This is a genomic window from Oceanospirillum sanctuarii (assembly GCF_002150805.1).
GTDB classification, from domain to species: Bacteria; Pseudomonadota; Gammaproteobacteria; order Pseudomonadales; family Halomonadaceae; genus Oceanospirillum; species Oceanospirillum sanctuarii.
Map to the genome: position 1 here is coordinate 56887 of NZ_MTBA01000001.1, position 57671 is coordinate 114557.

Sequence of the window (57671 nt, forward strand, 5' to 3'; positions counted from 1 at the left end):
TGGACCCGGCTGCCCGTTATTTTTTCTGGCCGCGTATTTTCTACTAAAGTCGCGCAAGATAAAAATAAATCTTTGTAGAAAACGTAGGGGTTTTGTTGCCTGCGTGTGTTCTGAATGGATTTATTTTGCGCTATGCCGTGATTTATTGGCAGAAAACAGGGTGATTCAGTGCAGATAAAAAAAGCAAAAGCCTGAGTCGAGAATTGACCGTTCTTTGCCACAGGCTTTTGCAACGACTGAAATGCTAACGGGAGCAGTCAGCCTCAAGTGAGACAGTGTGCTCAGGGAAAAGATCCCGCTGGATCTGATCCCTGAGCTGTATAGAGGGATATGTGTAGCGATGTTCTTGGCTGGGTGTCAGCCCACCAGCCAGTGACCCAGCACTGCGATAATTGGCAGGGTGATCAGGGTGCGCAGGATGAAGATCACAAAGAGTTCCAGCAAATTCAGCGGGATCTTGGACTTGATCAGGAGTACACCCACCTCAGACATATAGATCAGCTGGGTCATGGAGACACCTGCGATCACAAAGCGGGTCAGTTCGCTTTCAATGCCTTTACCAACGATGGCAGGCAGGAACATATCCGCAAAACCAACCAGCAGCGCAGGTGCTGCTTTAGCCGCTTCCGGCAATTGCAGTATTTCCAGTAGTGGAATAAACGGTGCGGACAACCAGGTGAAGATCTGGGTGTATTCCGTCAGCGCCATTGCCAGCGTACCAATCGCCATAACCAGTGGCAGCAGACCAAACCAGATATCCGCCACATTGTGCAGGCCGGTTTTGATCAGCTGACCAAAGCCCGGTGCTTTTTGGGCGCGGACAACTGCCTGATGCAGACCCCACTTGTACAGAGATACATCACCCGGCACATCTTCTTTAATCTGTTTACCAACGCCTTCAGCGTATTCATCTTTCTTCCAGCTCAGTGGTGGCAGACGCGGTGTGATAATGGCTGCGGTAAAGCCAGCAACCAGTACTGCGGCGTAGAACTCGATAAAGAGGTGGCCGATACCGATAAAGTCAGCCACAACCAGGCTGAAAGCGATGGATGCGATGGAGAAGTTGGTCGCGATCACTGCGGATTCGCGTTTGGAGTAGAAACCACCTTCATACTGCTGAGTGGTGATCAGTACACCTACGGTGCCGGAGCCGATCCAGGAGGCGACCGCATCAATGGAAGAGCGACCCGGCAGGCGGAATACTTTACGGAAAACATTACGTACCAGAGTGCCGATAAACTCCATCAGGCCGAAGTCCACCAGAAGCGGCAGCAGCAAAGAGGCAAAGAAGAAGAAGGTGATCAGTGCCGGGGCCAGATCGTACATGACCACGCCGCCGGTATTACGGTTCCAGATCCATTCCGGGCCAACTTCCAGCCAGGTCAGGATGACAAAAGCAGCACCCAGAACACGCAGAGTTAACCAAGGCAGGCTGACGCGGAAAATAGAGCCGAGGGCGCTGTTTTTCAGTTTCTCGGTTTCCGGCAGGAAGGAAACAATCACAGATACCAGTGCCGAGAAGCTCAGCAGGGCAACGGTAATCAGTGGCAGGTCTTCTTTCAGCAGAGCTTTAAAGAAATCGGCAATCACACCCATGCCGATGGTCACCTTGCCATCCACAAAGATAGGCGTCAGGAAGAAAAGTACGCCGATCAGGGAAGGGATGATGAACTTCAGGTAATCCTTTCGGCTGAAATGTTCGTTAACATCACCGGTCTGATCCAGCAGAACCTGACTGGCTTCTGTTTTATCTAGATTTACACTCATAGGGGAATCCTGTTGTCTTTATTGTAGTGTTGATCTGTTGTTATCGTTGTAAATCGCGCCCCGTAAAAAGCGGGGCGCGGTAAACGCCATCAGCGTTTAAGCAGATGAACTGCAGAGCGTGCGTTATGATTTTTCGAATCAGTCGCGGTAGTGAACGCCCGGCAGCACACACAGCATTTCGTACAGCAGGTTCGCGCCCAGAAGTGCGGTGTTGCCTGTGGTGTCGTAAGGCGGGGACACTTCTACCAGATCTCCACCAACAATATCCAGTCCGCGACAACCGCGAACCACTTCCAGCGCCTGAGGCACGGTCAGACCTGCAATCTCAGCGGTTCCGGTTCCCGGTGCATACGCGGGGTCGATGCCGTCGATATCAAAGCTGATATAAACCGGGCCGCCCGCTACTTTTTCACGCACTTCTGCCATCAGGGGCTCAAGGGATTTGTGCCAGCACTCTTCAGCAGGAACGACACGGAAACCCTGTGCGCGGGGCCAGTCGAAATCTTCAGCGCTGTAACCCGTACCGCGCAGGCCGATCTGTACGACACGGTCGCCATCGATCAGATCTTCTTCCAGGGCGCGACGGAACGGAGTGCCGTGGGCGATCTTCTCGCCAAACATGTGATCGTTAACATCCGCGTGGGCATCGATGTGAACAATGCCGATCTTGCCGTATTTCTTTTTCAGGGCGCGCAGGATCGGCAGCACGATGGTGTGGTCACCGCCCAGTGTCAGGGGCTTACAGCCACCAGCAATAATCTCGTCGTAGGCTTCTTCAATGATGTCCATGCTTTTCAGCAGGTTGAAGGTGTTGATGGCGACATCGCCGATATCGGCAACCTGCAGGCTGTCGAATGGCGCAGCACGGGTCGCTACGTTGTAAGGACGCAGCATGCGGGATTCATCTCGGATCTGACGAGGAGCCAGACGCGCACCGGGGCGGTTGGAGGTGCCGATATCCAGAGGTACGCCGACAAAGCAGGCATCCAGCCCTTCAGTGCCTTCCTGAGTCGGCAGGCGCATCATGGTGGCTGGTCCGCCGAAGCGTGGCATCTCGTTTCCACCCAGAGGTTGGTTCAGTTCTTTTGGCATTATCTCGCTCCAGTGTTTGTGCGGTTTCGCTAATCAAATTGCACGGTGTTTCTAAACTGGAGGGTCGGATTGCAATGGGTGTGCCAGAATAATAAATCCTTATAAATCAATGGCCTGCATGGTTGGTTTGGTGCTTTTGATTCATTTGTGAATTGTTTTTTTGAGGTTTTTGATTTATTTTTGAATCGTGATTCATAATTGAATTGCATGATTTAACGATTAAGTTTCCCTAACGGATAATGTTTTTATGACCGCGACGCCTGAACACTCATCCGGCTTTGACCTCTCCTCCGAAAGAGAGCTGGCGATGATTCTGGATAAATCCTCCGACAACATCGTAGTAACCGATGGTGATGGGGTGATCCTGAAAGCCAGTAGCAACTTCAATCGCATCTATGGCCTGCCCATTAGTGAAGCCGTGGGGAAAACCGTTCAGGAACTGCAGGAGTCCGGCATCCTTACGCCCTCAGTGACCCTTGAGGTGCTGAAGCGCAAACGGGAAGTCCAGCTGATGCAGTCCACCAGTCAGGGCTTTCAGGTGATGGCGCTGGGTTTTCCGATCTTTGATGAGCAGGGCGGGATTGAACGTGTGATCAGCTTCTCCCGGGATCTGACCGATTTGCAGATGCTGCAGCAGGAGTACGAGCAGTTGCAGCAGCGTCTGTTGCAGCCATTGCTGGATACACAGCAGAGTGAAGAGCTGGCTGGGTTGGCGTTTAAAAGCCGTCCGGTGCGGGAGATTATTCAGCTGATCCGCCGGATTGCTGATACCGAGGTGGCGGTGCTGTTTCAGGGGGAATCCGGTGTTGGTAAAACCGCCTTTGCCCGTCTGATTCACCAACTGAGTGACCGTAAAGAGAAGCCCTTTGTTGAGGTGAACTGCAGCGCGATTCCGGAAAACCTGTTTGAGTCAGAGATGTTCGGTTATGAAGCCGGTGCTTTCAGCGGGGCATCCCGTCAGGGGAAATCAGGTCTGATCGAAAGCGCAGAAGGCGGCACTCTGTTTCTGGATGAAGTGGGGGAGCTGCCTCAGGCGATGCAGGCCAAGCTGCTGAAGGTGCTGCAGGATGGGGAGTTTACCCCGGTCGGCAGCGTCAAACCCCGCAAGGCACGTTTCCGGCTGATTACCGCTACAAATCGTCAGCTCAGTGAGATGGTGGAAGAGGGGCTGTTCCGGCTGGATCTCTACTATCGGGTGAATGTGGTGCCGGTTTATATCCCATCCCTGCGGGAACGCAGTGAGGATATTCCCGTACTGGCGGGGCATATTCTGAGTCGTCTGAATCGCAAGTATCAGCAGCAGAAACAGCTGCCGATGCATCTGCAGGCACGCCTGCAGCAGATGCCCTGGCCGGGTAATATCCGTGAGCTGGAAAACACTCTGGAGCGCTGGTTTGTTTCTTCCGAAGGCGAGATGATTCGGGCTCTTGATCTGGAAGGTCGCTTTGAGGCTGATGTTGATTCAGCTACCGGTTTGGCCATAGGGTCGGCTATCGATCCCGATGCCGCCATGGCCGGTGATGCATCGTCCATCCCTTTATCGGCTCAGCCGGAACCTCAAAGTCTGAAAGCGATTCTGGACAGGGCTGAAAAACAGGCGCTACAGCAGGCGCTTCAGCATTGCCGCTCCAGTTATCAGTTGGCGGAGTATCTGCAGATCAGTCAGCCCAGTGCGGTTCGTAAACTGAAAAAACACGGACTGACTATCAGTCGTGATGTGACCTAGTGTTTAACGATTTTCTTCTTCAAGGATTTTAAAGGATAGCGACGGATGGATCTTATTAACGGAAAACTGATTTTCCTGCCGGTACTGGCGTTGGTGTTCTGGACTTTTATTGTGCTGCTGATGTTGCCGTTTCGGCGCTTTGCCCTGATCCGAAGTGGTCAGGTGAGCATCAACGATTTTAAGTTGCAGGAAACGGATCGGGTGGCTGACTCTGTTGTGTTGGTCAACCGAAACTACACCAACCTGCTGGAGATGCCGGTTCTCTTCTATCTGGCTTGTGTGCTGCTTTATCTGTTAGAGAGGGTTACGCCGGTAGGCCTGATATTGGCCTGGAGTTATCTGGGGTTACGGGTTCTTCATAGCCTGATCCATCTGACCTATAACCGAGTCTTCCATCGTTTTCTGATTTTTGCGCTCAGTAATGTCGTCCTGCTTCTATTGTGGCTGCTTTTGGCGCAGCAGTTGTTAATCCAGATTGAGGTTTTGTGATGCTGCTAGCGGCGGCGGATCAGGGAAAAGAAGATACTGTATCTATGCGAGTAAAGGATCGAGCGTTACAGGGAGTGAGACAGTGCTGAGGATGCAGGCTATAGGGCAGTTGCTCTTGATGATAATGACCGCTTTAACCGCCGGATGTGGCGGTGGTAGCGGCAGTGATTCCGGAGCATCGGTCCTGGATCCGAATGTGGCAGCCATTTCTGAAGGTGACTGGTATCGCCCTGCGGTGGGCGTCACCTGGCAATGGCAACTGCAGGGTGCACTGAATACCAGTTACGACGTCGCCATCTATGATGTGGATCTGTTCGATACCAGTACGACCCAAATCGCAAATTTGCAGGCGGATGGCCGAAAAGTGATCTGCTATTTTTCTGCAGGTTCCTACGAAAACTACCGTGATGATAAGGGGGATTTCCCTGCGGAAACCCTTGGCAAAACACTCGATGGTTGGGATGAGGAACGCTGGCTGGATATTCGGCACAGCGCTGTGCACAAGATTATGAAGGCTCGGTTGGATCTGGCTCAGGAAAAGGGTTGTGACGGTGTAGAGCCGGATAATATGGATGGCTACACCAACGATCCCGGTTTCAGTCTGACAGCAACGGATCAGTTGGCGTATAACCGTTTTATCGGGAATGAGGCCCACAAACGTGACTTGTCGGTGGGGCTGAAAAATGATCTTAACCAGATCGGCAAGCTGGTGGATTACTACGATTTCTCGGTCAACGAACAGTGTTTCGAATATGACGAATGCGACACCCTGAAACCCTTTATCGATGCCGGTAAGCCGGTGCTGAATGCTGAGTACAAAAGTCAGTACGTTAACAATACCGGCGGGGCCAGAGATACGCTCTGTTCACAGTCGCTGGCGTTGAGTTTCAGCTCGTTGGTACTGCCTCTGGATCTGGATGACAGTTCACATTTCAGCTGCAGATAGGTTTGTTTGGTGGTGGGGTAAAATGCAGGCAAAAAAAATGGCCCGAGTTAAAGGCTAATTTCAGAAAGTCGCTAAACCCTGCTCCGAAACTCGCCTTCGACTCTGGCCGATTGTGCTATCCCCGGAAGCCGATAACGCAGTCAGACAAGCGTATGATCTGCCTCCAGAAGTGGGGCTAGATTAGAGTGCTTTACGGATAAGGTAAAATTGATATTTTTTCGTTTACCTATAAGCTTTTATTTATAGATAAACTTTCAGGAAACACTATGCCTCTCTCCGTTAATAAACTCACTGGCCGACTGACATTTCGCCAGCTACAGGTCTTTAAAGCCGTCTATGAATTACGCAGCTACAGCAAAGCGGGAGAACTTTTAGGCCTAACGCAACCTGCGGTCAGTAGTCAGGTTCGTCAGCTGGAGCAGGCACTGGAACAGCCTCTTTTTGAGTATGTCGGACGCAGGCTTTTTACCACCGCTGCGGCGGAGCGGATGGCAGAAAGTATCAATCATATCTTTATCGAACTCTCTAACCTGCAAACGGATCTTGGGGCATTAAAAGGTAATGTCGCCGGTGAACTACGTTTGGTTGCGGTGAGTACGGCGCAGTATATGGTGCCGTATCTGTTGAGGGGCTTTCTGGATCTGCACCCGAAAATCAGCGTTAGCGTAAAGGTGGTAAACCGTGCCACTGCCTTGCAGCGTCTGCATGAGAACAACGATGACCTGATCATTATGGGTATGGTGCCGGTGGATCGTGCGCTGGTATCCCTGCCATTTCTGGATAACGAACTGGTGCCTGTGGTGCCGGATGATCATCTGTTGCTGGAGCGGGAAAAGGTTACGCCGCAGCAGTTTCTCGACAGCAATCTTCTGGTTCGCGAGCCCGGTTCCGGCAGTCGTCTTGCCCTTGAACAGCATTGCCAGCAGCAAAGGCTGAGATTTAAACCGGGTATGGAACTGGGTTCTAACGACTCGGTAAAGCATGGGGTGATATCCGGCTTGGGGGTCGGTGTATTGCCGAAGCTGAGTATTCCTGCCGAACTGGAACTTGGCCGACTGAAGGTAGTGGATCTGGATGGCTTTCCATTAAGACGGGATTTCTGTGTTGTTCACCCGCAGGCCAAGCATCCGACTCCGGCGATGCAGGCGTTTCTGGATTATATCCAGCAGAACATCAAAGAGTTTGAACGTATGTTTTTGGGCAGTTAAGCTGCCTGCCTTCAGATTGGTGATCCTAAAAACAAGGAGTGTGTCATGGGACTTGTAATAGCCCCTTTAATGCTGATGTGGGTTGTGGCTTTCGGGCTGTCACTCAGAGTTGGCTATGTGTTGGGCGAGACCTCGGGCTTTTTCCCGTTTGCGCTTTTGTGCCTTTTAGCGGGAGTGTCAGGCGGTTGGCTGCATTCCCGTCTGGTTATGGCGCGTCGCAAGGCTGAGAAAAAGCTGTGGGCGTTTCAGCTGATGATCGACTTTACCCTGAACAAGTTCGCCCTTTCCGGTTACACCATTCTGGCGGGTATTTACCTCTTTACCGACCTGACTGCTACCGATGGCAATCTGCTGAGCCTGATCTTTATCGGCACTCTGGTACTGTCATCCGGCACTCTGATCGGCGTGTTTACCAGCAATGCCTTTATGGATCGCCATAATATTGAGCGGACGTATTAGTCCTGACAATTTTCTGAACGGAATCAAACATGACTTCAATAGAAACCGGTAAGTCTGTTCGGGCTTTTCAGGCGCAAGATTTACAGGCCGTGCTGGATATCTGGCTTACCGCGTCAATCAAAGCACACGACTTTATCCCTGAAGCCTTTTGGCAGGAACAGCTGACAGCAATGGCGGAAACCTACCTGCCTGCTGCAGAGGTTTTTGTGTATGAAGAAGAGGGGCGGGTTACGGGATTCAGCGCCTTGTACGACAGTACCTTGGCTGCCCTCTTTGTTCATCCTGATTATCAGGGAAAAGGGCGGGGAAAATCCCTGTTGCAGCATGTGATCGCTCATAGCGAACAACCCTTGTCCTTAAGCGTTTATAAAGCCAATCAGCCAAGTGTGGATTTCTATCGCTCGCAGGGTTTTGTTATTCGGGAAGAGAGTGTTTGCCAGCATACTGGTGAGCCGGAATATCAGATGGATTATGCTTGAAGGAAACAGCATGAACAGTGTGCAAAAAGGAGATAGATTCGAAGTAAAGGTGTATGAGTTTTTGAAACGGGAAATCGACGAAGGTCGATTTTTTGTCCGTAAGGAAAACTGTGAAATTTTTCTTAAGAAGGGGTATTACTCGAAGGATCGAGAGAAAGATATCATTTTTGATATTTCTATAGAAATTACTATACCGGGCCAGTCCTCATACTCAATTCTTGTGCTTGTAGAATGCAAGAGCTATCAGAAGAAAGTTCCTGTAGATGATGTTGAAGAATTTTTTCAAAAAACGCAGCAGATCTCAGGTGGCAATATTAAAGGTATTGTTTTCTCTACGAATGCTTTTCAAGACGGGGCGTTTAAATTCTCGAAATCTAAAGGGATCGGTTTAGTTCGACTATCTGAAAATAATGATCATGACTGGATTCTGACTCGCTCCCCTTCTTCTTTGATGGGAGCGGCAGTGTGTGAAGAAAACAATGCAAGAAATTTCTTAACGATTGAGTCTTATCGCAGTCCCGTTTTTGACTTCTCTGCATCTTTTATTGGCACTTACACATCGTCTATTCAGCTTTTCTTTGGCAAGTTTCTTTCGTTTAGGTTGGATAAAAAAACGACTCGATTTTTGGAGGCTGAAGGTAATAAAAAGTCCAAACCTTTTATCAGAAAAGCTACATCATCTTTTATACAACTTGAGGCTGAAAAGGCACGAACAACGCTCCTTGGTAGCGGATCGTTTGATCTTTCAATGCTCAGCTCGGGAATAGAGCGTGAATATGGTTTTGCTTTGTTGACGCGCAGAACTTTGCCGAATGGAATTTTGGGCTGCCTTGATTTCGATTTGAAGAAGATTGAAATCAATAAGCTGATAGAGAATGTCGGAAGAAGAAACTTTACGATTGCCCACGAAGTTGGCCATTTGGTTCTTGAGCACTCTTTGTATATGAGTCGGGAATCTTTGTATGAAGACTTGTTAAAAAGTGGAGCAGACACATCAGATCTTGCTCCAGAAATTCTGGAGATTGAGCGTCAGGCCAATGTGTTTGCTGCTGCTTTTTTAATGCCAGAAGTACAGTTTAAGAAGCACTTCAAAAATTTATGCAAAAAATATCAGGTGGTTAACAGAGGTTATGGTGCCCTCTATCTTGATGACCAAATTTGTAATATCAAACAGTTCAATCTGATTGCAGCAGAATTGGGTGCTGAGTATCAGGTTTCTAAGCAAGCAGTGAAATATCGTTTAATGCAGATGAAACTATTAAAAATTGGCTTTGCTACCAAAAGGTTTAGTAGATCTATTTTTATAGATTAGCTGGCAAACAGCTCCCGGCTGACGGCGACCCGTTCTTCCGGTGTGTTATGGCTGATGCCCTGCTGTTTCAGGGCTTCAATCTTCTGCAGGCGCGGCAGCAGGCCGGTGCCGTTGGCGGTTTGAATCGCTAAGCCGGGGCGGGCGTTTAGCTCCAGCACCATAGGGCCCCGGCTTTTATCCAGCACCATATCGGTTCCGATATACCCCAAACCTGTCATCTCCCATGCGCTGGCGGCGAGTACCAGAAGCTGTTCCCAGTCGGGAATCACCAGTTGATCCAGAGGGCGCTGGGTATCCGGGTGATGACTCACCGGATGATCAAACTGCACGGCGCGCACCGCTTTGCCGGTGGCGATATCCAGTCCGACTCCTACTGCCCCCTGATGCAGGTTGGCTTTGCCGTCAGAGCTTGCGGTAGAGCAGCGCATCATCGCCATCACCGGATAACCGTGAAAGACGATGACGCGAATATCCGGCACACCTTCATAGCTGAAGTCGGCAAAACTGTCGTCAAATTCGATCAGGTTTTCCACCACGGCAACATCGTTTTTACCGCCCAGCGAGAAAAGCCCCGCCAGAGTGTTGGTGATATGACGCTCCACATCTTCACGGCTAACCTCTGCACCGGAAGGTTTGGTGTAGCGGCCATCCTGATGGGATGTGATCACCAGAATCCCTTTGCCACCGGAGCCCTGTGCCGGTTTGATGACAAATCCCGGCCAGTCGGCCACAAGATCATGAATCTCTTTTACGTGCACCTGACTTTCGATCACGCCGATCAGTTCAGGCACTGTGGCACCTGCCTGTTGCGCGATCTGTTTGGTTTTCAGCTTGTCATCAACCAGCGGATATTTTGACCGGTCGTTATAGCGGCCAATGTAGCTATGGTTGCGCTGATTCATACCAAGAATGCCACGCTGGCGCAGCTTCTTAGGCAGCTCAATAAAGCCCCTGATATTGCGGAAGAGTTGTTTCACGGTTTAATCCTGCGCCAGATGACGGAAGCGGCGCAGCTCGCTTAACCGGTAACCCGTGTAGTTACCCAGCAGCAGAATCAACGCAAGGATAATCAACTGCAGCCCGACAAAGTTAAAGGTTAGGTGGCGAACCAGTTCCGAGGTCATCGCCAGATACACCAGAACCGCTGTCAGCAGAGAGCCGCCGCCCTGCACAAAGACCTCTTTCGCGCCTTCCTCTTCCCAGAGAATCGACATGCGTTCAATGGTCCAGGAGAGAATGATCATCGGGAAGAAGGTGATGCTGAGGCCCTCCAGCAGACCAACCCGATAGGCGACAACGGTAAATACGGAGATGATCATAATCACCGCGATAATCACCGCCGAGATACGGGCAACCAGAAGCAGGTTAAGGCGAGACAGGTAACTGCGGATCATAAGACCTGTGCCGACAATCAGCAGAAAACCGATAATGCCGGGGACAAGCTCCGTCTGTACAAAAGCCACGGCGATCAGCACCGGCATAAAGGTGCCTGAGGTTTTAAGGCCGACAATAATTCGCAGGAAAACCACCAGCAGCGCACCCACGGGGATCAGCATAATGGTTTTAAACATCGCCTGTTCTTCAACCGGCAGACTGTGGATGGAGAAGTTGAGCAGGTCATTGGCTTCGATCTTCTCCCGGGTTGCAGTTTCCGGAGAGATATCCTGCGCGATCATGGAGAAGCTGACATCGGACTGGCGGCCACCGATCACATCCAGCAGGCTCTGATAGTCGAGACTCCAGATCAGCAGGTTGTCCGGTTTGCCCTCTGCACCGGTGCGGGGGTTAAACAGCTGCCATTGTTCCTTTTGCTCATCCCACACCTGAACCCAGGGTTGTACGCTTTGGCGGCGGCGACCATCTTCCAGCATCAGGGTGGCAACGGTTCGTGCCGGAACTGCCTCCATGGAGAGCAGGCTGACCAGTGCATCTTCCCGGTTCATGCTGTTTAGCAGCAGGGCGGCGTTCTGGTTCTGCACGTCATTCAGCTGACGGATCAGCTCCCGTGCCAGGGTGGGGTTGTCTGCTGAGCGCTTCATCGCATCCTGCAGCATTGACAGGGCTGCGGTCTGGCGAACATCCTCAAGATATTGCGGGCGGGGTTTACTTGGAGGCCGAATCTGATATTGAGCATCAGCATCTGCCAGAAAACGGGCTTTGTAGTAGATCAGCTGCTGACCTTCGGCACTTCGAATCGACCATTCCGCTTTGCGCTGCTCTTTCTGTTCCAGAATAGCGACACCATAGCCCTGCGATGAGCTGCTTTCATCGGTCAGGATAAAGTTCTGCTGATCATTTGGGATTGCCATAGCGACCTTGGCGGGATCACCATTAGCAGTGAACTCAATGCGGGCTTCAATTTCCCACTGCTCCCGCTGTTCGCCGGGAAACCAGGGGACGCCATAAACTGAGTGACGGTAGAGACTAAGGGCAACGCCAACCAGAACCAGCGCGGCAACAAAAAGATAAAAGGGCAGTCGATTGATCATGTGTCAGAGGTGTCCATGGTTACTGCTTGCGGTGCTGATGTTCAATTCAGAGGCGGACTTACAAGGGAGGTCAGTTTGATTGTTGCGGATTTTGCTTGGGGTGAATGTAAGCTTTGCCTACATCAATCAGGGCAACATCCTTAAAGAATTCCCGCCCCAGCAAAATCGGGAAGGTCATATTGGAACGATCTGCAAGGGTGAACTCCGCTTTCTCCCGCAGGCCACCGACCTGAATCCAGGCTTCGATCACAGGGCGACGTTCCGCTTCTTCTGCTGATGCCTGAATGATACGAACCCAGCGCACGATAGGGGCTTCAATGGCTTTTGCAGCGGCATCTGAACTATCTCCGGTAAAGAGATTAAAACGCACCCATTCTTCACCGTTGCGCTCAAAATATACCGGGGTGGGGGCATGGATGGAGGAGGTTGTCGCGCCGGAATCGACCCGGGCTTTAAAGTTGGCCTGAGCAGCATCCAGCCAAACCCACTCTTTGCTACCTAAAACCACTTTGCTCTGGCTGTTGGCCAGTTGGGGATTCGATGTCAGAAGGTTCTGGTTGCGGGATTTTTTCTTCTCTTCAGCCAGTGAGATCAGTTTGCTCTGATTGGCCTTTAACTCGGCAATCGCCTTGTTGCTGGAATTGAGCTGACGCTGAAGTTTGGCCAGTTGCTGACTTTGGCTCTGATTCTGTTGTTCCAGACTGGCTAATCGTTGCTGCAGGCTGTCATCCAGTGACTGAATCGCGCTGAGGGTTTCTTTATTGGTGTTCAGGGCGCAACCGGAGAGGGTAAAAACAGCAACAGATAGCAGGCAAAGGCGCAGTAAAGGTTGGAATGAAAGGCGTTTGAAACACATGACGTTGGCAAGGCTCTTAGCGAAGCGTGATATCCGGAAAGCGGCTAGTCTACCGGAGTTGGCTTAGGGGTTATAGTTTTATAAAGGTGTATTTTTGCGGCTAAATTTCAATAAAAGTGGTCTTTTTGATTAAAAAGTGCCGCTAAATTGTATTTTTTGGATTTGCTGCTTTGTAGATCTGGAAAACAGTCAGGGGTTCAGTCTTATCCGGTAAAAATCAGGTACACTCTATTGTCTGTCCCGGAAGCCTCAGTTGTCTGTCGCAGAAGCTTCCGCTGTCTGGCTCAGAAGGCTTTGCCGTCGTATTTCAGAAGGAGTTCATCATGTCATCAGCTAACCAGCCGGTATTCTGGCGTCACAGTGAATTGCCTTTTATTGAGCTGCGTATGATCGAAGATGGTCGCAAGGTTTGTTACGCCCCTCATACCCACAAACAATGGTCGATGGGGCTGATTCTTGAAGGGCAAAGCGGCTACCAGATCCAGAAGCTGAAAGGCGAAGGCCGTGGTGAACATCAGCACACCATTCAGCAGGGCAGTATGGTGTTTATGAATCCGGATCAGGTACATGCCTGTACCGCTCTGGATGATCAGCCCTGGTCATACGGGATGTTTTATCTGGATACGGTTTGGCTGGGACAGTTGGCGCATAAGCTTGGTTTACAAGCTGATGCGCAATGGCGGGATATTCCGGTCAATCTGCTCGAAGACCCTGAGTTGTTTGAACAGGTTAAGGCTCTGGTGCAACGCCTGATGGTATCTGAATCTGAGGTTACTGAGAGGTCAGCGGTTCAGTCTCTGCAGGCAGATATTGAACAGGTGTTGAGTGAGGTGCTGCAGGTGTTGGCGGTTTGTGCTGAGGAGCGTACCGGTGATTTTCCTGCCGCTCTCGACTCAGAACCTGTTGCCGATGCGGTTGCGGCCATCGCCCGCCAGTTGGATGAGCATCCGGAGCAGGTGCTCCCTCTTGAAGCGATGAGTCAGGGGGCGGGCATTACCCCCACCCAGCTGATCCGCGCCTTTAAAAAGCACTTTGGTTTTACCCCGCATGCTTATCAGATCAACCGCCGGATTCAGCTCGGTCAGCAGGCACTGAAGCAGGGGCAGCCTATTGTGGAGGCGGCTTTAAGTGCAGGTTTTGCAGATCAGCCTCATTTTCAGCGGGTTTTTAAAAAGGTGCTGCAGGCAACACCAAATCAGTACCGAATTGGCTGAAGCGAAATTGATTCAGTCTTTCGTATTTGCGCTTCTATCCTTCCAGAAGAATCAGCAGGCAGCTTGCGATCAGTAATCCGGCCAGTGAGCGATTAATCACTCGCATCATGGCGGCGTTGTGAACATAGCGTCGCAGAAAAGCCCCCGCGTAAACCCAGCAGCAAAGTGACAGCCAGCAAACCGGCAGGTAAATAGCTGCGAAAATCAGCACTTCATTGAGTTCCCCTGATGCCGTATAAGCAGCGATACCCGATGCGGACGCCAGCCAGGCTTTCGGGTTGAGCCACTGCATAATAGCGCCCGTCATAAAGCCCGGTGCTTTCTGCTGATCCTGCTCGCTGATCTCACCGTTATCTTTAATCAGCAGATAACTCAGCCAGAGCAGAAAAGCGATCCCGCCCATCTGCAGTATCTGATTAAGCGCGGGGAATTGCTGCATCACCTGATACAGGCCCAGTCCCACTGCAATAAACAGCAGCACAAAGCCAAGGGTCGCCCCTGTGATAAAGATAAGTCCGACAGGTAGCTTATAGCGCGCACCGCTACTAAGCCCTACAAGGTTCACTGGCCCCGGCGTAATGGATGCCACCAACGCAAAAATGGTCATGGATGAGAGCACGGATAACTCGATTGAGCCTGCGCCTGTGAAACTGCTGAAGAAGGATAGATCCGACATATTGCCTCCGATAAACGGCGTTGTTCATTAAAGAGCAGGCAGTTTGACGGTTTGCTGAGGCAAGGTATTGAACAAAATTGCAGGGTGTAATTTTCCGAACAAGCTGCAGAAAGCGGCTACGCTAGATGTATATGAATTACATTTCTTTACACTGCTGCCAAAGGTAATTTGCCATGACGCTTAAGTTAAAAGCCTGGTTACTGGTTGTCTTTATGCTGTTGTCTCTGTTCGGGATGATGCTGGTAGGGTTGTTTACGCTGCGGGAGGCCAGTGATTCGGATAACCGGGCAAGGGTTGTTCAGCTGCTGACTTCAACCTGGAGTACTGTGGTTCAGATTGAAACGCAGGTTCAACAGGGGCTGCTATCGGAAGTGCAAGGTAAAGCACTGGCTACTCAGATACTGCGGGAAAATAAATACAGTGATTCTGAGTATGTCTACGTGGCGGATGAGAAGATGAACTTTGTCGCTACGCCGCTTGATCCTCAGCTGCACGGCACCAGTTTTCACGATTTTAAAGACGGTGATGGCAACAGTGTCGGGCAGATTCTGCTTAATGCAGTGAAATCAGGATCCGGTGGCACTGCCTGGTATGAATGGACCCAGAAAAAAGAGGATGGCTCCATTGAGGACAAGCTATCCATCGCACGCAAGACCCCTCTCTGGGGATGGTATGTGGGTACGGGGATCGGCTTTCATGAAGTAGATGCCCGTTTCTGGGCAACAGCTCAGTGGCAGGTGGTTATCTGTCTTGTGATCTCGGTTGTGTTGGCGGGTTTGTTGCTGTTCTCGATTCGCCGGCTATTGATGATTCTTGGCGGAGAGCCGAATCAGGTACTTGCTATTGTGCAGGAAGTGGCGAACGGTGATCTGAATACATCCCGCCGTTTACCTGGTGTGATTCCCAAGGGTTCCGTGCTGAGTGCGACCCTTAAAATGCGTAAGAATCTGGGCAAGATTATCAACCAACTTTCAGGCACAGTTAAAGAGCTGCGAGCGGAGACGCAGGGGTCGGAACAACGCATCAGCACCATCTCCCAGGTGTTTGACAGTCAGAAGAGTGAAACGGATATGGTGGCTTCGGCCATGACTCAGATGTCGGCTTCTGCTCAATCGGTTGCTGAAAACGCTAATCTCGCCGCAGATGAAACTCACAATGCCGATGATCAGGGACGTAAAGCCAGTGCTCTGGTTTCTGAAACCGCCGGTGCCATTGAAGATCTGGTGAAACAGGTTTATCAGGCCAGTGAAGCGATCGACTCGTTGGGCGCTGATGTGGAAAATATCGTCACCGTACTGGAAGTGATCCGTGGCATTGCTGAGCAAACTAATCTGTTGGCGCTTAATGCCGCCATTGAAGCTGCGCGAGCCGGCGAGAGTGGTCGGGGCTTTGCTGTAGTCGCCGATGAGGTGCGTTCTCTTGCGGCGCGTACACAGGACAGCACTGAAGAGATTCAGAAAATGATCGAAAACCTTCAGGCGGGTTCTCAGCGGGCGATCCAGTCGATTCAGGCTTCTACCTCTGCCAGTAGTGGCACGATGGAGCAGGCACAGAATGCACAAAATGCCCTTGGTCAGATCAGTGCCTCCCTGACCGCGATTGCGGAAATGAATCAGAATATGGCGACCTCTGCCAGTGAGCAGAATCATGTCGCGGAAGATATCGCCATGCGGATCAACACCATCGCATCCAGTGCCAGCGAAGCGTCTGAGCTGGTGGTGGCAGGCAGGGATGTATTCAGCCGTTTGGTCGTGCAGAGCGATCAGCTTGAGGAGATTGTGTCTCACTTTAAGTTCGATTGAATCGTCGAATGATCGGGGCAAGCACCTTTTAATTTCACAACTCACTCAAACTGAGTCGGATCGCACCGGCGATAAAGACACCGGAAAAGAGCCATTTCTGAATCTTCTGACCGGTTTGAGTGATCTTCACCCTGGCTGCTACGGCACATACGCTCGCAGCTATCATCAGATCAAAAATGATTCCTGTAATCACTAACACGATACCCAGATAAAGGTACTGAGCCAGAACCGGTACGTGGTTGCTGCTATCCGGCTGCAGGTCGATAAATTGGGGTAGAAGCAGCGAGCAGAACATCAGTGCTTTTGGGTTGAGCAGATTGGTAAGGAAACCTCTGCGAATCGCAGCAAGACTGCGTTGGTGTTCTGAATTGATCTCTCCGGCGGTTAGTGACCCTGCTGAAAGAATTTTCCACGCTAGAAAAACCAGATAAGCCGCACCTATCCATTGAATCACGTTAAGCAGGTCCGGGTGGGCAGCCAACACAGCCGCTAGACCTAATGCCGCTAAAAGCACATGTAAACCTCGGGCGGCTGATAATCCGGCGGATGTCATAACTGCCTGTCTGAAACCTCTTCCTGAAGCTGACGCCATAATCAACGCCATATCCGGCCCCGGTAGCAGGTAGGCTGCGCCCAAGGTCAGGATGTAAACGGTTAGTTCGGTCAAACTGAGCATGATTAACGGACTCCGGCAGGTTTTTAGTCGGAATAATTATCCCGTATGCGTCGGAAATAGGATTGCTATCTATGCTGAATCTTGCTGGTATATGGAAATTAGATTCCAATGTTTTGGATATATTTGAAAAAGTCTTTCAGGGCGAGGTGGCAGGATTGATATGGGTATTTCGAAATCAGGGGGATTAGATGAAACGGATCGCAAAATTCTGGCCTTGTTGCAGCAGGATGGTCGCTTGACCAATGCCAAACTGGCTGAGCAGCTTAACTTAAGTGAAACCCCCTGTTGGCGACGACTGAAGCGTTTAGAAAGTGAAGGTTATATTGAGGGTTATCAGGCACGCCTGAATCGTCACAAACTGGGGCTGGGGGTTATAGGCTTTGCTCAGGTCACTTTTGGCGATCATTCCGGGCAGGCTCCAATCGACTTTGAACATAAGATGGCGCAGATGCCCGAGATTCTCAGTTGCCACAATGTGTCCGGGGATTGCGACTACATTCTGCAGATCGTCGCGGATGATCTGGAAAGCTACGGTGATTTTGTCAGGGATAAACTGCGTATCCTGCCGGGGATCAGCTCGATTCGTTCCAGTCTGTCGCTGAGAGAGGTGAAAGCAGGAGTAAGGATGCCGGTTTAAGGCACCTTGAGGATCGGGTTGAGGAAGGCTTTAAGCCTTCCTGCGAATCCCAATACTTGCTCCCACTTTATCGGGCTGTGGCCTTTTCTGATCCTGTGTGAACTGGGCGATAACCTTCTCTTCTGTTTCAGCTAGCCAGGGGGCTGATCGTCGCTGGCGCATATTCATGTGCAGCATTAGGGCTTCAAAGGCGGCGTGCTCTTCACAGGTTTCCTGATGCCACATCTGCAGATAAAGGTGCACCTTGTTGTGATCGTGATCGATCAGCTGACAGGTGATGGTGAAGTTTTCACCTTCATCGATCTCTTTAAAATAATGGGTCATGCATTGCAGAGTAAACATAGAGACCTGCTGCTTTTCACGAAATTCTGCATTCAGCCCAATAGCTTCCATAAAGCCATCTAATCCCCGGCTGAAGGCGACCACATAGTAGGCATCATTTAGATGGCCGTTGTAGTCGATCCAGTCCGGCTGAACCTTATCCCGATAAACGACAAGGAGGTCCTTGTGGCTTTCCTGTTGCATCAGTTTTCTCCCGATTTGTTCTTGTTTTGGGCTAAAAGCGTCTCTGTCTCAAAGGAGAATATCACTCTTTTAAAACGAATTATTATTTAGCAATGAAAACACTTCTTGTTAATTCAAAGTGATTGATTTTATTTGGATCAAAACGCGGTTAAAAGCTAAAACTGGTTCGTAATAAGCAGCTGAATTGTCTATAACTAGGGGAATACCCGATATCTGAACTCAGATTTAGATTCGTTAAAACAAATTCCAAAACCGAGGATAGATTGATGAAAGCTGATGCAGGAGTCATCGCGGAACTGAATGCAGCGCTGAAAGGTCAGTTGACGGTGATCAACCAGACCTTCCTTCACGCCCGTATGGCAAAAAACTGGGGGCTTGAAGAGCTTAACAGCCATGAATACAAAGCCTCAATCAAATCGATGAAACTGGCGGATGATCTGATTGAACGTATTCTGTTTCTTGAAGCTCTGCCGGGTATGCAGGCACTGAACCGTTTGCATATCGGTGAGAATATCCCTGAAGTGTTGTCCGGTGACATGAAGGTGCATTCGGAAGTTCGTGACCAGCTGCTGACCGCTATCGATGTTGCTGAGAAGGCGCAGGATTATGTCTCCCGTGATCTGCTGACGGAGATTCTGGAAGAAACCGAAGAGCAGATCGATTGGATCGAAACTCAGCAATGGCAGATCGATAATGCTGGTATCCAGAATTATCTCGCTGCGCAGATGGAAGATTAAGGAGAAGCATCATGAAAGGTAATCCAAAGGTTCTCGAACATCTCCAACTTCTGCTGAACAATGAGCTGATGGCCCGTGACCAGTACATGGCTCACGCCAACCAGTTTAAGGACTGGGGGCTGGATAAGCTGCATGAGCGTCTGCACCACGAGATGGAAGAGGAAACTGAGCACGCCGAAGCCATTATGGAGCGCATGTTGTTCCTGGAAGCTGAGCCGGATATGAATGCTCAGGAAAAAGCCAATGTCGGTTCAGACGTTGCGACTATGTTCCGTAACGACCTGCAGGTTGAGTACGACGTAGACAAGGCACTCAAAGAAGCGATTGCTGTATGCGAAGAAGAGCAGGACTATATCACCCGTAAAGTGCTGACCCAGCTACTGGACGATACCGAGATGGATCATGCTTACTGGCTGGAACAGCAGCTGCGTCTGATCGATATGGTAGGTATCGAAAACTACATTCAGAAGCAGATGTCCTGATCATCCGATCTGGCTTTGGCGAGGTAGATTGTTATTGAATGGTAGATCGTACTGAATAGCAGCTACCGCTAACAGCCGTATTAAAAAGCACAGATGAAAAACACAAAACCGGATTCGCCTGATGGAGATTGTTCAGGCTGATCCGGTTTTTTATTGAGCTGATAACTAAAGTGTCAACTTGTCTTCAGGCGGCCTGCTTTTGCGGCATAGGTTCTGTTCGAGTAACAACAAGTTCTGTTGCCAGCGACGCTGCAGCTTTAAGGCGTAGCTCTTCATCGAGAATCTGTCGGGTGTCTTTCACACACATGCCGCAGCTGTGGGCGATACCCAGACTGTCGCGCAGTGCTCTCAGGTTGTGGTCACCTGAAGCGATAGCATCACGAATCTGTTGATCGGTAATTCCTGCACAAACACAAACATACATGGCTGAAACATCCGTGGGTTGAACTTGATGATCTGAATATTATTGATAATCCTTATCGTTTGCAAGTATGGGTGAGAATTTTTCTTGTTTGCATTCGGGATTAATTTTCATGCAAATTGTCAGTTTCAGTAATTTTTTTCCACTCATTGCTTGGTCTGTTGAGGTTTTTATCACCATTGCGCGATTAATTTGTCAGCCCATAGGGCTATCTGAATTGTGCTAGAGTTCTGCGGCTGACTTGGCTGATGCCTACGTTTGTTTCTGATGACCCATCTTGTTTCTCTCAATAGCCTGAAGAGTTTTGTATGCGCGATGAACTGTTGCTTTCCATCAATATTGAAAACCTTTTGGTCTCCCGTAACCTGAGGGGAATGCAGCAGATCCAGCCGGCATTAGAGGCTGGTTATTACCTGCGGGCAGCCCGATTGCTTCAGGCATGCACAGGCTATGTCTTAATCGGTACAGGCTTTCCTGTTATCGACACCTTTGAGACCGACGGCCCAGTGGGGGCGATCGCCCTTTATGAGACGTTGGAAAAGTCAGGTGCTAAGCCTGTTATCGTTTGCGGTCCACCAGTATCGCGAAAGCTGATGGCCGATTATCGGGTACATGAAATACGGGTCGGCGAACATGATGCCCGGGAGCAGGAAGCACGAGAGGCGCTGAAAAGCTATCAGCCGGATCTGGTGATTTCGGTAGAGCGCCCGGGGCTTGCTGCCGATGGCGGCTATTACAGTATGCGCGGAGAATCCATCGCAGAACGTACCGCCTGCTTTGATACCTTTGTCCAGTTTGCCGATTGCCCGACGATCGCCATTGGTGATGGTGGCAACGAGATCGGCATGGGCAATGTTGCTGAAGCCTTGTCTCAGCTTGAGATCATTCCTGCAGCCACCAAAGTGGATGAGCTTCTGATTGCCGATGTTTCAAACTGGGGCGTTTATGGCCTAATCGCTTTTCTGAGCCTCTGGCGGGAAGAAGATCTGCTGGCAGGGATCGATCCCTACCGGATTCTTCAGTACCTGTCGGATCTTGGCAGTGTCGATGGTGTAACCCGGATCAACACCCTGACGGAAGATGGACTGTCACCGGAGGAAGGGGCTGATATACTGCTGCGCTTACGTCAGCTGATTGGCTTCTGTTGAAAAAATAATAAAAGGTGGCAGTGTTAATGAGATCCGGTGTGTTGAAAAAAGGATTTTTTCTCCAGAATCTTTCTCTTAAAGCTTTAGCAGGTTCTGTAACTTCGCATAGTGCTGTGGCAGCACTGGCTTTATCTTTTCTATCGATCTCCCAAACCGCGATAGCGGATAGTCGTATTCTTACTCTGGGCACAGGTGGCGTTACCGGGCTTTATTATCCTGCAGGTGGGGCGATCTGCCGCCTGATGAACCTGAATCGCCAGCAGCACGGTATTCGCTGCGCATTAAGGAGCACATTAGGCTCTGTTGAGAACCTGCAACAGGTGATTGCGGGTCGCTTGGATATGGGGGTTTCCGAAGCAGGTCAGCTGGATAATGGCTATTACGGTCGCGGTGGGTTTACGCGACCTGCCAGTGAACTGCGTACTCTGGTTGGCCTTTATCCGGAACATATCTCTGTACTGGCACGAAAGGACTCCGGTATTAAGAGTTTTGCGGACCTTAAGAACAAGCGCTTCAATCTGGGCAAAGCCGGTAGTAGCCAGCGGGTTACGCTGGATGTGCTGATGAAGGCAAGGGGCTGGCAAAAAGAAGATTTTGCCGCTCTGGAAGAGCTGGAACCGGCGCAACAGGCCAAAGCCCTTTGTGAGAACCAAATTGATGCCACTCTTTATGTGGTTGGTCACCCCAATGGCGCTATTAAAGAAGCGATTCGGGATTGTGACAGTCAACTGATCGGTCTGGAGCAGAGGGATATTGATGCCCTGATCGCCTACAGCCCCCATTATCAACCGCTGACTTTGCCGGGTTCTCTGTACTCCTCGGAACAGGCTGATGTGAATACCGCAGGAGTCAACGCAACCCTGTTTACCCGCTCTGATCTGCCGGATGATGCCGCCTACGCTATCGTTCAATCCCTGTTTGAACAGTTTGATCAGTTCCGCCAATTGCATCCGGCTTTTGCCCCTTTAAAGGCAGAAGCGATGGCTCAGATCCCACTGGCAGCTCCCATGCATCCCGGTGCGAAACGCTACTTTATAGAGAAAGGCTGGATCGAGAAAGGCAGGATTAAGTAGACTGGATTCAGTTGATAAAAGTTCGGTTGAGTAGGAAGGGCTACCTTCCTATTAATGGTGCTTCAGCTCAATAGGTAAGATCATACGAAAGTGGGCACCGGAATCACCCTCTGTCGGCAGGCTTTCAATCTGTCCTTTAAGAAGCTGGGTCACGATGTTGTAGCTGATATGCATGCCCAGTCCGCTGCAATCCAGATGGCGTTTGCTGGTGACAAAAGGCTCGAACAGCTTCTGATGCCAATCTGAATTGATGCCCACGCCATTATCGAAGTAATCAATCTGTAGCTGATCGGCCTGATCTAAAGACACTTCCTGAGTGATGTCAGAAGCGTTCGATTTCAGCGGGGTAACCCTGATAGTGATTTTCCCGCCCGGCTGATGTTCAAAGCCATGAATAATGGAGTTCAGAATCAGGTTGCTGAACACCTGATAATAGCTACCGGGGTAGCTGTCGATCAGCAGTTGATCCGGCCCCAGAATGTCAATTTCCGGACGGCAGGTTTTTAGTCTGGGTTGGAGTGAGAGCAGAACTTCGTGCAGATAAGCGATCAGATCAAAGCAGCGGCGCTGTTCACTGGATTGATCCACTGAGACCTGCTTAAACGCCCGGATCAGCTGGGCGGCCCGCTCAAGGTTTTTACAGATCAGATCACTGCTTTCCAGAGTCAGCCCCAGAAGTTTTTCACCTTCCGCATCCTTCAGTACTGAACGGTTTTGCAGGCGTTTGGCTTCATCGGAAAGGTAGGTCGCTGCGGTAAAGCCGATACCGATCGGCGTGTTGATCTCATGGGCGACACCGGCCACCAGCTCACCCAGCGCGGCCATTTTTTCCGATTCCACCAGTTGCTTCTGAGTGGTTTTCAGCTGCTTCAGGGTTTGCTCCAGTTCTTTATTCCGTAGCTCAAGCTCCTGGCTTCTTTCCTCTAACTCCTGGCTTCTTTCTTCTAATTCATGACCCCGGTGCTCTAATTCCAGACTGCGCTCTTCCAGCTGATGGGTTCGGTCGGCGACTTTCTGTTCCAGTTTCCAGTTCAGGTCTGCCAGTTCCCGGTTTGCAGCCTCCAAAGCTTGTTCAGCCTGTTCCCGTTTCTGCATATCCCCCAGCATCGACTGGCGCATACTGTTGAAGGCAGAAACCACATCATTCAGCTCATCGTTCTGGTTATTTCGTTTCAGCTCCAGTGGCTGTTCGAGTCGATCCAGCTTCAGACGGCGGGCAAAAAGCGCCATGGTACTCAGGTGGCGAGTGATCAAGTGATGGAAAAGGGTAAGGATAAAGACAGAAACCAGAAAGGTTTTCACCCCCTGAGTAGCCAGAATCAGCAATACTTTGTCGGCCATACGCTGATAAAGGTCTTCAAGACTGATAATCAGGTTAAGTTTGCCCACCGTGTAGCTTTTACCGTTATGACCATCATGAACCAGCGTGTAGTTGTGACTGAGGAGCTGACCGGTTTCAGGTTTGCTACCGGCAAAAAAAGCCTCGCCATAGGGTGTGGTGATCTCCAGATAGCGCACATCCGGCAGCTGCAAAAGACCATCAAGCTGAACTTGTACCTGAGCCGGGTTAATTTCCCACAGACTATTAGAGAGGCTGCGAATCGAGCTGGTTTCGATCTGGTTCAGGCGTTCATCGATAGCAGATCGTTCATAGCGATAGTCGGTCCAGAGCTGAAACCCGGTAGCAAAAAGCGTGATCAGAGAGCTGTACACAAGAATGGCAGTCAGCAGCCGAAGCCCCAATGGGTTGTGGTGATAGAAGGCTTTTATTCGCTGCATCAGTGAACCTATTGAGCTGAATCGTCTTGGCTGTTGGTAGAGCGGAATTATAGCGCCAGAGGTTATGGGTTGTCCGTAAAGCCAATTTTACGGTCTTCACGCACGTTTTTCAGCGCCTTGCCTATACTCATTTTGTTGGGGCTTATTTCGCTTCATTGTCAGGATTTTTTCCTTAAAGTGAAATATTTATGCCTCATTTGGCACGTTAGGAGGTTTTGTTGGCATGAAATACGGTCATGGGTTTCCTAACTTTACAGTAACTTTAGGTTGCCTCCTGTTATAGCCGAGCAAGGTGCTCTGGTTTTCGGGAGGAACGGGCGCAGGTTCGCATGAGGGTAAACCTGTTTGCACCGTTCGATAGCTGAAGAAACCGATTCCCGGCTCTGGCGGGTTGATAACGATAAGAAGGGTTGCTATGTCTCTGAAATTAAAGTCTCTCAAAACCAAACTGGCTGCTACCGCGCTGTTTTCTGCTGTAGGTATGGCTGCTTCCTTAACGCCTGTTACCGCTAGCGCAAGTCAGACCTTTGTTAACATCGGTACCGGTGGTCAGACTGGTGTTTACTATGTTGTGGGTCAGTCGATCTGCCGTCTGGTAAACCGTGGCACCAGCGATCATGGTGTTAAGTGTACTGCGCCATCAACCGGTGGTTCTGTTGTTAACATCAACGCGATCCGTCAGGGCCAGCAGGATATGGGTGTTGCTCAGTCTGACTGGCAGTACTACTCCATGAAAGGTGAGAAGCACGAGTCTTTCATTCAGCAGGGTCCATACACCAAACTGCGTGCGATGTTCTCCATCCACGGCGAACCGTTCACCGTTGTAGCTCGTGCAGATTCCGGCGTTAAACACTTCGATGACCTGGTAGGTAAGCGCGTTAACCTGCAGAACCCAGGTTCCGGTACCCGTGGCACCATGGAACTCATCATGGCGGAGAAGGGCTGGACGAACGACACCTTCAAACTGGCTGCAGAGCTGAAAGCATCTGAGCAGGCTCAGGCGCTGTGTGACAACAAGATTGATGTCATGCTGTACAACGTAGGTCACCCATCCGGTGCGATCAAAGAAGCGACCACTTCCTGTGACGCTAAAGTGATCCCGGTAACCGGTCCTGTGATCGACAAGCTGATCAACAATAACTCTTTCTACGCTAAAGCCAGCATCAAAGGCGGCATGTACAAAGGTACTGACTCCGATGTAGCCACTTTCGGTAACACCGCAACTATGGTGACTTCTGCTGATGTAAGTGCTGATGCGGTTTATCAGGTTGTAAAAGCGGTATTTGATAACTTTGACCGCTTCAAGCGTCTGCACCCAGCGTTCGCTAACCTGGATCCTAAAACGATGATCTCCGACGGTCTGTCTGCACCACTGCACGAAGGTGCGATCCGTTACTACAAAGAGCGTGGTTGGATGTAATCCCCATACCCCGCGCAGCTCAGTTATCCCGTTAGCGGATAACTGAGCAACCGTTTTTAAAGGTTGGTTCACCTTTTTAAACCCTCTGCCGTCAGGCTACCGCGTGCCATGTCTGACGGGAGAGGGCTTTTTCTGTCCTGAGCCTGATCTGTTTAAGGAGCTGATATGTCAATTCATGACAACAGACCGGATAGCCCTCAAGAAAACACCACGATTTCTGCCAGTGAACAAGAACTGCAGGATATGGTGTCAGCCAATGATACCGGGGCGCGTATTCCCCATGGCTGGCAGGGAAGGGTTTTACTGGGGGCTGCTCTGCTGTGGTCTCTGTTTCAGCTATGGATAGCCTCACCACTTCCGTTTTATGACTGGCCTGTGATCGGCAGCTTCGGCATCTTTAATGACACTGAAGTGCGCGCCATTCACTTAGGTTTTGCTACCTTTCTGGCCTTTACTGCTTATCCGGCCTTTGCCCGTTCACCAAGACATACTATTCCGGTAGCGGATATGGTGTTGTCGCTGGCGGCTGCATTTGCCGCCTCTTACATTTTTGTTTTCTACGATCAGCTGCTGACTCGTCCTGGCTTACCAAATACTCAGGATGTCGCGGTATCTGTCGCCGGTCTTATTCTGTTGCTTGAAGCAACCCGTCGTACCCTTGGGCCACCACTGATGATCGTTGCGATCGTCTTTCTGGCGTACTCTCTGGGTGGGGCGTACATGCCGGACATTATCGCTCATAAAGGCATCGATCTTGAGCCTCTGATTAACCACCAGTGGCTGACCACTGAGGGTGTATTTGGTATCGCTCTTGGCGTTTCCTCAAGCTTTGTGTTCCTGTTCGTACTCTTTGGTGCGCTGCTGGATAAAGCAGGGGCGGGTAACTACTTTATTCAGGTAGCTTTCTCATTGCTGGGTCACATGCGTGGCGGTCCGGCAAAAGCTGCTGTGGTTTCTTCCGGTCTGACCGGTCTGATCTCAGGCTCCTCCATTGCCAACGTGGTGACCACGGGTACTTTCACGATTCCTATGATGAAGCGTGTTGGCTTCACCTCGGAGAAGGCGGGTGCTGTTGAAGTTGCTTCATCGGTAAACGGGCAGATTATGCCGCCGGTGATGGGGGCGGCAGCCTTCCTGATGGTGGAATATGTGGGTATCTCCTATGTACAGGTAATCACTCATGCCTTCCTGCCTGCGCTGATCTCCTATCTGGCACTGATCTATATCGTGCATCTGGAAGCACTGAAGCAGAACATGCAGGGCCTGCCTCGCCGTACGGAGGTTAAAGCCTGGCATCTGCGTCTGATCGGCATGCTAACCGGTTTCCTTTTGACCTGTGGTATGGCTGCGGTCGTCTATTACGGTATCGGTTGGATTAAACCGACCTTTGGCGATTACGCAACGCTGGTGATCAGTGTCCTGCTGGTAGCGGCTTATCTGGGGCTGGTGAAGATCGCAGCAAATGTGCCGGATCTGAAACTGGATGATCCCAACGAGCCGATGGTTCAGCTGCCTGAAGTGGCACCAACCGTTAAATCCGGTCTGCACTTCCTGCTACCTGTTGTGGTTCTGGTCTGGTGTCTCATGGTGGAGCGTTTGTCTCCGGGGCTGTCGGCATTCTGGGCAACGGTGCTGATGATCGCTATTTTGCTGACCCAGCGTCCGCTGATCGCCTTCTTCCGGGGTGAAACGGCTCTGGGCGATAAGATCCGCCAAGGCTTTGATGAGCTGGTAGATGGCCTGATTACCGGTGCCCGTAACATGATAGGTATCGGTATTGCGACCGCAACCGCCGGTATTATCGTAGGCGCAGTATCTCAGACTGGTGTTGGTTCCGTATTAGCAGATCTGGTGGAAGTGCTCTCTATGGGCAATCTGCTGCTGATGCTGATTCTGATTGCGGTACTGAGTCTGATTCTGGGTATGGGACTGCCAACCACCGCTAACTATATTGTGGTTTCTTCGCTGCTGGCGCCGGTTGTGATCACTCTGGGACAGGAAGCCGGTCTGATCGTGCCTCTGATCGCGGTTCACCTGTTCGTGTTCTACTTCGGCATCATGGCAGACGTGACGCCGCCGGTAGGTTTGGCTTCCTTTGCAGCCGCTGCGGTATCCGGTGGTGATCCGATTCGTACCGGTTTTGTTGCCTTTGCCTACAGCATGCGAACAGCAGCGCTGCCGTTCCTGTTTATCTTTAACACGGATCTGCTGCTGATCGATGTGACCTGGGTTGAGGGTGTTCAGGTATTTATTATCTCGACTATCGCCATGCTGGTATTTACGGCAGCCACTCAGGGTTACTTCTTTAGCCGCAGTCGTCTGTATGAATCTGCACTGCTGTTGCTGGTGGCTTTCTCGCTGTTCCGTCCGGGCTTCTGGATGGATCGCATTGTTGAGCCTTATGAAATGGTTCAGCCAGATGCGGTGGTTGAGACGCTGGGTGACGTTGCTCCGGGTACCGAGCTGCGCTTCTGGGTTGATGGTCTGGATGCCGTAGGTAATCCGCGCTCCTTTGTCACCGTGTTGCCATTAGGTGAAGGTGCAAGTGGCTTTGATCGCTTGTCAGCGACGGGTATGGAGCTGCTGAAAGATGGTGATCGTCTGATTGTCGACTACGTTGGCTTTGACAGTGCTGCAGAGAAAGCAGGTCTGGCATTTGATCAGCAGATTACAGGCGTTCAGGTTCCGGTCGATCAGCCGCCGCGGGAGCTGATCTATATTCCGGCGCTTGGCCTGCTGTTACTGATTGCGCTGATGCAACGCCGTCGCCGACCTGAAGAGCTTCAGCCTCAGGCAGCATAAGGCGTTTGGGATAGGTGTGGCCTCAGTTTTGAGGTTGCACCTATCTGATTGGTAAAAGGCACTTGGTAAAAGGTGATCGGTAAAAGGATTGCAGTAAAACCCTGTTAGCCTGCTGAAAGGCAGTGCATGGCAAAGAAAAGAAACCCAGCAGGGTTTTCATCTGATATATAAAAAGGCTGGGTGAGTTCTACTGCACTCAGCCAGATCTCTGAAGAAAGGGCTCTAAAGAGATCATCTGGAGGATATGCTGATGTTTAAGAAAGTATTGGTACCTGTCGATCTGGGTGAGCCGGAATTTTGTCAGCAGGCTCTGAATCTGGCACTACGTGAAGTGAGCGAGAATCAGGCAGAGCTGCATCTGATTACGGTCGTTGCGGGCTACGGTAATCCCATTGTGGCGGGTTATTTCAGCGAAGATGAGCACAACAAAGCAGTGCATCGGGTGGCGGAGCAGCTACAGCATTTCGCCCGGGAAAAGCTGCCGGAAGGTTTGCATCCGGTTATGAAGGTGTATGAAGGCTCTCCTGCAGAGCACATTCTGTCGCATATTAAGCATCACGAAATTGATTTGGTATTGCTGGCGGCTCATCACAGATCCCGTCTGGACGAGTTCCTGCTGGGTTCTGTTTCTGCCCGGGTTGCAGAGCGCGCACGCTGTTCCGTGCTGCTTCTGAAGGACTAAAAGTCCTCTTTTCTAATTCTTTGTTGACCAGTTGCTAGTCAGGCTTCTGAACTTTTCTGAGATTCGACATTTCTCGGGGAGGGGCTGAAGCCTCTTTTTTAGCAGTCTGCATACCCGCTAACTTGCTTGCTCCTTGCTCCTTGCTCCTTGCTCCTTGCTCCTTGCTCCCTTCTATTCCAGATAATCTCTGACCAACTCATCGTAGCGTCCCGATCTTTTGATCTGATCAAGGGCCTGTTGCCATAAAGCGACTGTTTCATCAGATACCTGGTTGGAAAAAGCCAGCTGTCCTTCCGATGAATGCAGGATTACTGAGGTATTACGGATCATAGTGGAGGGAATAGCCGCACCGATTAACACTTCTTTCAGAGAGTGTTGAGAAATGATCGTTAGCTCAGCTCTTTCTTCGGCAAGCATTTTAAAACAGCCCTGATAGCTGATATTGCTGGTCAGGTTTTCAAACCCTTCCTGTCGGAGCAGGCGCTGGTGGCTGGAGCCGTTCAAGGTACATATAGCCGCCACTTTTTTCGCATCAGAAATTGAACGGATATTTGTCGGCTTAGCGCTGTTTTCATAGAAATAAATCGGATCAATCTGTAAGGGGCCGACCCACTTCATAAGTCCATTACGGGATGCTCTTTTGCCGATATTGAACAGGCCATAGGGATGTTGGTTTTCTTTAATCAGGGCTTCAGCACGTTTGAAAGGAAGGATCGTTATCTCCATTGGGTGTTGCATAATTTGCATCATTTCGCGGATCAGCTCGATATTGAAAGCGCGACGTCCTGCGTGCATAAATCCTCTGAGTTGACCGTTCTCATCCCTATAATAACTGCCCTCAACATTGTGGGTCATAAAGGTGATGGTTTGGGCGGAAGCCTTCAGAGGGAGGGTACTTATCAGTGTGAAACAAAGCAGAAGGGCGAGCCCCGGTAAAGTGATCACTGTCATGGCTAACTCCTGAACAGGATGATCAGAAACGATTACCTTAAGACTAGCCGATCTTTATAGGGAGATTGGCAAACTGCTTTGAATTAAGCCGCTCTCGTCGATCTCACGAAAGTCCCCTTGCAGCTCCTGACAAAGTTTATGTAGTTCCGCCCGTAGGTGTTGAGGCCAGGGACTGCGATCAAAGACCGGATGGCCACTGCTTTGCTCAACCTGAATCAGTAGCTGTTGCTCATTTGATTGTTGCCCTGCACTGCCTTGTTTCAGGCTGACGATCAGGTCTTCTCCCTTGGCCTGTAGCAAGGCTAATTCAATACTGCTGATCAGAAGTGTGCTGGTTTTCTCTGAATCCAGTGGCATCACCTGCGGCAGATCGGGATCAAGGCGATAGTCCAGCAGCCAGCCCTCTCGACGGCTTTGAGGCAGGAAGATCTGCAGTACCTCATCCAGTAAGGCTGCCAGTTCCAGAGGTTTGGCTAACACTTTTCGGGATGACATCTGCTGAAGCAGACGGACACTGTTGCTAAGACGTTGCTGATGGGCGAACAGATCTTTCGCCAGATCGGTAGCGACAGGGTTGAGTTCCAGCTTCTGCATGCGCTGGCTTTGCTTAAGAGCGGGCTGTAATTGCTGCTGCAGGGCATCTGCCACAGCAGGCAGCAACCCTTGGGATTCTGTTGCTTCAGGTTTGGATATTTCAGGCTGTTGCTCCCGCGCGCTCTGAATATCACGATAAGAACGCAGCGCCACGATAACCGAGGTCAGCAGGCGGGAAGCAGAAAGCTCCGCTTTGCTGAGGTAATCATTGATATCGTAATCGATAATGACCTGAGCTTCAGGAGCATAGCCCGGGTGACCGGTGCGAAGAATAATGCGGACATCACTGTTGCCCATTTGGTGACGGATGGTTTCAACCAGCTGAAGTCCTGCATTTTCGGTTTCCATCACCACATCCAACAGGATAAGGGCGATATCCGGGTGCTGTTTAAGCTGAGCTTGTGCTTCAGCGCTGCTCATGGCGCTGATCAATTCGATAGGACGTTGTTCAAACTCGTAGTCACGAAAAATCATCCGGGTGATGCCGTGAATACCTTCTTCATCGTCAACAATCAGTATCTTCCAGGGAATCATAGGCCGGTGTCTTTATTCAGAAATGCAGGAGCGCATATTGTGCCAGTAAATGTTTCATTTTGCTGCAGAAAGTGATGCAGAACGCTGGTTCAGTTCTTACAGAAAGTCTCTTTCCAGTGACTGTTCAAGCAGGTTTACTTTTACGGTAGCGCCCCAGCTTTGGTACAGCTTTCTGGCTTTTTGCAGGCAAAGTTCCGCAAGAATATTCTGCTCTCTGCTCTGCAGGTAGATGCTGTAGCGTTCGTAGGCCAGTGCCTGATGAGACTGAAATCCCTGTTGGGCAAAGATACGAATCGCCTGCTCAAACAGTGCAGCACAATCCGTCTCTTGTGCATTTTCGTTGCCGACAAGACGTTGCTTTTCTGCCCGGAGCAGATGATATTGCCCGGCAAAATTCTCAGGTGCCTGACGGCTCCAAAGCTCAAAGCGGGACTCGGTCTGATCGATCAGGCGAAGTCGTCTCGGGCTGGTCTGGTTCTCCTGCAGCGACAGAATAAGTCGCATCATGCCGAGGGAAAACAGGGTTTCTGTGATCATAAAGAAGCCCGGCAGATCATTTTCCAGTGGGCTCTGCCAGTTGAATAGCTCAGTCCAGATCGACTGTTGATTCAGAATCAGAGCCGCACGAATCTGATTGGCGGCCTGAAGCGGCCTTGTATAGCGCGGTTTCACCGGCAGGATGGTTTTACCCTGCAGCAGATCTGCCAGCAGGATGCCCGCATCCTCAAGCTCAGTTTTAAGACGCGCAGGCACGGTTGCATTGGATTGCGTACGCTCCAGATCTTCCCTGTCCTGTTGGCAGCGGGTTTTCAGCCGGTTCAGTGAGCGGTCGCCGTTGATACTTGCCAGCTGATACCAGAGCGTTCTCTGCTCATTGTTGAGCAGGGGATCATTGCGGCGTCGAACGAGATCGCCGATGCGGCGCAGCTTGATCAATACCTGAGGCAGAGGCTCCAGCCAGTGCTGAACCTGACCGGTATGCCAGAGATCTGTGATGGCGACAGAATCCACCGGATAGTCATGCAGATTGGGTGATGCTTTTGCCTGCTGTAGGTTTGGAGCCAAGGCTTCCGGCAGCACCTGAAGATCATCAAGTCCGTAGGGGTGTTTGTCACGGTTGCCGGATAAGGGCGTTAGCGCGGGCAGGGCCAGGCCCTGCTTCAGAATGGCTGCGCTTAGCTTGTAATCACCACAGAACCAACTGGCAACCCAGGCATAACCCACCAGTGCATAGCGGGCATAGCTGTTTAACAGGTTCTGATTTGGCGAGCTGTTCGGCTGACTAATGTTAGCTTGGTTAGCGTTAAACTGGTGCTGAAGGCAGAGTTGCGTCATCCGACTGATCACACAGGCGGCCAACAGAGGTTGTGACTGGCGACGGGCCAAACGGCTGATCGGTTCCAGCAGGCTGAGCTGGTCAAGGGCATCCGTCAGTGTGTCTGCTGACGAATCCGCTGATGACAACGTCTCTGTCTGAACCTTAGCGTCAGCTGAAATCCTTAAGCGCTGGATCTCCTCAAGGGTGTTGAGCAGGAAAACCAGCTGCTCTTTTTCATCATTCGGCAGTATCGGTGAAAGATGCGGCAGAAGCGTCTGCAGTGCCTCTTCCGGCTGGTTCAGATAAAGCAGAATACGTGCCTTAAGACGCAGGGTGCGGTGCTGAAGATCCTGATGCTTCTCCCGCTTCTCCCGCTTCTCCCGCTTCTCCAGCAGGTTTAAGGTGGTTAATGCCTGTTCCGCATCACCCAGATACAACTCAAGTTTTGCCTGCTGATAGAGGCTGGTATGGATATCCGATGATGAAAAGCTTTCTGGTGTCTCCGCTGTCGTAAGCCTGTCCAGCCATCTGCGGGCATGTGCAGTAAACGCAATTGCATCCTGCTGATTAACGTCAGACAACGCCTGAAACGCTGCAGACTGATTCAGGTGAACGATCAGGGGAATGGTAAGCGTGTTATCCGCATTGCCCGTTAACCCAGTATCCTCGGTTTTATCTGTCGCTGTATTCGTTACAGTGGTTATCGCAGAGGTTGTTGCTAAAAGCCCCTGCTGGTGACTCAGGCGGTTCAGATGCCCCAGCAGCGTTTTTAAGGCATCGGATGGCTGAGATTCCGGTAGTGACTGCCAGAGTAATTGCGCTGCGACCGAGTGGAGTTGCTGCTGTTCCTCCGCAGTTAACTGTTCATACAGCGCCTGCTGAATCAGAGGTGAAGTAAATCGAAAGCCCGGTAAGCCCTGTGCCAGCTCAATGGGTTCGATCAGTTTCTCCTCCTGTGCCGGCCAGAGGTGGATCATCAGACGGGCTTCCGGTTCCTGAATCAGTCGGGAAAGAAAGTTCAGGCTGAACTGATCACCGATAACCGCTGCCCTTAACAGGGTCTTCAAACCGAATGGATTCAGACGCTGGAGTTTCTCCGGCAGTAAACGCTGAAGATTGCTTTCATTGATGGTTTCATTATTGGCAGACCGTTTTTGGTTTTCGGTCACCAGGTCCTGGGGTGCAAACAGCTCACGGGGAGCAAAAGGCGCCGAAGATTCATCGGCAAGCATCGCATCTAGTTGCTTCTCAGGCGCAGCCTCTGAGCGCTTCAGTGTCTGACGATATTGGCTGGGAGGCATTCCCGCCCAACGTTTAAAGGCTTTCTGGAAGGCTGACTGGTTGGAGAAACCCAGCTGAAAGGCGATCTCTCCGAAGCTGAGGTCTCCCTTTCGGATCAGCTGAAAACACAACTCTTTACGGGTTTCGTCATACAGATTCTGAAAGTTGGTATCCAGTTCGCCCAATTTACGCTGCAGGGTTCGCAAGCTGAGTCCCAGTTGTCGGGCCACCTCTTCCCGGCGAATCGCTTCACCCTGAGTCAGAATCTGCTCGCGGATCAGGTGCCGAACCTGAGCCGTCAGTGCGGTTCGGTTCTGGCTTTTACCTAAAAGAGCATCGGCAAAAGCCTTATGCAGTTGGTGAAGCTCTTTGTTGGCATCTGTGCAGGGTAACCTCAGATATTGCTCTGGCAGAATGACTGCATTTTCCCGGGCGTTAAAAACCACCTCTGCTGCGAATAGCTGGCGGAAGCGGGCGGGATCTTTTACTTCCGTATGAGCCAATTCCACGCTCTGTACCGGTATCTGTTGGCCTGTCAGCCAGCGCGGCCAGTTCAGCAGACAGGCGAGAAAGAACTCGGCGACGTTCTGTTCCGGTTCATCCAGTTTCAGTACCAAACGAACGGATTCGGATTCAGGCTGGGAAACAGGCTCCAGGCGAAGGCGGGCGCTTTCAAACAGAATCGGCAGGTACTCTTCCAGAATATGTAGCGCCTGTCCCAGTGTGTCCGAGGTGGAGATCAGAAAACCGGTTGAACCCAGCATTCTGGGCTGGGTGGCTTCTGCAAGCCTCAGGCTGATGTGCGGGTTATCGCTGGCTTTTGCCAGACGGGAGAGCACTCGGGTAAAGCGTTCAGCAGGAAAGCGGGCGTCAGGTCGGGTAAAATCCTGATGGGTTAAGCCTGCATCATCCAGCAGCTGTTGTTGTAATGACTGGTTTTGAAGCGACTGCTGTGATGACGGAGCCTGATCAGAGCTTTCAGGTTCCTTAAGCTCTGAGTCCAGCAGGGTGGCTGGATAATGTCGGGCCAGTTGCAGAATGGGTTCGAGTAATTTGCTGGATGCTGTCGCGATTGGCATAGAATGAGTAATAATGCGCTTTCTGTGAAAGTTTGATTTTCAAGTCAAAGGATACCATAGGGTTTTGTTGAATAGTTCCTTCCGTGCCATCGGGATGTTGTCCCGTGCTGATCGTTTATTTCGTCAGGTTTCGCCATTCTGGGTGTTGGTCGTCTTTCTGATCGCAGAGTTCATCTCTGCTGGTCAGGTGCGGGCGGAACAGGTACTGCGTGTGGGGATGCCCAAGCCCGGTGTGGTGCCGTTTTTCTGGCAGGACAGTCAGGGGGCTTTTCGTGGCATCTATGCCGATACCCTGCGTCTGATAGCAAATCGTCTGGAAGATGAGCTGAAGGAGCCGGTGACCCTGAAATTTATCCCTTTGTCGCAGGCGCGTTTACTGCGTCAGTTTGAGGCGGGGGAGATCGATATCGAGGCGGGGGTGGTGCCAGAACTGCCTGATCCGGGGGCTGATCCCAGTAGCCGACTGGCGGGTTTGTCACTGTTTACCCAGCCTTATGGGGTTGTGAACAATGTCATCATCTATCAGCCGGAGCTATCTTTCCCTATCTTTATTCTGCCGGATCTTAAAGGTCAGCTGGTGGCAACGGTGCGTGGCAGTCAGGTGCCGCCCGGTCTGATTCGGGAAGACTTTTCCAATCAGTGGCAGATCGCTCAGCGGGTACATCGCAAGTGGAATGAGATTGGTCTGATGACCGAAGCAGTTGCCCTCTATTATCAGAACAGTGAGAAACTGGATTATAAAATCTCGCTGCCTTATGCCAGTAATTCGGTGTCCTTCCGGCTGCATCTTCAGCGCAAAGCGCTGCTGGATCCGATCAATCGAGTGATCGATCAGTTGGATGAAGAGGGGAAACTGGAGAAGCTGGTGTGCGATTATCTCTGTGGTAAAGCTCCAGCATCCCCGTAAAAATAGTATAGGGGTTGCCGGAAGCAGAGGCTAAAGTGCCAATAGGGAAGCGCCTTAGCGAATGAAGAACCGGGTTTTAGAGAAACTCGCCCAGTAGCTGGTAGCTATCCAGTCGTTCCTGCTGACTGTAGGTTACGGTAACGGCAGAGATCTCATCGGTGGCAAAATCCTTCGCCAGTTGGTTGATCTCTTCCCAACATTGCTCCGGCGAACCTATGGTGTAACCGGCTGCAATCTGATCGAACAGCGCCTGATGTGACACTGGCATGGCGTTGTAACGGTTGCGTACCTCTTCCGGCGTAACGAAATCTTCCCGTTGACCGATTTGAGCGGCGTATTTGCGGTAGACCGCTGTTCCGGCTCTCAGATAGGCTTCTTCCTCGGTTTCTGCACAGATACAGGCGATCGCCAGCATACGGTTGGCTTTATACTGATGGCCTGCCTTCTCCCAGGCTTGCTGATGTGCTTCAAAAATAGCCGGGCGACAGTTATCCGGATCAATAAAACGCGCCAGTGCGATGTTGTATCCCAGTTCACCCGCTAACGCCGCACTACCGCCACTCGAACCCAGCATCCAGAGTTCCGGTTTTTCGCTGCTGTCCGGCAGAACATGAATCCCGCTGTAAGGGTGGTTGGCTTCCAGTGACTGGTTGATAAAGCCTTCCAGCAGAGCAGCCTGCTCAGCGTAAAGTTCGCCTTGTAGCGGTGGATTCGGAAATGCCAGAGCACTTGAGGTCAGGCCCGTGCCGCCAGGGGCACGACCTACACCCAGATCGATACGATCAGGAAACAGGTTTGCCATCATGGAGAAGCTTTCTGCCACTTTAAGCGGGCTGTAGTGCGAGAGCATCACACCGCCGCTGCCAACGCGGATTTTCTTGGTGATGCTGGCCAGATGCGCCACCAGAATTTCAGGGCAGGGGTTAGCAAAGTGGAGGCTGTCGTGGTGTTCCGCTACCCAGTAGCGGTGATAACCCAGTTCATCACAAAGACGAGCCTGTTCAACTGTTAGTGAAGGGGCGTCTTTTTTACTGTGACAACCGTGAACCGGTGTCTGATCAACCACAGAAAGTTTAATCGTCATGGGGGGCTCCAGAATTTAATTGTTAATATATTAACTAAATTCTATCGTGAATTGAAACCTGCTTGCTTATCACAGCAATTATTCGGCGCTTAATCACCTGTGTAACTGCCGTGGCCGTTGTTTCCTGAGCTGAGATCGGGGAGAATATGCGCCAATATTCTTCCGCACCCGACCGCAAAGGCCTTTGATCGCTTTTGCCTCCGGTGCTTTTATCGTTTTTAAGCCAGAAGATTTTCTATCCATGTCTCAGACTGCCGTTCAGAACGAAGTGGCCAAGCGCCGCACCTTCGCTATTATTAGTCACCCCGATGCCGGTAAGACTACCATTACCGAAAAACTCCTGTTGCTGGGTAACCTGATTCAGACAGCGGGTACCGTTAAAGGTAAGAAGAGTGATCGTCATGCCACGTCTGACTGGATGAGCATGGAGCAGGAACGTGGTATCTCCATCACCTCATCGGTGATGCAGTTCCCTTACAACGACCGTATGGTTAACCTGCTGGATACTCCGGGGCACGAAGACTTCTCGGAAGATACCTACCGTACGCTGACCGCTGTTGACTCCGCCCTGATGGTGGTTGATGGCGCGAAAGGTGTTGAGGACCGTACTATCAAACTGATGGACGTATGTCGTCTGCGTGATACGCCGATCTTCTCCTTCGTGAACAAAATGGACCGCGATATCCGTGATCCGATTGAGTTGCTGGATGAGATCGAAGAGGTTCTAAAGATCGAAGCGGCACCGATCAACTGGCCGATCGGTATGGGTAAAGACTTTAAAGGTGTTTACAACCTGTACACCGATACCGTTCATGTTTTTGAAGCTGGTAAAGGTCATACCCTGCAGGATGATATCCGCATTGAAGGTCTGGATACCGATGCAGCCCGTGAGCTGATCGGTGACGACTACGAAGCCTTCGTTGAAGAGATGGAACTGGTTCGTGATGCGACCCATAAGTTCGATTCCGAAGCCTTTCTGTCCGGTAAGCTGACACCGGTATTCTTCGGCACGGCACTGGCCAACTTTGGTGTGCGCGAGATGCTGAACGACTTTGTTGAGTGGGCTCCATCGCCAATCTCCCGTCAGACCGAAACCCGTGAAGTGGATCCGGCGGAAGAGAAGTTCTCCGGCTTTATCTTTAAGATTCAGGCCAATATGGACCCGAAACACCGTGACCGTATCGCCTTTATGCGTGTCTGCTCCGGTAGTTATACCCGTGGCATGAAGATGAAACACGTGCGTACCGGTAAAGATGTGAAGATTGCCGATGCGGTAACCTTCCTGGCGGGTGATCGTGAAAACGTGGAAGAGGCATGGTCCGGCGATATTATCGGTCTGCACAACCACGGTACGATTCAGATTGGCGATACCTTTACCGAAGGTGAAGCACTGAAGTACACAGGTATTCCTCACTTCGCGCCGGAAATGTTCCGCCGTGTGCGTGCTAAAGATCCGCTGAAAACCAAACAGCTGCAGAAAGGTCTGAAGCAGCTGTCTGAAGAGGGTGCGGTTCAGCTGTTTATGCCGATGAACAACAATGACCTGATTCTGGGTGCAGTCGGTCAGCTGCAGTTTGAGGTTGTTGTATTCCGTCTGAAGGACGAATACAAAGTAGAGTGCATGTACGAGCCGGTTAACGTACAGACTGCCCGTTGGGTAGAGTGCGACGACCAGAAAATGCTGGATGAATTCCGCCGTAAGAACAGCGATAACCTGGGTCATGACGGTGCGGGTCTGCTGACCTATCTGGCACCAAGCCGGGTTAACCTTTCTCTGGCTCAGGAGCGCTTCCCGGATGTTGTTTTCCGTGCAACCCGTGAGCACTAATTGAGTATGGATAAGGTATTCAGACGTTAATTGCTGACTCACCTGAAGCCTGAAGAAACCACCTCGTCGACCAGACCGGGTGGTTTTTTTTCGCCTGCAGAACAGAACTTAATCAGAATGATGAGTCATAAGCCTTTTTGGGCACAGTAAAATGGTCATAAAAGCGCCATAATGGCTTCATAATTAAAGAAAAATACAACGATAAAAAAAGAATCAGAGGTTTATTATGCTGACTGACAGCCACTGCCATCTCGACTTCAGCGAGTTTCATCATGACCGGGCGATTCAATTGCATCAGGCGTTTAATGCCGGTGTGCGTCGTATTGTCGTTCCGGGTATCAGTCGTAAGCATTGGGGCAGAACACTGCAGCTGAACGGCGAATTTTGTGGTGTGCGCCTATATCCAGCTCTGGGTATGCATCCCTTCTTTATGTCAGATCACAAAGCGGAAGATGTCGAAGAGCTGGATCGTCTGTTGAGTCAACACCCCGGCCAGATTGCGGCAGTGGGTGAAATTGGTCTGGATTTCTCCAGAACCAAATCCTCAACCGAGAAAGACGAGGACGCTGACAGTAGCCAATCCAGCAAAGAAGAGCAGCTGGCGCTGTTTGAGTCGCAACTGAAGGTTGCCCAAAAACATGGACTGCCAGTGATTCTGCATGTGGTGAAAGCCCATGATCAGACTCTGAAGCTGTTGAAGCAGTATCCGGATGTGAAGGGCATCGTTCACGCCTATTCCGGTAGTCTTTCTCAGGCAGAGCAATACGTGAAGCAAGGGTTCCTGATCGGGGTTGGCGGTGCCATCACCTGGCCTACGTCTAATAAGAAGCGAGAACTCTTTACTCAGTTACCACTGGAAAGTCTGGCGCTGGAAACCGATGCACCGGATATGGCTCCGGACGGTCTTAAAGGTCAGCGTAATACACCGGATCAGGTCGCGGTGATCGCCAAGGCATTGGCGGAGTGTCGAGGCATGACCGTAAAGCAGGTGGGACGGGTCACCAGTACCAATGTGGAGAATGTTTTGCATCTGGCAGAAGTGTGTCCGTTAGTCTTCTAATACTGTGTTGTTGAGCTCCATAAGCCGTTTTTAAATGACTGTTTTTCCGTCAGTTGTCAAAAAAGGGTGTTACAGGTAAGGTTTGCCGATCTTGATTAAGGACTAAGAGCATGGCTCAGGAAAAAGTACAGTTTCAGTCATCGGCATCCGCCCTGCGGGCGTTAAAAGTAGGTAAGCGAAACCCGAACTGGGTGGATGCGGCAGAATATCTGATCAACAAGGCATCACCGGAAGTGAAGCTTCTGCTGGAAGCGGCGCAGGAGATTGAGCGTCAGAAGCTGCGCGGTGAACTCCCTGAGACAACTTCGGAGCACAAAGTGACCTCCAGCCTGTTCAGTCCGGCTCAGTGGGCGATTATGGGCTTGGTCGGAGCTGTCTTTACCGGACTTATGATCTGGATTGCGAGTCAGATCGGTATTGCAGGCTGCTGATATCAGACACAGGCTTGCTTCTAAACAAAAGCCCCGGAGATGACTCCGGGGCTTTTGCGTTTTAGGGGAGCGTTCAAGAAGATTGCTTTCTGTGTGCTTATCGCGAAGGATTCCGTCCGTTAGCTTTCGGACAATCCTGCGCTGTTGCTCTCAGGGCTTGAACCGCTTTCCCGTCGAACGCTTTTAAACTCAATCAGCACCAGTACCGAAGGCACAACCAGAAGAATCAGTACGGTACCAAAGGCCAGACCGAAGACCAGAGAGGTAGCCATCGGGATCAGAAACTTGGCCTGCAGCGAGGTTTCAAACAGGATAGGAATCAGGCCAGCGATGGTGGTTAGCGATGTCAGGAGTACTGCTCTTAAACGCTGACAGGCTGCTTCCTCGATCGCCTCCAACACCTTCATGCCATCTTCTCTCAGCTTCTGATAAAAGGTGATCAGAACGATGGAGTCATTGATCACAATGCCGGACAGGCCAAAGAAACCGAACAGGGAGAGCACCGTCAGATCCATACCCTGCACGAAGTGCCCAAAGATTGCACCGGTCAGACCAAAGGGAATGGCGATCATAATGGCTATCGGCCAGCGATAGGAGGCGAATACCCAGGCAAGAATAATATAGATCAGGGACAGCCCCAGAATCAGTCCGGTTTTCATATCTGCCATGGTTTCCTGCTGACTGGCAGCACGGCCTTCGTAGCTGATGCGAACCGGATATTGCTGTCTTAGCTGTGGCAGAATCTCTTGTTCCAGCTGACTGATGATAAGGTTGGAGTTGGAAACGGCATCATCAACATCGGCCATTACAATGACCGACAGTTCGCCATCGACCCGACGCAACAGATCCAGCCCACGACGGTATTCAAAGTGAACAACGGTGCTTAGAGGCACGCTGCTACCGTTTGCCAAAATAATCGGCATCTGTTCCAGGCTGCTGAGATAATTGCGCTGACTTTCCGGCAGGCGAATGCGGACATCGATATTGTCGTCACCCCGGTAAAAACTCTGTACCACGATACCTTCCAGCGCGCTTCGCAGCTGACGCCCCACCAGATTGATATCCAGTCCCAATGCTTCCCCGGCGGGAGTGAGTGAGAAGATCAGCTGCTGGCTGCCAAAGGGCAGGTCATCATCAATATTGCTCACTCCGGCGTAGCTTTTAAGGCGATCCTGAATCTGCAACGAGAGCTGTTTCAGAAGATCGATATCATTACCGGACAGTTTAAGTTCAATCGCTTTGCCCGGTGGACCGTTACGGGGCTGGGTGATGATCAGCTTCTCAAGGCCAGCGGGTTCTGTGGTGCGTTTTCGCCACTCGGCCATCAGAGCGGAATTACTGATATTACGCTCTTCTGCCGGAACCAGAGCAACCGTCAGACTACCAAACTCATCGCCCAGGCTTTGGCCGTTAACACCGGTATCCAGTGATGCCATGTGATGATGCACCACGACATGATCCACCAGCTTCTGACCGAAGTGTTTTTCGGTATCCCGGAGTGCCAGTTCAAGACTGTCCAGATAATCGTAAATACGTTCCGGTGGCGTGCCCGCAGTGAACTGCACCTGCGCATTCAGGGAGTCACTGTCGACCACGGGGAAGAAGGTGAATTTGACTCGACCACCTGCTAAAAGGCCGATGGCAATAATTAACAGCCCAAAGGCGGTCGCCAGAGTGGCGGCGCGATGATGCACTGCATAGCGCACCATGCGGCGAAAGCTGTGATCACGGAAATGGTTAAAGCGAGCATCAAATTTTTGTCGCCATTGGCTCTCTTGGTTTTCTCCGGTTTTGCCGCGACGGGCTTTACGGAAGCTGTGATTCAGGTGGCCGGGTAAAACCAGAAAGGATTCCACTAATGACGCTGCGATAACACAGGTCACCACAATAGGGATATCTACCAGAATATTGCCGATAACTCCGCCCACCATAAATAGCGGCAGGAAGGCTGCGATGGTGGTCAGGGAGGAGGAGACCACAGGAGCCAGCATGCGTTGCGCGCCGCCAATGGCAGCGTGTTCAACCGGTTCCCCCTGCTGAACATGGGCGAGGGTGTCTTCGCCCACCACAATGGCATCATCAACGATGATGCCCAGCGCCATAATCAGGCCAAAAAGACTGATCATGTTGATGCTGCCGCCAATTAGGTAGAGCACCGCAAGGGTGGCAAGAAAGGATACGGGAATCCCGACGGCGACCCACCAGGCGACACGCACATTCAGAAACAGAAAGAGAATAGCGATCACCAGAATCAGACCGCCAAGGCCGTTGTTGAGCAGGAGTTCGATCCTTTCCTCAAGGAATTTCCAGCGCTCGTTATAGGCGATCACTTCAATGCCTTCCGGAAGCTGAGGTTGGATCTCCTGTAGCCACTGTTTCATGATCTCAGCGGATTCCAGGGTGTCATCCGCCAGAGAGCGCTGAAGCTTAACTTCAATTGCAGGGCGGCCTTCGTAAACAATCTGATGCTGATCATCCTGTTCCTGCAGCACGACCTGTGCGATATCCCGCAGGAGCAGATATTCACCGTTCTGATTGGTTTTAATCGGAAGAGCCAGAAAACCTTCAACATCCCGTTTCTGATTCAGTCCCCGAATCTGCAGGGAGCCATCTTTTTTCGCAGCAATACCTGCGGGAATATCCAGACTGCGGGATCGAATGATTCCGGCCAGCTGCTCCAGACTCATGCCCAGTTCATGCAGGCGTTCCACAGAAACCTGAATGCTGATCTCCTGCTCCGGCATACCGGTTAGGGTGATTTTGCGAATACCCCGGCGCAGTAACTGATCTTCAATATCTCTGACAAAGGGGCGAAGCTCATCCCGGCTGGTCTGGCCAACCACCAGCAGCGTTGCAATATCATCGTAGCGGATGATCTGCTGAATCAGAGGTTCTTCGGCTTCTTCCGGCAGTGTGGTGATGTAGGATACCTGCTGTTTAACCTCGTCCAGAATCTTGTCGAGATCAGCAAACTCTTCCACCTCCAGACGAATTTGCGACATGCCTCTTCGGGAATCGGCGTAGACTTTGCGGATGTAATTGACGCTTTTCAGCTGCTGTTCAATGGGAATAGTGATGCCATCCTGAACATCTTCAGCGCTGGCGCCGGGCCAGACCACCTGCACCACAATGACATCCAACTCAAAGTCCGGAAAGAACTGGGTGTTCAGCCTGTTGAGTCCCATCAAACCCGCCAGAATCATCAGGGACATCAGAAGGTTGGCGGCAACCTTGTGGGTAGTAAATAGCTGAACAAAACCCCGAACCATGCCTTGCTGCTGCATCAGTTACTCTCCGCAGATAAGGATTGCTGAGGCACAGGAGCAGTCTCAGATTGAGCATCCTTCCCCGTAACGATCTGAATGGGAAGTCCGGTTATTGCGTTGGGCAGCTGGGTGGTCAGAATCTGAGAACCTGCTGGTAGTGTATCTGCTGAAATCAGAATACTGAGCTTGCCATCATTGGTCTCAATCGTCCCCAGTCGCTGGACGCTCCGGCTGACAAGCTGCCCGTTCTCTACCAGATAGATGCGGTTTTGTCCGTAGAAAGCGGTTCCCGGCAGGGCAATAGCCTGTTTCACTTCGGGCAGATAAAGCGTGACCGCCAGTGAGAGCCCGATGGGCAGTTGTGTCAGTGCGGGGTGGTTCGGGCTAAAACGAAACAGAGCATCGATACCGCCCTGACCGGAGCGTACCTCGGCACTTAAACTTCTCAGCTCCAACGGCAGTTGAGCGCCCTGATAATGGGCGAGAGCGTGAAGCTTAAGCTCAGAGGTATCGTCCTTGTTGTTATCCAAAAGCAGATTCAGGCGGGGGAGCAGGTCTCCCGGTAGCTGTGCCCGCAGCTCCATCTGTTCCTGAGAATAGAGGGTTGCCAGAGCTTTACCTGGGCTGACTCTGTCACCGGGAGCAACCATAAGCTGGCTGATGCGGGCATCGAAGGGCACTTTGGCCTGCGTCCGTTCCAGATCGAGCTGAGCTTGCTGATAGAGAGCATGGGCTTTGTCTCTCTGAGCGGTCAGCTGCAACAGGCGATTGTCGAAGTTACGAATACTCAATTCACGGTTAGCAAGAGTCATCTTCTGTCGGATTAGGGCCTGTTGAGCTTCATCCAGTGTGGATTGAGATGCCGAGCCTTGTCGGACCAGAGATTTCAGGCGTTGAACGCTGGCCTGATTAAGCTCCAGCAGTGCCTGATCCTGTTTCAGCAGGTTGAGGTTGTTTTCTTGCTGCAGCTTCTCACTGTTAAGTAGGGCATTCTGGTTGTCCAAATCTGCTTTACGCTGCTGTAGCAGTATCTGGCTATCTCTGTTGTCCAGTTCAATCAGAATATCGCCTTTAGGCAGGAGTTCGCCTTCAAAAGCATGAATCGCGGTGACGTACCCATTAACGGCAGCGGTGATTTGCGTTTGGAAGGGGGATTCGGTTTTACCAAGCAGCTTGATCTGAGGGGTAAAAGTTCCGGGTGTTACCCTTAACACGCTAACCGGCCAGCGTTTTTCAGTGACGGGTTTAGCTTCGGGCTGAGGTTTAGTGGCTTTTAACAGGGCAAATATCGCAATGGCGATACCCAGAATGATGGCAACAATAATGACCGGCTTAAACGCCTTTACGCGATCAGAAAGCCCCATGGCTGGTTCCTTGTATGAATTCTGATAGGCATCCTGCTGTGACAGGTAAGAGGATATTTCGCTGTTATATTAATACGATTGCATCGAATTTTATATTTAAAATACCTAATATTTGTTCAAAGGGATCCATAATTCGCATTTTTGGCGGATTGGAAACGAAGAAAGCTGCTCATGAGAGCAGCTTTCTTGTCGGGTGTGAGAGGTTTTTTGGCGTCGATTAACGCAGCAGGATTTCACCGGCTTCCAGATAGAAGGTGGCTTTACCAAAGTCCTCTTTAAGCACGCGTCCGGTATCGGCAATCACAATGTTGCAACCTGAATAGGCTTTTTTCAGGGCTTTCACCCGGGACTTACGACGTGCCTGAGCTTCCTGTTCCAGTTCATGGCGGCGTTGTTCCAGGGCAGCCATTGCATTACTGATGGTTTCCCGGGCTTTCAGAATCTGCTCTTTCTTCTCCGGTGAGATACGACGCTTCTCTTCCCGGATGCGGTGGATCAGGGCTTTAAGTTGTTTGGCCTGTTCCATGCCTTCTTTGAGTTTCTGCTGAACCTTGCTCATTTCATCACGAACAGCATCCAGAGGTCCTACTTCAAGCAGAGTGGGTACTGATGCCAGCGTGCCCAGCTGACCGGCTTCGATATAGTCGGTAGCCAGAACATGACCGCCAACCAGCTGTCCGGCTCCGGAAAGTTTCACCGAATCAGATGCCCATAGACGGCTGTGCATAATAAGCTTCTGGGCCATAATACTGGCGTTGCTTTCTACCCAGGCATCCTGAATAAAGCGGGCTTTGATATTGCCTTTAGCGCGAACCACTGCATTGTCTTTTGTCGGTTGATCGGCGCTCAGGCTTGGGGATTTCAGACCGATGATTCCGCCACCAATCTCGATGTTGCCACCGGAGACTACAGTGGCATTATCAACCAGGCCGCCAATCTTGATATCTCCGGTAGCTTCCAGAAGCATGCCCGGGTTAACACCTTGTTTCACCTGCACACTGCCATCAAAGCGAATATTGCCTGAACCAAGGTTCACTTCTTCCAGCTTAAGGATGTTTTCGACGTGTACGCCCTGATCGGTAAATACCGGCATTCCTTTGATAGTGGAAACATAAGTATTACGGTCGGCGTAATCAGCACGAACACTCGGGTCTAATTTGAACTTCTTCTCTTTGCCGTGATAGGCCTTGAGAGCTTTACCGCTCACCGAGAAACCATCTTCACCGGGTACCGGGGCGGTAATTTTAAAGAGAGGGGTCTCTTCCGGCAGAACCGGGAAATCTCCCAGTTCGCGGAAATCCACCTGATCCTTGGTGCCTTTAAGCACTTTAGGGCGGCGCTCAGACATCTCTTCAACCAGAGGAATCAGTTCGCCATCTTTGCCGTCCTTTGGTTTCTGGCCGAAGGCGATCAGATAGCAGCAAGGTTCAGTAATATGCTGAATACCCTGAGTAGAAAAAAGTTTGTCGATCAGCTCAGTATCCAGGCCCCGGAAAATCCGGTTTTTCTGTAAAGCGGAATCAAAGGATTCCCGGGAGGGTGGCAGACCTTTACCCAGAGCAGGGATAATCTCAACGCCTGCAATCGTTTGGTCCGGAGTGACATAAACATGCACTTCTGCATCAACCGGGCCACCAATCTCGATTTCAAAACTTCGGCGTTGTTCAACCCCCCGGGAGAGGTCGTTCAGGCGAGCTTCATAGAGAGGGAAATCTTCTTCGCTGTATCCCGCTTCGGCAACCATCTGGCGAACGGCTTCAACAGAGATAGGCAGAACCTGAGGGCCCGGTTTAAAGCGGGCGATGAGTCGGTTACCGCTTTCATTAAGAAAAAGCTCCAGTCCGGTTTGATTTTCTTCTGTCGCTTCCGGAGTGGTTGGGTTCTCTGGTGAGTCCTGGGTAGGCTGCTCGCTTGTTTTTTCTGCAACGTCCATATTGGTCTGACTATCGTTATTATCGTTCGGGTTCATAGCGTAGGATCGCCCTGAGGAAATACAGTCTTAATTTGCTGACTTCACCATAAAGTGTATTTAGATTCCACACTTATAATAGGACGACAACGATTTTTTACCATTGTGTGACCTATATTAACGAAATAAAAATGTATTTATTATTCGGTTTTAGAGATCAAAGCTAAGAAACTTGTATTCATAATCCTGCATTTTTGAAATGTAATTGTTTTGTATTATTATTCGTGAGAAATAAAGGGCTTAGCGTAGGCAAGGCCAATATTTCAGGTTATTATCCTTGGCTGCTACCGCTTTTGGCGTCGATTCTCTATTCGGTTAAACTGGCGGAATCCAAGAGATCATTCGCTGGATTGCTCTGGTAAGACATGCCAAAGATGCGGTATTAGAAAGTAATATTTTAAGGGTTAAAGGGTATTTAATGGCTGATTCATCTAAAGTTCGCGAATTGCGCCTGAAAAGGCTGCTGGGGATCGTGCTCTTGTCTGAGCTGATGTCCGGTAAACGCAATTTGCTGAATGTGATGCTGGATAAAGGCACCACGATGGAGAAAGACCGTAAAGAACTTGACCTGCCTCCACTGCCGCACAATGCATGGCAGGGGCTTCCTCTGAAGCAGCAGCTTCGCAAGGCGCGACTGGAATCCGCTATTCTGGCACTTTCCACTGAGGATCGTACGGTAAACCCCAAGAAGAAGCTGGTTTATCAGGATCATATCTACGCGCCATCACAATCTTCTGCAAATGGCAGCAAATCCTAAGCAAATTCCACTTTTTTTGCTCTAGGCTATACCTTCGTTTATCAGACTATCGCATAATTAGCACCCGTTAAAACTGAGCTTTTGCTCAGGTGCTCTGATTTGAATTTATGCGTTTCCTAGTCCGAGGGTTCCTATGACAGTCCATGTAATCAAACATCCGCTGGTTCAGCACAAGCTGGGCCTGATGCGTCAACACGGTATCAGCACGAAAAGCTTCCGTGAACTTTCCTCCGAAGTCGGCACCCTCCTGACCTACGAAGCCACCAAAAGCCTGGAAATGGAACACGTAACCATCAAAGGTTGGGATGGTTCTGATATTCAGGTTGAACACATCAAAGGTAAGAAGATTACCGTTGTGCCGATTTTGCGTGCCGGTCTTGGCATGATGGACGGCGTTATGAAGCTGATTCCAAGCGCGAAAGTGAGTGTTGTTGGTCTGCAGCGTAACGAAGAAACCCTGGAGCCCGTTCCATACTTCGAAAAGCTGGTTGGTAAGATTGATGAGCGTATCAGTCTGGTTATCGACCCTATGCTGGCAACTGGTGGTTCTATGGTTGCAACCATCGATATGCTGAAGAAAGCGGGCTGTAAAGATATCAAAGTGATCGTTCTGGTAGCGGCACCTGAGGGTGTTGAGCGCACGCTGGAAGCGCATCCTGACGTAGAAATTTTCACTGCATCCGTTGATGATCACCTGAACGACAAGGGTTATATCATCCCGGGTCTGGGTGATGCGGGCGATAAAATCTTCGGAACTCTGTAATACCGCTTCAGCGGTCCTGGCATGTGCTCATGCCGGGCCCTATTGAGTTTGTCCGATCTGAAATAAAACGCTTTTCCACTAAAAAGAATAATCCGGGTGTGACATGACCTCAGAAAACCAGTTCGCTTCGGCGACCTCTCCTAAAACGATTCTGACCGGGGCACAAATGCTGTTTGTTGCCTTTGGTGCGTTGGTATTAGTACCTCTGCTAACCGGGCTGGATCCAAACGTAGCTTTGTTTACCGCAGGTTTCGGTACGCTGATCTTCCAGATCGTGACCCGTGGCAAAGTGCCTGTTTTCCTGGCGTCTTCATTCGCGTTTATCGCGCCTATTATCGCCAGTGTACAAAGCTGGGGTATCCCGGCAACCATGGGCGGCCTGCTGGCTGCGGGTATGGCGTACCTGCTGTTGAGCGGTATTGTTCGCGTGAAAGGCGCTGATGTGCTGCACCGTATTCTGCCTGCGGTTGTTGTTGGCCCGGTTATTATGGTGATCGGTCTCGCGCTGGCACCTGTTGCTGTAAACATGGCGATGGGCAAAACCGGTGACGGTTCCGGTGTACTGGTTGCTTACGATAAAGCGATCATCGTCTCTATGTTCTCTCTGGTGGTTACGCTGCTGTTTGCTGTGTTCTCCAAGGGCGTTTTCCGCCTGATCCCGATTCTGGCGGGTGTTGTAGCGGGTTATACGCTGGCACTGTTTATGGGGATGGTGAGTTTTGCCCCGGTTCAGGAAGCAGCTTGGTTTGCTGTGCCTTCATTCACAATGCCTGAGTTCCACTGGCAGGCGATCTTGTTCATGGTTCCGGTTGCGATTGCTCCGGCGATTGAGCACGTTGGTGATATGGTGGCAATCAGCCAGGTAACCGGTAAAGATTATCTGAAGAAACCGGGTCTGCACCGCACCCTGCTGGGTGATGGTCTGGCAACGTCCAGCGCGGCTCTGTTCGGTGGTCCGCCAAACACTACATATTCTGAAGTAACCGGTGCCGTAATGCTGACCCGTAACTTCAATCCGGTTGTGATGACCTGGGCTGCGGTATTTGCCATTGTGCTGGCCTTTGTTGGCAAGATGGGTGCGATTCTCCAGACCATTCCTGTGCCTGTGATGGGCGGTATCATGACTCTGCTGTTTGGTTCTATTGCCGTTGTGGGTATGAACACTCTGGTTAAGTCCGGTCAGGATTTGACTGCGCCGCGTAACCTGAGCATTGTTGCGCTGATTCTGGTGTTCGGCATCGGTGGTATGTATATCGGTGGTGGCGAGTTCAGCCTGCAGGGTGTGAGCCTTTGCGCCATTGTTGGTATCGTTCTGAACCTGATTTTGCCGAAGCATCTGGGTGAAGAAGAAACCAAATAAACAGAGAAAGCTCTCAAGGTTTTCTTTATCGAGAAACCTCCGGTGTAAACCGGAGGTTTTTTGGTTTTTGGACTATCGTTTTGGAGAGTAAGAGTAAATATTCTTAATGCTTTGCAAGGATTAGATTAGGCTTAGAAATTATAATAGTATTCAAGGTTCATATTTCGCTTCAATGGATGGTGGCGGTGAGCCGAAAGGCTGATATCAGATTACGCGAGTTTAGGACGGAAATTTTATGCAAGAAAAAGAGATGGTTAAATCCGGCAGCGATGCGCAGGAAGATTATTGTATTGCGCGTCAGCCTATTTGTGATGAAAACCTGAAACTTGCTGCCTACGAGCTTCTTTATCGTAATAACGCCACAACGACCAACGCCAGCGTCAGCAGCCCCCATGAGGCAACTGCTCGTGTCTGCACTGTAGCCTTTATGGATATTGGTATTGATCGGTTAGCGGACAAACATCCCGTGTTTATTAATATGACCGACGAGTGGCTGATCAAAGGGGATATGTTGCCTGAGCCAGCTGAGCGTATCGTGCTAGAGGTGCTGGAAGATATTAAACCGACCCCGGAAGTGCTTGCGGGCCTTAAAAATCTTCGGGCTCGTGGCTATAAGATCGCTCTGGATGATTTTGTTCTGACTCAGGAAACCAAAGCCTTTCTGCCCTACGCGGACCTGATCAAGCTGGACGTCATGGCGTGTTCCGTTGAGGTGTTGGAAAAACGTGTTTCTATTCTTAAGCGTTTGAATGTGCCGCTTCTGGCTGAAAAAGTTGAAACCTGGGAAGAGTTTGAAGCCTGTAAAGCCATGGGTTTTACTCTGTTTCAGGGGTACTTCCTGTCTAAGCCTGAAACCATGCAGAGCCGTCCTAAATCCGATAGCGGTATCGTTTTGACTCAGCTGATGGCGATGCTTCACCAGGCTGAGCCTGATGTGACTCAGATTGAGCAGCAGATCTCCCGTGATCCTCAGCTTTATTACCGTATTCTTCGCTATATCAACTCTGCGCAATACTCTTTGCCCCGTAAGATTGAAAGCTTGCGCCAGGCGATTGTGCTGTTAGGTTTTGATAACCTTAAATCTCTGGTCAGTATGATGGTGCTGGCGGGTTCCAGTCGTCGTGGTGATACCCTGATGCCGATCGCTCTGTTGCGGGCGAAAATGTGCGAATGTCTGGCCGCTAAAACCGGTAAGACCCCGGTGGAAAGCTACTTCACCGTTGGCCTGTTATCCATGCTGGATGCTTTCTTTGATCGCCCGCTACCTTCGATTCTGGAAGACCTCTCTCTGCACCCGAGTGTTGAATCAGCTTTGGTCAGCTATGAAGGTGATCTGGGTGAAGCCCTTAAAGTCATTGAGGCATACGAGAAAGCGGACTGGAACTTTGTCGAACAAAGCTCTTTCGATCGCCATGTACTCACCGAGTGCTATGTCGAAGCGATGGCCTGGGCTGACGAAGTGATAGGTGTTGCGGCCTAAGTTTCTCCTTGAAACCTGAAAAGATTACGCCCGAATATGCCAATGTTCGGGCGTAACTATTTTCAGGGGGAAATATTGTCTAATGCGCTGACGTGACGACATAAATAGATTAGACTTGTATATCTGTACAGTATTTGAGCCTGCAGGTATGCGAAAAATAATTCACGCGGATTGCGACTGCTTTTTTGCCGCTGTCGAGATACGTGATAACCCCTCCCTGATTGATAAGCCCATCGCAGTTGGCGGAGATGCTGACAAGCGTGGGGTTATTGCGACCTGTAATTACTCAGCCCGTGCTTACGGTGTGCGTTCTGCTATGCCAACCGCGCAGGCGCTCAAGCTTTGCCCTGATCTGATTCTCTGCAAAGGGCGGATGGATGAGTACAAAGCGACTGCAGCTGCCATTCGTGAAATCTTTTTTGAGCTGACTGACCGTGTTGAAGTAGTTTCAATCGATGAAGCCTATCTGGATGTTACCGATGTCGCCGAGTTTCAGGGCAGTGCGACCCGCATGGCTCAGTGGCTTAAAGCCGAGGTGGTTAAGCGCACCGGCGTTACCATCTCAACGGGAGTGGCCGCAAATAAGTTTCTTGCCAAGGTGGCTTCCGACTGGCAAAAGCCCGATGGTTTATTTGTGGTCACCCCAGATCAGGTGGAAGATTTCGTAATCCAGCTACCGGTTGGCCGTATTCATGGGGTGGGAAAGGTTACCGAAGAGAAGCTGAAGCGCCTCGGAATTGAAACCTGCGCCGATCTGCAGCAGAAAACCGTTAAGCAGCTGACCGAGTGGTTTGGCAAGTTCGGCCTGACCCTTTACCAAAGGGCGAGGGGGGAGGACTATCGGGAGGTAGTAACCGAACGTGTGCGCAAATCCGTCAGTGTAGAGCGTACCTATTCGGAAAATATCACCCGGCAGGATGATCTTGATCAGGCACTGGATCGCTTGTTGCCTGTGTTGGCGCGACGCTATCAGGGTTATGAAGACCGGCAGATCCGCAGCGTCTTCGCCAAGGTACGCTTTGCTGACTTCTCATCCACCACCGTGGAAACGGCTTTTGGTTCTGAACTGATAAGCTCGGTTTCATCGACGGAGTCTTCAGATGCCTCTGCAGAAGGATTATCCGACATCGTTGCCGATAAGCAGGCTGAGTATTCGGTTGCTTGGTTGAAGCGGGCGCTTTTTTACCCTCTGATGCAGGAGGCCGTAAGTCGTGGTTCACTGAATATCCGCTTGCTGGGGATTGGTGTCAGATTGCGAGACCCGGCAGGACCTTCTGAACAACTCAGCCTCTTTCCGGAATAGTCTCGCCTCAAAGACCATGACTTCATCATGACCAATTTTTGACTCAGTCAGGTTTTTTCTTCATCCCCCTGTTTTCCTTAGTGATATTTTGAGCCAAATTGCATAGGATGGCGTAATCAATTTTAAATCTTCATGTTTACATTTTTAGCCCCCGGAAGTGTTGCTCTATGGAAAGCTTGGCCGTTCAGGATCTGTCGATTGTCCTGGTAGAACCCTCCAATACTCAGCGTAAGATCATCATTAATGAACTGGTTGAAGAGGGTGTTCATAATATTGAGGGGGTGGGCAGCGCCCGTGAAGCCTATGCCCGTCTGAAAACCTTTCAGCCGGATCTTCTGATTTCCGCCATGTACCTGCCGGATGCCACAGCTGCTGAGCTGGTTGAGTTGCTGCAGCGTGACCCCGTTACTGCCGATATTCCTGTGATGGTGGTTTCCAGCGAGCAGAACTACGACAACCTTGAAGCGGTGCGTCAGTCCAAAGTTCTGGCGCTGCTGCCAAAACCTTTTACCCGTAATGACCTGCATCGCGCCCTGATGGCGACGATCGATTACATCAATCCGGATGAACTGTCGCTGGATCTCTACGATGTTGAAAGCCTGCGCGTACTGATTGTTGATGACAGCCGCATGGCCCGTAAACATCTGGCTCGCGTGATGAACCAGATCGGTATCAATGACATTACCGAAGCGGTGGACGGTCTGGATGCCCGCAATATTATTGAGCATCAGTCCTTTGACCTGATCCTGACGGACTACAACATGCCGAATATGGATGGTCAGGAACTGATCAGTTATATCCGCAACGAGACCGAACTTTCTCACGTGCCTATCCTGATGGTCACGTCCGAAGAGAATGAAACTCGACTGAGTTCCGTTAAACAGGCTGGTGTATCTGCCCTGTGTGACAAGCCTTTTGAGATGACTCAGGTAAAAGGTTTGCTGGCTTCCCTGCTGGATGGCTAAGTCAGTGCTGTGATGTGCGGTGCTGCCGTCTGATCGGTAGCACCTGCTGAAAACATTTACCGGCACATAACAAGGATGTGTCGTAGCCGGAGTGTCGAATGGTGTTCGAATTGAAGCAAAAGCCGACTCAGGCGACTCCAACGGATCGCCGCATGACTTTCACCACGGATGTCCCCGTTCGTGAAGTAATCCATCACAGCCTTCTCAGCTGCTCGTCCGATGCAACACTGCACGATGCCGCCCTGCAGATGAATAAGCACCATGTCAGTTCCATTCTGGTGATGGATGCGGGGCAACCTGTGGGAATCTGGACAGAAGCCGATGCCCGCAAGCTGGACTTTACAGATCTGGCTCTTGGCGAAAAGCTGATCAGTGATTATATGAGCTCTCCGGTTGATACCGTCGACGGGGACGAAAGCCTGAGTGAAATTGCCCTTAAATTCCAACGCCTGCGCCGCCGTCATTTTTTGGTAACAGATCAGAAACATGGCCCGATTGGCGTGGTTTCTCAGACCGATGTGATTCGTTCACAGGGACTGGAACATTACCTCTGTATGCGTAATGTGCGCTCGGCGCTGAATCACGCGCCTCTGGTACTCGATGAGCGCCTGTCACTTGCAGAAGCGGTCAATCGCCTGCGGGAAAGCCAACGGGATGCAGCCGCAGTAAGACGCAGTGGCCCGGATCGTTACAGTATTATCACCGAGCGGGATATCGTCCGCTGGCTGGCATCCGGCGTAACAACCCAATCCCTGAAAGATGTCTGCAACAATGAGCTTTATGCGGTTGATGAAGATACCGGCCTGCTTCAGGCCAGTAATCTGCTCAAGCAGAAGGGATTTCGTCACCTTGGTGTGATCAATCAGCGCGGCGGTCTGATCGGTATTCTCTCCTACGGCGATATTCTGGACAGTGTTGAGTACGAATACGTTAATCGCCTGCAGGAAGCGCTCCAGTCCCGAGATGAAGCTCTGAAAGCATCCACCACCCACCTGCGTTTAGCCCAGCGTGTGATCGAGGCCAGCCTCGACGGCATCATCATTACCGACAAGTACGGCATGATTGAGTCGGTAAACCCCAAGTTTACTCAGGTAACCGGTTACAGCGAAGTCGAAGCGATTGGTCAGAGTACCAAATTGCTCAGTTCCGGCCGCCACTCGGCTGATTTTTATCAGCACCTCTGGGGTGAGCTGCAGAATAACGGTTACTGGCAGGGTGAGATCTGGAACCGTCGCAAAAATGGCGAGGTCTATCCGGAATGGCTGACCATTACCGCTATTTACGATGATGAAGGCGAAATCGCCCAGTTTGCGGCCATTTTCAGCGATATTACCGACCGTAAAAAAGATGAAGAACGTATCCGTCGTCTGGCATTTTTTGATGACCTGACTGGTGTGGCTAACCGACGTTTGTTTCAGGATCGTCTTGAACAGGCGATCGCCAACGCCCAGCGGCATCAGCATCGCTTAGCGGTGCTCTTCCTCGATCTGGATATGTTTAAACGTATCAACGACTCCCTAGGCCATGTGGTCGGCGATGAGGTGCTGAAGGTGGTTGCCGGGCGGCTGGCGCATACCGTGCGGGAAGGGGATTCCGTTGCCCGTTTAGGTGGTGACGAGTTCACCGTAATGGTGCCAGAGATCGAATCCATGGAAGGCCTGGTGGTGCTGGCTCAGCGCATCAACGAGGCGATCAGTGAGCCTATCTCCATCGGCAGCCACGAGCTTTATATCTCCACCAGTATTGGTATCAGTATCTACCCGGACGATGGCATGAGCTCGGAAGATCTGATTAAGAATGCAGATGCTGCCATGTATCGGGTCAAGGCTGATGGGCGGGGCAGCTTTCACCGCTATACCGACTCACTGCACCATGATTCCGTGCGCGAGCTGACCATCGAAACCCGCTTGCGTAAAGCGATTAAAGACAAGCTGTTTCAGGTGAAATATCAGCCTAAGATCGAGCTGCAAACCGGTAAGCTGATCGGCTTTGAAGCTCTGCTGCGCTGGCACGATAAGACCAGTGGTCTGGTGGTCTCTCCGGCAGAATTCATTCCCGTTGCCGAGCGTCTTGGGTTGATCGGTAATCTGGGGGAGTGGGTGCTGGAAGAGGTTTGTACTCACCTGATCAACTGGCATCAGTCGGGGCTTGAGATTGTTCCGGTTGCGGTCAATATCTCCGCCCAGCAGCTGATGAAAGGCGACCTGACCGCCACGGTACGCCGCATCGTTCAGAGTACCGGCGTTAAAGCGCACTGGCTGGAGCTGGAAGTGACCGAGAGCTGCTTTATTCCTGAGCAGGCTGATCGTATTGCTGACATCCTACACGCGCTGCGATTGCAAGGTGTTCGTATCTCTATCGATGATTTCGGTACGGGTTACTCTTCATTGAGCTATCTTCGCCGTTTGCCGCTGGATGCCCTTAAGATCGACCGTACCTTTGTCACTGATGTTGCCCATAACGAGGATGATGCCCGTTTGGCGTCCACCATTATCGCTATGGCTAAAGGCATGGGACTTAAGGTGATCGCAGAAGGTATTGAAAATCAGGATCAGCTCAGCTTCCTGCAGAGCCATGACTGCCACGAGGGGCAGGGCTTTATGTTTGCCAAGGCAGAGTCTGAAAAGCAGGTTCGGGAGTGGCTGGCTACAGGCTGGAATCCTCTCGATATCTGATACCTAGACCCTGATGCCCGAGCCCTGATACCGAGCCTTTACAGCTCAGAGGCTGAGTTGGTTCAAACTAAAAAACCGACGCTATTTTAAATAGCGTCGGTTTTTTGTTTTCTGGCTCTGAGGTGGTTTACCTGAGGCATTAGTTCTCTGTAAACCAGACTTTCATCACATCTGTGATCTGCTTCAGTTGTTCCGTGGTGATGATATACGGAGGCATGGTGTACAGGTAACGACCAAAGGAGCGTAACCACACGCCGCGTTCAGCAGCAAAGTCCTGCACGCCTTTCAGGCTGGCGGCATCTTTTACTTCAATCACAGCGGTTGCCCCCAGAACACGGGTATCCAGCACAGCATCGTGTTTGAAGTTGAGCAGCTCATCACTTAAAAGCTGATTCAGTTCGGCGATCTTACCCAGATAATCGTCACGCTCGAACACTTCAATGCTCTTCAGTGCCACTGCACAGGCCAGTGGATTACCCATAAAGGTCGGGCCGTGCATAAAGGCTTTACCGGCATCATCATCCCAGAAGGCATCAAAAACACGATCCGTTGCGATGGTGGCAGCATGTCCGACATAACCACCGGTCAGACCCTTGCTCAGCACCATAATATCCGGTGTGACTTCTGCATATTCTGCTGCAAAGAGCTTACCGGTGCGGCCAAAACCCGTGGCCACTTCATCAAAGATAAACAGGATTTCAAACTCATCGCAAAGCTTGCGGGCTTCCTGCAGATAGATGGGGCTGTACATATTCAGGCCGCCCGCAGCCTGCAGCAGAGGCTCGACCAGAAAACCTGCAATCTCTTCGTGATGCTGTTCGAATACCTTACGCAGTTCTGCGATATCTGCAGTAACCTCTTCAGCAGTCGCGGTGAAAGAAGCGGTTGGTGCCGGAGCAAAGTGGTGTTTCGGCAGCAAACCGCTGAACAGGCTATGCATGCCTTCTTCCGGATCGCAAACCGACATGCAGCCAGTGGTATCTCCGTGGTAGGCACGCATCAGTGACGCCATCTTGTACTTCTGAGTGCGTCCCTGATTCTGCCAGAACTGCACCGCCATCTTCATGGCGACTTCCATACCCACAGAGCCGCTGTCGCTGAAGAAAACATGGTTCAGACCTTCAGGAGTGATCTCCACCAGCTTATTCGCCAGATCCACTGCCGGACGGTTTTTCAGGCCGCCCAGCATCACGTGGGCCAGCTTGTCCGCCTGATCGTGAATCGCCTGGGTGATATCAGGATGCTTATAGCCATGGATCATGCACCACCAGGAGCAGGTGGCATCCAGCAGCTTCATACCGTTGGTAAACTGAATATAAGGCCCTTCACCGGTTTCCACCTCGTAATTGACCTCGAGATGTTTCATTTGCGCGTAGGGAAACCAGAGACTCGTATCCTGCATAACTCACCTTGTAAACCGAAATATAAAAATCCAGTTTACCAGCAAGGGTTTGTGCAGGAAAGTTTCGGAGGAGTGTTTAAGCGGAGATGCTTAAGAGCCGATGTTTGAGATCAGAGGCCAAAGAGAGTTTGGCAAAGGCAGAAATAACAATGGCCGCTTAGCGGCCATTAAACTGTTGCAGAAAGTCGAGAATCGCCGCATTCACGGCATCAGGCTGTTCCATCGGGCTGATATGAGCCGCGCCTTCGATCAGAGCGTATTCTCCCTGTTCCAGCTGATCCGCCAGAAACTCGCCGTATTTAGGCGGAGTCATCATATCCTGATCGGAGCTGATCACCAGAGCCGGGCAGGCGATCTGGCTAATCTCTTCCAGTCGGTCAAAGCTGTCACAACTGGCAAAGTC

The 57671-nt window shown here is 51.0% G+C and carries 47 protein-coding genes (1 of these 47 running past the window's edge); 28 read left to right on the top strand and 19 right to left on the bottom strand.

What is annotated here, in order from left to right; all coding sequences use genetic code 11:
* Window positions 1-357 precede the first annotated feature (357 nt).
* Both BV405_RS00280 and speB read right to left on the bottom strand, forming a co-directional pair.
* A complete protein-coding gene (locus BV405_RS00280; protein ID WP_086478860.1) occupies window positions 358-1767 on the bottom strand; it encodes a YjiH family protein in 1410 nt (469 codons plus the stop codon).
* Between the two features lie 138 nt (window positions 1768-1905).
* Complete coding sequence (speB, locus tag BV405_RS00285) at window positions 1906-2859, bottom strand: agmatinase (protein ID WP_086478861.1); 954 nt, start codon at window positions 2857-2859, stop codon at window positions 1906-1908.
* 247 nt (window positions 2860-3106) lie between these two features.
* Between speB and BV405_RS00290 the strand changes: the two genes are divergently transcribed.
* The 7 genes from BV405_RS00290 to BV405_RS00320 all read left to right on the top strand — a co-directional run bounded on the left by BV405_RS00290 (window position 3107) and on the right by BV405_RS00320 (window position 9478).
* Window positions 3107-4585, top strand: a complete 1479-nt coding sequence (locus BV405_RS00290; protein ID WP_086478862.1) for a sigma-54 interaction domain-containing protein — start codon at window positions 3107-3109, stop codon at window positions 4583-4585.
* Between the two features lie 45 nt (window positions 4586-4630).
* Window positions 4631-5074 carry an MAPEG family protein gene (locus tag BV405_RS00295; RefSeq protein ID WP_086478863.1) on the top strand — a complete coding sequence of 148 codons (444 nt, stop codon included), beginning with the start codon at window positions 4631-4633 and terminating at the stop codon, window positions 5072-5074.
* Window positions 5075-5198: 124 nt separating this feature from the next.
* Window positions 5199-6020: an endo alpha-1,4 polygalactosaminidase gene (locus BV405_RS00300; RefSeq protein WP_245832181.1), complete on the top strand. Its 822-nt coding sequence runs from the start codon at window positions 5199-5201 to the stop codon at window positions 6018-6020.
* Between the two features lie 266 nt (window positions 6021-6286).
* Window positions 6287-7228 carry a LysR family transcriptional regulator gene (locus BV405_RS00305; RefSeq protein ID WP_086478864.1) on the top strand — a complete coding sequence of 314 codons (942 nt, stop codon included), beginning with the start codon at window positions 6287-6289 and terminating at the stop codon, window positions 7226-7228.
* A 45-nt stretch (window positions 7229-7273) separates the two neighbouring features.
* On the top strand, window positions 7274-7687 hold the full coding sequence (locus BV405_RS00310; RefSeq protein ID WP_140054404.1) for a hypothetical protein: 414 nt from the start codon (window positions 7274-7276) through the stop codon (window positions 7685-7687).
* 29 nt (window positions 7688-7716) lie between these two features.
* Window positions 7717-8166 carry an N-acetyltransferase gene (locus tag BV405_RS00315; protein WP_086478866.1) on the top strand — a complete coding sequence of 150 codons (450 nt, stop codon included), beginning with the start codon at window positions 7717-7719 and terminating at the stop codon, window positions 8164-8166.
* 10 nt (window positions 8167-8176) lie between these two features.
* Window positions 8177-9478, top strand: coding sequence for an ImmA/IrrE family metallo-endopeptidase (locus BV405_RS00320; RefSeq protein WP_176329988.1), 1302 nt, complete (start codon window positions 8177-8179; stop codon window positions 9476-9478).
* On the opposite strand, the gene BV405_RS00325 is transcribed toward BV405_RS00320, so the two are convergent.
* The 3 genes from BV405_RS00325 to BV405_RS00335 form a co-directional block, all read right to left on the bottom strand.
* On the bottom strand, window positions 9475-10455 hold the full coding sequence (locus BV405_RS00325) for an alpha-L-glutamate ligase-like protein (protein ID WP_281251626.1): 981 nt from the start codon (window positions 10453-10455) through the stop codon (window positions 9475-9477). The two genes, BV405_RS00320 and BV405_RS00325, sit on opposite strands and share 4 nt — an antisense overlap.
* A 3-nt stretch (window positions 10456-10458) precedes the next feature.
* Window positions 10459-11964, bottom strand: a complete 1506-nt coding sequence (locus BV405_RS00330; RefSeq protein ID WP_217895556.1) for an inactive transglutaminase family protein — start codon at window positions 11962-11964, stop codon at window positions 10459-10461.
* 73 nt (window positions 11965-12037) lie between these two features.
* Complete coding sequence (locus BV405_RS00335) at window positions 12038-12823, bottom strand: putative ATP-dependent zinc protease (RefSeq protein WP_086478869.1); 786 nt, start codon at window positions 12821-12823, stop codon at window positions 12038-12040.
* 323 nt (window positions 12824-13146) lie between these two features.
* On the opposite strand from BV405_RS00335, the gene BV405_RS00340 reads away from it, so the two are divergent.
* Entirely contained in the window at window positions 13147-14037 is an 891-nt protein-coding gene (locus tag BV405_RS00340; protein ID WP_086478870.1) for an AraC family transcriptional regulator, read from the top strand.
* A gap of 34 nt (window positions 14038-14071) precedes the next feature.
* On the opposite strand, the gene BV405_RS00345 is transcribed toward BV405_RS00340, so the two are convergent.
* On the bottom strand, window positions 14072-14713 hold the full coding sequence (locus BV405_RS00345) for a LysE family translocator (protein WP_245832182.1): 642 nt from the start codon (window positions 14711-14713) through the stop codon (window positions 14072-14074).
* Between the two features lie 173 nt (window positions 14714-14886).
* Here BV405_RS00345 and BV405_RS00350 point away from each other — a divergent pair, with 173 nt between their 5' ends.
* Complete coding sequence (locus BV405_RS00350) at window positions 14887-16515, top strand: methyl-accepting chemotaxis protein (protein WP_086478872.1); 1629 nt, start codon at window positions 14887-14889, stop codon at window positions 16513-16515.
* A gap of 34 nt (window positions 16516-16549) precedes the next feature.
* Here BV405_RS00350 and BV405_RS00355 read toward each other — a convergent pair whose 3' ends face one another.
* Window positions 16550-17191 (bottom strand): LysE family translocator, encoded by a 642-nt coding sequence (locus BV405_RS00355; RefSeq protein ID WP_086478873.1) that lies wholly within the window; start codon window positions 17189-17191, stop codon window positions 16550-16552.
* 160 nt (window positions 17192-17351) lie between these two features.
* On the opposite strand from BV405_RS00355, the gene BV405_RS00360 reads away from it, so the two are divergent.
* On the top strand, window positions 17352-17828 hold the full coding sequence (locus BV405_RS00360; protein ID WP_086478874.1) for an Lrp/AsnC family transcriptional regulator: 477 nt from the start codon (window positions 17352-17354) through the stop codon (window positions 17826-17828).
* Between the two features lie 30 nt (window positions 17829-17858).
* Here BV405_RS00360 and BV405_RS00365 read toward each other — a convergent pair whose 3' ends face one another.
* Window positions 17859-18353: a thioesterase family protein gene (locus tag BV405_RS00365; protein WP_086478875.1), complete on the bottom strand. Its 495-nt coding sequence runs from the start codon at window positions 18351-18353 to the stop codon at window positions 17859-17861.
* A gap of 266 nt (window positions 18354-18619) precedes the next feature.
* On the opposite strand from BV405_RS00365, the gene bfr (BV405_RS00370) reads away from it, so the two are divergent.
* Both bfr (BV405_RS00370) and bfr (BV405_RS00375) read left to right on the top strand, forming a co-directional pair.
* Entirely contained in the window at window positions 18620-19090 is a 471-nt protein-coding gene (bfr, locus tag BV405_RS00370; protein ID WP_086478876.1) for a bacterioferritin, read from the top strand.
* Window positions 19091-19101: 11 nt separating this feature from the next.
* Entirely contained in the window at window positions 19102-19572 is a 471-nt protein-coding gene (gene bfr / locus BV405_RS00375) for a bacterioferritin (RefSeq protein ID WP_086478877.1), read from the top strand.
* A 184-nt stretch (window positions 19573-19756) separates the two neighbouring features.
* On the opposite strand, the gene BV405_RS00380 is transcribed toward bfr (BV405_RS00375), so the two are convergent.
* Window positions 19757-19996 (bottom strand): (2Fe-2S)-binding protein, encoded by a 240-nt coding sequence (locus BV405_RS00380; protein ID WP_086478878.1) that lies wholly within the window; start codon window positions 19994-19996, stop codon window positions 19757-19759.
* Window positions 19997-20301: 305 nt separating this feature from the next.
* On the opposite strand from BV405_RS00380, the gene BV405_RS00385 reads away from it, so the two are divergent.
* Both BV405_RS00385 and BV405_RS00390 read left to right on the top strand, forming a co-directional pair.
* Window positions 20302-21141 carry a DUF4392 domain-containing protein gene (locus BV405_RS00385; RefSeq protein ID WP_086478879.1) on the top strand — a complete coding sequence of 280 codons (840 nt, stop codon included), beginning with the start codon at window positions 20302-20304 and terminating at the stop codon, window positions 21139-21141.
* 113 nt (window positions 21142-21254) lie between these two features.
* A complete protein-coding gene (locus BV405_RS00390) occupies window positions 21255-22214 on the top strand; it encodes a TAXI family TRAP transporter solute-binding subunit (protein ID WP_245832184.1) in 960 nt (319 codons plus the stop codon).
* Window positions 22215-22265: 51 nt separating this feature from the next.
* Here the strand turns inward: BV405_RS00390 and BV405_RS00395 are convergent, their stop codons facing one another.
* On the bottom strand, window positions 22266-23993 hold the full coding sequence (locus tag BV405_RS00395; protein ID WP_086478881.1) for a sensor histidine kinase: 1728 nt from the start codon (window positions 23991-23993) through the stop codon (window positions 22266-22268).
* A 415-nt stretch (window positions 23994-24408) separates the two neighbouring features.
* Here BV405_RS00395 and BV405_RS00400 point away from each other — a divergent pair, with 415 nt between their 5' ends.
* From BV405_RS00400 to BV405_RS00410, 3 genes are all read left to right on the top strand, one after another.
* Window positions 24409-25413 carry a TAXI family TRAP transporter solute-binding subunit gene (locus BV405_RS00400; RefSeq protein WP_086478882.1) on the top strand — a complete coding sequence of 335 codons (1005 nt, stop codon included), beginning with the start codon at window positions 24409-24411 and terminating at the stop codon, window positions 25411-25413.
* A gap of 165 nt (window positions 25414-25578) precedes the next feature.
* Complete coding sequence (locus tag BV405_RS00405) at window positions 25579-28215, top strand: TRAP transporter permease (protein ID WP_086478883.1); 2637 nt, start codon at window positions 25579-25581, stop codon at window positions 28213-28215.
* 250 nt (window positions 28216-28465) lie between these two features.
* The gene (locus tag BV405_RS00410) at window positions 28466-28897 is read left to right on the top strand and encodes a universal stress protein (RefSeq protein ID WP_086479468.1); all 432 of its coding nucleotides are present in this window, start codon (window positions 28466-28468) and stop codon (window positions 28895-28897) included.
* Window positions 28898-29068: 171 nt separating this feature from the next.
* Here BV405_RS00410 and BV405_RS00415 read toward each other — a convergent pair whose 3' ends face one another.
* From BV405_RS00415 to BV405_RS00425, 3 genes are all read right to left on the bottom strand, one after another.
* Window positions 29069-29848, bottom strand: a complete 780-nt coding sequence (locus BV405_RS00415; protein WP_086478884.1) for a substrate-binding periplasmic protein — start codon at window positions 29846-29848, stop codon at window positions 29069-29071.
* Window positions 29849-29902: 54 nt separating this feature from the next.
* Entirely contained in the window at window positions 29903-30976 is a 1074-nt protein-coding gene (locus BV405_RS00420) for a response regulator (RefSeq protein WP_086478885.1), read from the bottom strand.
* Window positions 30977-31072: 96 nt separating this feature from the next.
* Entirely contained in the window at window positions 31073-34654 is a 3582-nt protein-coding gene (locus BV405_RS00425) for an AraC family transcriptional regulator (protein ID WP_086478886.1), read from the bottom strand.
* A 64-nt stretch (window positions 34655-34718) separates the two neighbouring features.
* Between BV405_RS00425 and BV405_RS00430 the strand changes: the two genes are divergently transcribed.
* Window positions 34719-35561: a substrate-binding periplasmic protein gene (locus BV405_RS00430; RefSeq protein ID WP_245832186.1), complete on the top strand. Its 843-nt coding sequence runs from the start codon at window positions 34719-34721 to the stop codon at window positions 35559-35561.
* Window positions 35562-35637: 76 nt separating this feature from the next.
* On the opposite strand, the gene BV405_RS00435 is transcribed toward BV405_RS00430, so the two are convergent.
* Window positions 35638-36645: an MsnO8 family LLM class oxidoreductase gene (locus tag BV405_RS00435; protein WP_086478887.1), complete on the bottom strand. Its 1008-nt coding sequence runs from the start codon at window positions 36643-36645 to the stop codon at window positions 35638-35640.
* A gap of 241 nt (window positions 36646-36886) precedes the next feature.
* Here BV405_RS00435 and BV405_RS00440 point away from each other — a divergent pair, with 241 nt between their 5' ends.
* From BV405_RS00440 to BV405_RS00450, 3 genes are all read left to right on the top strand, one after another.
* Complete coding sequence (locus BV405_RS00440) at window positions 36887-38473, top strand: peptide chain release factor 3 (protein WP_086479470.1); 1587 nt, start codon at window positions 36887-36889, stop codon at window positions 38471-38473.
* A 226-nt stretch (window positions 38474-38699) separates the two neighbouring features.
* On the top strand, window positions 38700-39533 hold the full coding sequence (locus tag BV405_RS00445) for a TatD family hydrolase (RefSeq protein WP_086478888.1): 834 nt from the start codon (window positions 38700-38702) through the stop codon (window positions 39531-39533).
* A 110-nt stretch (window positions 39534-39643) separates the two neighbouring features.
* Window positions 39644-39964 carry a hypothetical protein gene (locus BV405_RS00450; RefSeq protein WP_086478889.1) on the top strand — a complete coding sequence of 107 codons (321 nt, stop codon included), beginning with the start codon at window positions 39644-39646 and terminating at the stop codon, window positions 39962-39964.
* 119 nt (window positions 39965-40083) lie between these two features.
* On the opposite strand, the gene BV405_RS00455 is transcribed toward BV405_RS00450, so the two are convergent.
* The 3 genes from BV405_RS00455 to BV405_RS00465 form a co-directional block, all read right to left on the bottom strand.
* Window positions 40084-43248 (bottom strand): efflux RND transporter permease subunit, encoded by a 3165-nt coding sequence (locus BV405_RS00455; protein WP_086478890.1) that lies wholly within the window; start codon window positions 43246-43248, stop codon window positions 40084-40086.
* A complete protein-coding gene (locus BV405_RS00460; RefSeq protein WP_086478891.1) occupies window positions 43248-44594 on the bottom strand; it encodes an efflux RND transporter periplasmic adaptor subunit in 1347 nt (448 codons plus the stop codon). The genes BV405_RS00455 and BV405_RS00460 overlap by 1 nt, the downstream gene beginning before the upstream one ends.
* A gap of 217 nt (window positions 44595-44811) precedes the next feature.
* Window positions 44812-46563 (bottom strand): flagellar assembly protein A, encoded by a 1752-nt coding sequence (locus BV405_RS00465; protein ID WP_086478892.1) that lies wholly within the window; start codon window positions 46561-46563, stop codon window positions 44812-44814.
* 418 nt (window positions 46564-46981) lie between these two features.
* On the opposite strand from BV405_RS00465, the gene BV405_RS00470 reads away from it, so the two are divergent.
* The 7 genes from BV405_RS00470 to BV405_RS00500 all read left to right on the top strand — a co-directional run bounded on the left by BV405_RS00470 (window position 46982) and on the right by BV405_RS00500 (window position 55866).
* Window positions 46982-47320 (top strand): hypothetical protein, encoded by a 339-nt coding sequence (locus tag BV405_RS00470; protein ID WP_086478893.1) that lies wholly within the window; start codon window positions 46982-46984, stop codon window positions 47318-47320.
* Window positions 47321-47453: 133 nt separating this feature from the next.
* A complete protein-coding gene (gene upp / locus BV405_RS00475) occupies window positions 47454-48083 on the top strand; it encodes a uracil phosphoribosyltransferase (RefSeq protein ID WP_086478894.1) in 630 nt (209 codons plus the stop codon).
* Window positions 48084-48186: 103 nt separating this feature from the next.
* A complete protein-coding gene (locus BV405_RS00480) occupies window positions 48187-49443 on the top strand; it encodes a uracil-xanthine permease family protein (RefSeq protein ID WP_086478895.1) in 1257 nt (418 codons plus the stop codon).
* 235 nt (window positions 49444-49678) lie between these two features.
* Window positions 49679-50923, top strand: a complete 1245-nt coding sequence (locus BV405_RS00485) for an EAL and HDOD domain-containing protein (RefSeq protein WP_086478896.1) — start codon at window positions 49679-49681, stop codon at window positions 50921-50923.
* 148 nt (window positions 50924-51071) lie between these two features.
* Window positions 51072-52226, top strand: a complete 1155-nt coding sequence (gene dinB / locus BV405_RS00490; RefSeq protein WP_086478897.1) for a DNA polymerase IV — start codon at window positions 51072-51074, stop codon at window positions 52224-52226.
* 167 nt (window positions 52227-52393) lie between these two features.
* Complete coding sequence (locus BV405_RS00495) at window positions 52394-53191, top strand: response regulator (RefSeq protein WP_086478898.1); 798 nt, start codon at window positions 52394-52396, stop codon at window positions 53189-53191.
* Between the two features lie 98 nt (window positions 53192-53289).
* Complete coding sequence (locus BV405_RS00500; RefSeq protein ID WP_086478899.1) at window positions 53290-55866, top strand: EAL domain-containing protein; 2577 nt, start codon at window positions 53290-53292, stop codon at window positions 55864-55866.
* Between the two features lie 139 nt (window positions 55867-56005).
* Here BV405_RS00500 and bioA read toward each other — a convergent pair whose 3' ends face one another.
* Together bioA and BV405_RS00510 are read right to left on the bottom strand one after the other, a co-directional pair.
* On the bottom strand, window positions 56006-57268 hold the full coding sequence (gene bioA, locus BV405_RS00505; protein ID WP_086478900.1) for an adenosylmethionine--8-amino-7-oxononanoate transaminase: 1263 nt from the start codon (window positions 57266-57268) through the stop codon (window positions 56006-56008).
* Window positions 57269-57425: 157 nt separating this feature from the next.
* Window positions 57426-57671, bottom strand: partial view of an alpha/beta fold hydrolase gene (locus tag BV405_RS00510; RefSeq protein WP_086478901.1) — the end only. The gene runs 531 nt beyond the window's last position; 246 of the gene's 777 nt are visible here — the last part of the coding sequence; its start codon lies off the right edge, out of view; it ends in the stop codon at window positions 57426-57428.

Excerpts from the sequence above, each read along its gene's own strand:
- BV405_RS00280 (WP_086478860.1), bottom strand. The coding sequence starts at position 1,767 with ATGAGTGTAAATCTAGATAAAACAGAAGCCAGTCAGGTTCTGCTGGAT.
- speB (WP_086478861.1), bottom strand. The coding sequence starts at position 2,859 with ATGCCAAAAGAACTGAACCAACCTCTGGGTGGAAACGAGATGCCACGC.
- BV405_RS00290 (WP_086478862.1), top strand. The coding sequence starts at position 3,107 with ATGACCGCGACGCCTGAACACTCATCCGGCTTTGACCTCTCCTCCGAA.
- BV405_RS00295 (WP_086478863.1), top strand. The coding sequence starts at position 4,631 with ATGGATCTTATTAACGGAAAACTGATTTTCCTGCCGGTACTGGCGTTG.
- BV405_RS00300 (WP_245832181.1), top strand. The coding sequence starts at position 5,199 with ATGACCGCTTTAACCGCCGGATGTGGCGGTGGTAGCGGCAGTGATTCC.
- BV405_RS00305 (WP_086478864.1), top strand. The coding sequence starts at position 6,287 with ATGCCTCTCTCCGTTAATAAACTCACTGGCCGACTGACATTTCGCCAG.
- BV405_RS00310 (WP_140054404.1), top strand. The coding sequence starts at position 7,274 with ATGGGACTTGTAATAGCCCCTTTAATGCTGATGTGGGTTGTGGCTTTC.
- BV405_RS00315 (WP_086478866.1), top strand. The coding sequence starts at position 7,717 with ATGACTTCAATAGAAACCGGTAAGTCTGTTCGGGCTTTTCAGGCGCAA.
- BV405_RS00320 (WP_176329988.1), top strand. The coding sequence starts at position 8,177 with ATGAACAGTGTGCAAAAAGGAGATAGATTCGAAGTAAAGGTGTATGAG.
- BV405_RS00335 (WP_086478869.1), bottom strand. The coding sequence starts at position 12,823 with ATGTGTTTCAAACGCCTTTCATTCCAACCTTTACTGCGCCTTTGCCTG.
- BV405_RS00340 (WP_086478870.1), top strand. The coding sequence starts at position 13,147 with ATGTCATCAGCTAACCAGCCGGTATTCTGGCGTCACAGTGAATTGCCT.
- BV405_RS00345 (WP_245832182.1), bottom strand. The coding sequence starts at position 14,713 with ATGTCGGATCTATCCTTCTTCAGCAGTTTCACAGGCGCAGGCTCAATC.
- BV405_RS00350 (WP_086478872.1), top strand. The coding sequence starts at position 14,887 with ATGACGCTTAAGTTAAAAGCCTGGTTACTGGTTGTCTTTATGCTGTTG.
- BV405_RS00355 (WP_086478873.1), bottom strand. The coding sequence starts at position 17,191 with ATGCTCAGTTTGACCGAACTAACCGTTTACATCCTGACCTTGGGCGCA.
- BV405_RS00360 (WP_086478874.1), top strand. The coding sequence starts at position 17,352 with ATGGGTATTTCGAAATCAGGGGGATTAGATGAAACGGATCGCAAAATT.
- BV405_RS00365 (WP_086478875.1), bottom strand. The coding sequence starts at position 18,353 with ATGCAACAGGAAAGCCACAAGGACCTCCTTGTCGTTTATCGGGATAAG.
- bfr (WP_086478876.1), top strand. The coding sequence starts at position 18,620 with ATGAAAGCTGATGCAGGAGTCATCGCGGAACTGAATGCAGCGCTGAAA.
- bfr (WP_086478877.1), top strand. The coding sequence starts at position 19,102 with ATGAAAGGTAATCCAAAGGTTCTCGAACATCTCCAACTTCTGCTGAAC.
- BV405_RS00380 (WP_086478878.1), bottom strand. The coding sequence starts at position 19,996 with ATGTATGTTTGTGTTTGTGCAGGAATTACCGATCAACAGATTCGTGAT.
- BV405_RS00385 (WP_086478879.1), top strand. The coding sequence starts at position 20,302 with ATGCGCGATGAACTGTTGCTTTCCATCAATATTGAAAACCTTTTGGTC.
- BV405_RS00395 (WP_086478881.1), bottom strand. The coding sequence starts at position 23,993 with ATGCAGCGAATAAAAGCCTTCTATCACCACAACCCATTGGGGCTTCGG.
- BV405_RS00400 (WP_086478882.1), top strand. The coding sequence starts at position 24,409 with ATGTCTCTGAAATTAAAGTCTCTCAAAACCAAACTGGCTGCTACCGCG.
- BV405_RS00405 (WP_086478883.1), top strand. The coding sequence starts at position 25,579 with ATGTCAATTCATGACAACAGACCGGATAGCCCTCAAGAAAACACCACG.
- BV405_RS00410 (WP_086479468.1), top strand. The coding sequence starts at position 28,466 with ATGTTTAAGAAAGTATTGGTACCTGTCGATCTGGGTGAGCCGGAATTT.
- BV405_RS00415 (WP_086478884.1), bottom strand. The coding sequence starts at position 29,848 with ATGACAGTGATCACTTTACCGGGGCTCGCCCTTCTGCTTTGTTTCACA.
- BV405_RS00420 (WP_086478885.1), bottom strand. The coding sequence starts at position 30,976 with ATGATTCCCTGGAAGATACTGATTGTTGACGATGAAGAAGGTATTCAC.
- BV405_RS00425 (WP_086478886.1), bottom strand. The coding sequence starts at position 34,654 with ATGCCAATCGCGACAGCATCCAGCAAATTACTCGAACCCATTCTGCAA.
- BV405_RS00435 (WP_086478887.1), bottom strand. The coding sequence starts at position 36,645 with ATGACGATTAAACTTTCTGTGGTTGATCAGACACCGGTTCACGGTTGT.
- BV405_RS00440 (WP_086479470.1), top strand. The coding sequence starts at position 36,887 with ATGTCTCAGACTGCCGTTCAGAACGAAGTGGCCAAGCGCCGCACCTTC.
- BV405_RS00445 (WP_086478888.1), top strand. The coding sequence starts at position 38,700 with ATGCTGACTGACAGCCACTGCCATCTCGACTTCAGCGAGTTTCATCAT.
- BV405_RS00450 (WP_086478889.1), top strand. The coding sequence starts at position 39,644 with ATGGCTCAGGAAAAAGTACAGTTTCAGTCATCGGCATCCGCCCTGCGG.
- BV405_RS00455 (WP_086478890.1), bottom strand. The coding sequence starts at position 43,248 with ATGCAGCAGCAAGGCATGGTTCGGGGTTTTGTTCAGCTATTTACTACC.
- BV405_RS00460 (WP_086478891.1), bottom strand. The coding sequence starts at position 44,594 with ATGGGGCTTTCTGATCGCGTAAAGGCGTTTAAGCCGGTCATTATTGTT.
- BV405_RS00465 (WP_086478892.1), bottom strand. The coding sequence starts at position 46,563 with ATGAACCCGAACGATAATAACGATAGTCAGACCAATATGGACGTTGCA.
- BV405_RS00470 (WP_086478893.1), top strand. The coding sequence starts at position 46,982 with ATGGCTGATTCATCTAAAGTTCGCGAATTGCGCCTGAAAAGGCTGCTG.
- upp (WP_086478894.1), top strand. The coding sequence starts at position 47,454 with ATGACAGTCCATGTAATCAAACATCCGCTGGTTCAGCACAAGCTGGGC.
- BV405_RS00480 (WP_086478895.1), top strand. The coding sequence starts at position 48,187 with ATGACCTCAGAAAACCAGTTCGCTTCGGCGACCTCTCCTAAAACGATT.
- BV405_RS00485 (WP_086478896.1), top strand. The coding sequence starts at position 49,679 with ATGCAAGAAAAAGAGATGGTTAAATCCGGCAGCGATGCGCAGGAAGAT.
- dinB (WP_086478897.1), top strand. The coding sequence starts at position 51,072 with ATGCGAAAAATAATTCACGCGGATTGCGACTGCTTTTTTGCCGCTGTC.
- BV405_RS00495 (WP_086478898.1), top strand. The coding sequence starts at position 52,394 with ATGGAAAGCTTGGCCGTTCAGGATCTGTCGATTGTCCTGGTAGAACCC.
- BV405_RS00500 (WP_086478899.1), top strand. The coding sequence starts at position 53,290 with ATGGTGTTCGAATTGAAGCAAAAGCCGACTCAGGCGACTCCAACGGAT.
- bioA (WP_086478900.1), bottom strand. The coding sequence starts at position 57,268 with ATGCAGGATACGAGTCTCTGGTTTCCCTACGCGCAAATGAAACATCTC.